Annotated in this window: 59 protein-coding genes and 1 tRNA gene (2 of these 60 cut by a window edge); 37 read left to right on the top strand and 23 right to left on the bottom strand. The window is 35.7% G+C overall.

Features of this window, described 5'->3' with window-relative positions:
* A protein-coding gene (gene argS / locus ACNQGH_RS09215; RefSeq protein WP_417955702.1) for an arginine--tRNA ligase crosses the window boundary here: on the bottom strand, window positions 1–916 show its 5' portion. The gene continues 863 nt to the left of window position 1, outside the view; only the first 916 of its 1,779 coding nucleotides appear in the window; the start codon lies at window positions 914–916; the stop codon falls past the left edge of the window.
* Between the two features lie 298 nt (window positions 917–1,214).
* Here argS and ACNQGH_RS09210 point away from each other — a divergent pair, with 298 nt between their 5' ends.
* Window positions 1,215–3,590: a TonB-dependent receptor gene (locus ACNQGH_RS09210; protein WP_417955701.1), complete on the top strand. Its 2,376-nt coding sequence runs from the start codon at window positions 1,215–1,217 to the stop codon at window positions 3,588–3,590.
* A 99-nt stretch (window positions 3,591–3,689) separates the two neighbouring features.
* Here ACNQGH_RS09210 and ACNQGH_RS09205 read toward each other — a convergent pair whose 3' ends face one another.
* The 4 genes from ACNQGH_RS09205 to ACNQGH_RS09190 all read right to left on the bottom strand — a co-directional run bounded on the left by ACNQGH_RS09205 (window position 3,690) and on the right by ACNQGH_RS09190 (window position 7,146).
* Entirely contained in the window at window positions 3,690–4,697 is a 1,008-nt protein-coding gene (locus ACNQGH_RS09205) for a 3-oxoacyl-ACP synthase III family protein (RefSeq protein WP_417955700.1), read from the bottom strand.
* 215 nt (window positions 4,698–4,912) lie between these two features.
* On the bottom strand, window positions 4,913–5,857 hold the full coding sequence (locus ACNQGH_RS09200) for an ABC transporter ATP-binding protein (protein WP_417955699.1): 945 nt from the start codon (window positions 5,855–5,857) through the stop codon (window positions 4,913–4,915).
* 104 nt (window positions 5,858–5,961) lie between these two features.
* Window positions 5,962–6,657 carry a YiaD family glycine zipper/OmpA-like lipoprotein gene (locus tag ACNQGH_RS09195; protein ID WP_417955698.1) on the bottom strand — a complete coding sequence of 232 codons (696 nt, stop codon included), beginning with the start codon at window positions 6,655–6,657 and terminating at the stop codon, window positions 5,962–5,964.
* Between the two features lie 18 nt (window positions 6,658–6,675).
* The gene (locus tag ACNQGH_RS09190; RefSeq protein WP_417955697.1) at window positions 6,676–7,146 is read right to left on the bottom strand and encodes a lipocalin family protein; all 471 of its coding nucleotides are present in this window, start codon (window positions 7,144–7,146) and stop codon (window positions 6,676–6,678) included.
* Between the two features lie 177 nt (window positions 7,147–7,323).
* On the opposite strand from ACNQGH_RS09190, the gene htpG reads away from it, so the two are divergent.
* Window positions 7,324–9,225: a molecular chaperone HtpG gene (htpG, locus tag ACNQGH_RS09185; protein WP_417955696.1), complete on the top strand. Its 1,902-nt coding sequence runs from the start codon at window positions 7,324–7,326 to the stop codon at window positions 9,223–9,225.
* Window positions 9,226–9,282: 57 nt separating this feature from the next.
* On the opposite strand, the gene ACNQGH_RS09180 is transcribed toward htpG, so the two are convergent.
* Window positions 9,283–10,836 (bottom strand): DUF2254 family protein, encoded by a 1,554-nt coding sequence (locus ACNQGH_RS09180; RefSeq protein WP_417955695.1) that lies wholly within the window; start codon window positions 10,834–10,836, stop codon window positions 9,283–9,285.
* Window positions 10,837–11,358: 522 nt separating this feature from the next.
* The gene (locus tag ACNQGH_RS09175; RefSeq protein ID WP_417955694.1) at window positions 11,359–11,826 is read right to left on the bottom strand and encodes a hypothetical protein; all 468 of its coding nucleotides are present in this window, start codon (window positions 11,824–11,826) and stop codon (window positions 11,359–11,361) included.
* Window positions 11,827–11,973: 147 nt separating this feature from the next.
* Here ACNQGH_RS09175 and ACNQGH_RS09170 point away from each other — a divergent pair, with 147 nt between their 5' ends.
* From ACNQGH_RS09170 to ACNQGH_RS09080, 19 genes are all read left to right on the top strand, one after another.
* Entirely contained in the window at window positions 11,974–12,378 is a 405-nt protein-coding gene (locus tag ACNQGH_RS09170; protein WP_417955693.1) for a DUF2721 domain-containing protein, read from the top strand.
* Between the two features lie 146 nt (window positions 12,379–12,524).
* Window positions 12,525–13,916 carry a DUF1800 domain-containing protein gene (locus ACNQGH_RS09165; RefSeq protein ID WP_417955692.1) on the top strand — a complete coding sequence of 464 codons (1,392 nt, stop codon included), beginning with the start codon at window positions 12,525–12,527 and terminating at the stop codon, window positions 13,914–13,916.
* A 33-nt stretch (window positions 13,917–13,949) separates the two neighbouring features.
* On the top strand, window positions 13,950–15,119 hold the full coding sequence (locus ACNQGH_RS09160; protein WP_417955691.1) for a DUF1501 domain-containing protein: 1,170 nt from the start codon (window positions 13,950–13,952) through the stop codon (window positions 15,117–15,119).
* 542 nt (window positions 15,120–15,661) lie between these two features.
* Complete coding sequence (locus ACNQGH_RS09155) at window positions 15,662–16,135, top strand: nucleotidyltransferase substrate binding protein (RefSeq protein WP_417955690.1); 474 nt, start codon at window positions 15,662–15,664, stop codon at window positions 16,133–16,135.
* Window positions 16,135–16,464 carry a nucleotidyltransferase domain-containing protein gene (locus tag ACNQGH_RS09150; RefSeq protein ID WP_417955689.1) on the top strand — a complete coding sequence of 110 codons (330 nt, stop codon included), beginning with the start codon at window positions 16,135–16,137 and terminating at the stop codon, window positions 16,462–16,464. The genes ACNQGH_RS09155 and ACNQGH_RS09150 overlap by 1 nt, the downstream gene beginning before the upstream one ends.
* Window positions 16,465–16,885: 421 nt before the next feature.
* Window positions 16,886–17,782 carry an EamA family transporter gene (locus ACNQGH_RS09145; protein ID WP_417955688.1) on the top strand — a complete coding sequence of 299 codons (897 nt, stop codon included), beginning with the start codon at window positions 16,886–16,888 and terminating at the stop codon, window positions 17,780–17,782.
* Window positions 17,783–17,864: 82 nt separating this feature from the next.
* Window positions 17,865–18,239 (top strand): DoxX family protein, encoded by a 375-nt coding sequence (locus ACNQGH_RS09140; protein WP_417955687.1) that lies wholly within the window; start codon window positions 17,865–17,867, stop codon window positions 18,237–18,239.
* Between the two features lie 15 nt (window positions 18,240–18,254).
* The gene (aqpZ, locus tag ACNQGH_RS09135) at window positions 18,255–18,962 is read left to right on the top strand and encodes an aquaporin Z (protein WP_417955686.1); all 708 of its coding nucleotides are present in this window, start codon (window positions 18,255–18,257) and stop codon (window positions 18,960–18,962) included.
* Between the two features lie 73 nt (window positions 18,963–19,035).
* Window positions 19,036–19,638: an alpha-ketoglutarate-dependent dioxygenase AlkB family protein gene (locus ACNQGH_RS09130; RefSeq protein WP_417955685.1), complete on the top strand. Its 603-nt coding sequence runs from the start codon at window positions 19,036–19,038 to the stop codon at window positions 19,636–19,638.
* 48 nt (window positions 19,639–19,686) lie between these two features.
* Window positions 19,687–20,514 (top strand): sterol desaturase family protein, encoded by an 828-nt coding sequence (locus ACNQGH_RS09125; protein ID WP_417955684.1) that lies wholly within the window; start codon window positions 19,687–19,689, stop codon window positions 20,512–20,514.
* A 120-nt stretch (window positions 20,515–20,634) separates the two neighbouring features.
* Complete coding sequence (locus tag ACNQGH_RS09120) at window positions 20,635–20,913, top strand: DUF2805 domain-containing protein (protein WP_035670363.1); 279 nt, start codon at window positions 20,635–20,637, stop codon at window positions 20,911–20,913.
* A gap of 342 nt (window positions 20,914–21,255) precedes the next feature.
* Complete coding sequence (locus tag ACNQGH_RS09115) at window positions 21,256–23,118, top strand: M61 family metallopeptidase (RefSeq protein ID WP_417955683.1); 1,863 nt, start codon at window positions 21,256–21,258, stop codon at window positions 23,116–23,118.
* Between the two features lie 121 nt (window positions 23,119–23,239).
* On the top strand, window positions 23,240–23,950 hold the full coding sequence (locus ACNQGH_RS09110; protein ID WP_417955682.1) for a DUF4369 domain-containing protein: 711 nt from the start codon (window positions 23,240–23,242) through the stop codon (window positions 23,948–23,950).
* 428 nt (window positions 23,951–24,378) lie between these two features.
* The gene (locus ACNQGH_RS09105) at window positions 24,379–24,642 is read left to right on the top strand and encodes a hypothetical protein (protein ID WP_417955681.1); all 264 of its coding nucleotides are present in this window, start codon (window positions 24,379–24,381) and stop codon (window positions 24,640–24,642) included.
* 92 nt (window positions 24,643–24,734) lie between these two features.
* A complete protein-coding gene (locus tag ACNQGH_RS09100; RefSeq protein ID WP_417955680.1) occupies window positions 24,735–24,875 on the top strand; it encodes an antitoxin Xre/MbcA/ParS toxin-binding domain-containing protein in 141 nt (46 codons plus the stop codon).
* Window positions 24,876–25,120: 245 nt separating this feature from the next.
* Window positions 25,121–25,840 (top strand): 2OG-Fe(II) oxygenase, encoded by a 720-nt coding sequence (locus ACNQGH_RS09095; RefSeq protein WP_417955679.1) that lies wholly within the window; start codon window positions 25,121–25,123, stop codon window positions 25,838–25,840.
* Between the two features lie 66 nt (window positions 25,841–25,906).
* The gene (locus ACNQGH_RS09090) at window positions 25,907–27,376 is read left to right on the top strand and encodes a hypothetical protein (protein WP_417955678.1); all 1,470 of its coding nucleotides are present in this window, start codon (window positions 25,907–25,909) and stop codon (window positions 27,374–27,376) included.
* A gap of 393 nt (window positions 27,377–27,769) precedes the next feature.
* Window positions 27,770–28,117 (top strand): helix-turn-helix domain-containing protein, encoded by a 348-nt coding sequence (locus ACNQGH_RS09085; RefSeq protein ID WP_417955677.1) that lies wholly within the window; start codon window positions 27,770–27,772, stop codon window positions 28,115–28,117.
* A 51-nt stretch (window positions 28,118–28,168) separates the two neighbouring features.
* Window positions 28,169–28,369 (top strand): hypothetical protein, encoded by a 201-nt coding sequence (locus tag ACNQGH_RS09080; RefSeq protein WP_417955676.1) that lies wholly within the window; start codon window positions 28,169–28,171, stop codon window positions 28,367–28,369.
* Between the two features lie 46 nt (window positions 28,370–28,415).
* On the opposite strand, the gene ACNQGH_RS09075 is transcribed toward ACNQGH_RS09080, so the two are convergent.
* The 7 genes from ACNQGH_RS09075 to idi all read right to left on the bottom strand — a co-directional run bounded on the left by ACNQGH_RS09075 (window position 28,416) and on the right by idi (window position 32,546).
* Window positions 28,416–28,904, bottom strand: a complete 489-nt coding sequence (locus ACNQGH_RS09075; protein ID WP_417955675.1) for a Panacea domain-containing protein — start codon at window positions 28,902–28,904, stop codon at window positions 28,416–28,418.
* Window positions 28,905–29,490: 586 nt separating this feature from the next.
* A tRNA-Thr gene (locus tag ACNQGH_RS09070) sits at window positions 29,491–29,564 on the bottom strand.
* A gap of 78 nt (window positions 29,565–29,642) precedes the next feature.
* Window positions 29,643–29,909 carry a hypothetical protein gene (locus ACNQGH_RS09065; RefSeq protein WP_196849283.1) on the bottom strand — a complete coding sequence of 89 codons (267 nt, stop codon included), beginning with the start codon at window positions 29,907–29,909 and terminating at the stop codon, window positions 29,643–29,645.
* Between the two features lie 68 nt (window positions 29,910–29,977).
* Window positions 29,978–30,940 (bottom strand): type I phosphomannose isomerase catalytic subunit, encoded by a 963-nt coding sequence (locus ACNQGH_RS09060; RefSeq protein ID WP_417955674.1) that lies wholly within the window; start codon window positions 30,938–30,940, stop codon window positions 29,978–29,980.
* 190 nt (window positions 30,941–31,130) lie between these two features.
* Window positions 31,131–31,589 (bottom strand): peroxiredoxin, encoded by a 459-nt coding sequence (locus ACNQGH_RS09055; protein ID WP_417955673.1) that lies wholly within the window; start codon window positions 31,587–31,589, stop codon window positions 31,131–31,133.
* Window positions 31,589–31,999 carry a 6-pyruvoyl trahydropterin synthase family protein gene (locus ACNQGH_RS09050; protein WP_417955672.1) on the bottom strand — a complete coding sequence of 137 codons (411 nt, stop codon included), beginning with the start codon at window positions 31,997–31,999 and terminating at the stop codon, window positions 31,589–31,591. Before ACNQGH_RS09050 ends, ACNQGH_RS09055 begins: the two co-directional genes overlap by 1 nt.
* Window positions 32,000–32,018: 19 nt before the next feature.
* On the bottom strand, window positions 32,019–32,546 hold the full coding sequence (idi, locus tag ACNQGH_RS09045) for an isopentenyl-diphosphate Delta-isomerase (RefSeq protein ID WP_417955671.1): 528 nt from the start codon (window positions 32,544–32,546) through the stop codon (window positions 32,019–32,021).
* 169 nt (window positions 32,547–32,715) lie between these two features.
* Here idi and ACNQGH_RS09040 point away from each other — a divergent pair, with 169 nt between their 5' ends.
* The 7 genes from ACNQGH_RS09040 (at window position 32,716) to ACNQGH_RS09010 (ending at window position 39,465) form a co-directional block, all read left to right on the top strand.
* On the top strand, window positions 32,716–33,177 hold the full coding sequence (locus tag ACNQGH_RS09040) for a GNAT family N-acetyltransferase (protein ID WP_417955670.1): 462 nt from the start codon (window positions 32,716–32,718) through the stop codon (window positions 33,175–33,177).
* A 147-nt stretch (window positions 33,178–33,324) separates the two neighbouring features.
* A complete protein-coding gene (msrB, locus tag ACNQGH_RS09035; RefSeq protein WP_417955669.1) occupies window positions 33,325–33,885 on the top strand; it encodes a peptide-methionine (R)-S-oxide reductase MsrB in 561 nt (186 codons plus the stop codon).
* A 1-nt stretch (window position 33,886) separates the two neighbouring features.
* Window positions 33,887–34,513: a peptide-methionine (S)-S-oxide reductase MsrA gene (gene msrA / locus ACNQGH_RS09030; protein ID WP_417955668.1), complete on the top strand. Its 627-nt coding sequence runs from the start codon at window positions 33,887–33,889 to the stop codon at window positions 34,511–34,513.
* Window positions 34,514–34,592: 79 nt separating this feature from the next.
* A complete protein-coding gene (locus ACNQGH_RS09025) occupies window positions 34,593–34,859 on the top strand; it encodes an SHOCT domain-containing protein (protein WP_417955667.1) in 267 nt (88 codons plus the stop codon).
* A gap of 82 nt (window positions 34,860–34,941) precedes the next feature.
* Window positions 34,942–35,721: a CHAD domain-containing protein gene (locus ACNQGH_RS09020; RefSeq protein WP_417955666.1), complete on the top strand. Its 780-nt coding sequence runs from the start codon at window positions 34,942–34,944 to the stop codon at window positions 35,719–35,721.
* 255 nt (window positions 35,722–35,976) lie between these two features.
* Window positions 35,977–38,484, top strand: a complete 2,508-nt coding sequence (locus tag ACNQGH_RS09015; protein WP_417955665.1) for a PAS domain-containing hybrid sensor histidine kinase/response regulator — start codon at window positions 35,977–35,979, stop codon at window positions 38,482–38,484.
* 21 nt (window positions 38,485–38,505) lie between these two features.
* Window positions 38,506–39,465: a quinone oxidoreductase family protein gene (locus ACNQGH_RS09010; protein WP_417955664.1), complete on the top strand. Its 960-nt coding sequence runs from the start codon at window positions 38,506–38,508 to the stop codon at window positions 39,463–39,465.
* A 137-nt stretch (window positions 39,466–39,602) separates the two neighbouring features.
* On the opposite strand, the gene ACNQGH_RS09005 is transcribed toward ACNQGH_RS09010, so the two are convergent.
* Window positions 39,603–41,165: an NAD(P)/FAD-dependent oxidoreductase gene (locus tag ACNQGH_RS09005; RefSeq protein WP_417955663.1), complete on the bottom strand. Its 1,563-nt coding sequence runs from the start codon at window positions 41,163–41,165 to the stop codon at window positions 39,603–39,605.
* Between the two features lie 170 nt (window positions 41,166–41,335).
* On the opposite strand from ACNQGH_RS09005, the gene ACNQGH_RS09000 reads away from it, so the two are divergent.
* Window positions 41,336–41,569 (top strand): hypothetical protein, encoded by a 234-nt coding sequence (locus ACNQGH_RS09000; protein WP_417955662.1) that lies wholly within the window; start codon window positions 41,336–41,338, stop codon window positions 41,567–41,569.
* Window positions 41,570–41,630: 61 nt separating this feature from the next.
* Here the strand turns inward: ACNQGH_RS09000 and recQ are convergent, their stop codons facing one another.
* Window positions 41,631–43,826, bottom strand: a complete 2,196-nt coding sequence (gene recQ, locus ACNQGH_RS08995; protein ID WP_417955661.1) for a DNA helicase RecQ — start codon at window positions 43,824–43,826, stop codon at window positions 41,631–41,633.
* A gap of 85 nt (window positions 43,827–43,911) precedes the next feature.
* Between recQ and ACNQGH_RS08990 the strand changes: the two genes are divergently transcribed.
* The 5 genes from ACNQGH_RS08990 to ACNQGH_RS08970 all read left to right on the top strand — a co-directional run bounded on the left by ACNQGH_RS08990 (window position 43,912) and on the right by ACNQGH_RS08970 (window position 47,248).
* Window positions 43,912–44,877, top strand: coding sequence for a KpsF/GutQ family sugar-phosphate isomerase (locus ACNQGH_RS08990; RefSeq protein WP_417955660.1), 966 nt, complete (start codon window positions 43,912–43,914; stop codon window positions 44,875–44,877).
* A complete protein-coding gene (tatC, locus tag ACNQGH_RS08985; RefSeq protein ID WP_417955659.1) occupies window positions 44,877–45,692 on the top strand; it encodes a twin-arginine translocase subunit TatC in 816 nt (271 codons plus the stop codon). Before ACNQGH_RS08990 ends, tatC begins: the two co-directional genes overlap by 1 nt.
* Window positions 45,685–46,032, top strand: coding sequence for a carboxymuconolactone decarboxylase family protein (locus ACNQGH_RS08980; protein ID WP_417955658.1), 348 nt, complete (start codon window positions 45,685–45,687; stop codon window positions 46,030–46,032). Before tatC ends, ACNQGH_RS08980 begins: the two co-directional genes overlap by 8 nt.
* Window positions 46,033–46,104: 72 nt before the next feature.
* Window positions 46,105–46,845, top strand: coding sequence for an LPS export ABC transporter ATP-binding protein (gene lptB, locus ACNQGH_RS08975; protein ID WP_417955657.1), 741 nt, complete (start codon window positions 46,105–46,107; stop codon window positions 46,843–46,845).
* 88 nt (window positions 46,846–46,933) lie between these two features.
* Window positions 46,934–47,248 carry a nucleotidyltransferase family protein gene (locus ACNQGH_RS08970; RefSeq protein ID WP_417955656.1) on the top strand — a complete coding sequence of 105 codons (315 nt, stop codon included), beginning with the start codon at window positions 46,934–46,936 and terminating at the stop codon, window positions 47,246–47,248.
* Here the strand turns inward: ACNQGH_RS08970 and ACNQGH_RS08965 are convergent.
* Together ACNQGH_RS08965 and ACNQGH_RS08960 are read right to left on the bottom strand one after the other, a co-directional pair.
* Window positions 47,235–48,098: a glycoside hydrolase family 25 protein gene (locus ACNQGH_RS08965; protein ID WP_417955655.1), complete on the bottom strand. Its 864-nt coding sequence runs from the start codon at window positions 48,096–48,098 to the stop codon at window positions 47,235–47,237. The two genes, ACNQGH_RS08970 and ACNQGH_RS08965, sit on opposite strands and share 14 nt — an antisense overlap.
* 8 nt (window positions 48,099–48,106) lie before the next feature.
* A complete protein-coding gene (locus ACNQGH_RS08960) occupies window positions 48,107–48,823 on the bottom strand; it encodes a CDP-alcohol phosphatidyltransferase family protein (protein ID WP_417955654.1) in 717 nt (238 codons plus the stop codon).
* 194 nt (window positions 48,824–49,017) lie between these two features.
* Here ACNQGH_RS08960 and ACNQGH_RS08955 point away from each other — a divergent pair, with 194 nt between their 5' ends.
* Window positions 49,018–50,088, top strand: a complete 1,071-nt coding sequence (locus ACNQGH_RS08955; RefSeq protein WP_470303885.1) for a putative type IX sorting system protein PorV2 — start codon at window positions 49,018–49,020, stop codon at window positions 50,086–50,088.
* 101 nt (window positions 50,089–50,189) lie between these two features.
* Window positions 50,190–51,326 carry a lipoprotein N-acyltransferase Lnb domain-containing protein gene (locus tag ACNQGH_RS08950; protein ID WP_417955653.1) on the top strand — a complete coding sequence of 379 codons (1,137 nt, stop codon included), beginning with the start codon at window positions 50,190–50,192 and terminating at the stop codon, window positions 51,324–51,326.
* Between the two features lie 49 nt (window positions 51,327–51,375).
* Here the strand turns inward: ACNQGH_RS08950 and ACNQGH_RS08945 are convergent, their stop codons facing one another.
* The 5 genes from ACNQGH_RS08945 to ACNQGH_RS08925 form a co-directional block, all read right to left on the bottom strand.
* Window positions 51,376–52,770: an exopolysaccharide biosynthesis polyprenyl glycosylphosphotransferase gene (locus tag ACNQGH_RS08945; RefSeq protein ID WP_417955652.1), complete on the bottom strand. Its 1,395-nt coding sequence runs from the start codon at window positions 52,768–52,770 to the stop codon at window positions 51,376–51,378.
* Between the two features lie 181 nt (window positions 52,771–52,951).
* Window positions 52,952–54,298, bottom strand: a complete 1,347-nt coding sequence (locus ACNQGH_RS08940) for an O-antigen ligase family protein (protein ID WP_417955651.1) — start codon at window positions 54,296–54,298, stop codon at window positions 52,952–52,954.
* Window positions 54,299–54,381: 83 nt separating this feature from the next.
* Window positions 54,382–55,473 carry a glycosyltransferase gene (locus ACNQGH_RS08935; protein WP_417955650.1) on the bottom strand — a complete coding sequence of 364 codons (1,092 nt, stop codon included), beginning with the start codon at window positions 55,471–55,473 and terminating at the stop codon, window positions 54,382–54,384.
* 4 nt (window positions 55,474–55,477) lie between these two features.
* A complete protein-coding gene (locus ACNQGH_RS08930; RefSeq protein WP_417955649.1) occupies window positions 55,478–56,179 on the bottom strand; it encodes a class I SAM-dependent methyltransferase in 702 nt (233 codons plus the stop codon).
* A gap of 36 nt (window positions 56,180–56,215) precedes the next feature.
* Window positions 56,216–57,334: a glycosyltransferase gene (locus ACNQGH_RS08925; protein ID WP_417955648.1), complete on the bottom strand. Its 1,119-nt coding sequence runs from the start codon at window positions 57,332–57,334 to the stop codon at window positions 56,216–56,218.
* A 330-nt stretch (window positions 57,335–57,664) separates the two neighbouring features.
* Between ACNQGH_RS08925 and ACNQGH_RS08920 the strand changes: the two genes are divergently transcribed.
* Window positions 57,665–57,671: the beginning of a hypothetical protein gene (locus tag ACNQGH_RS08920; protein WP_417955647.1), read on the top strand. It continues 728 nt past the right edge of the window; the window shows 7 of its 735 coding nt (coding positions 1–7); it begins with the start codon at window positions 57,665–57,667; the stop codon falls past the right edge of the window.

The following is a 57,671-nucleotide window of genomic DNA, read 5'->3' as shown; positions in this document are numbered from 1 at the left end:
CAGAACCGTCCGGATCTTTTTCGAAAACGCCTTTCTCCAAACCAATCTGAACGACATCCTTTCCTAATAAATAAGTATTGCTTTCATAGTAATAACAATCAAAATCAACCCCTAAATTTTTATAGGTAATCGCAAAACCATCATAAACCCATTGGTTCATGGTTTTCCAAAGCGAAATCACTGCCGGATCGCCAGCTTCCCATTTTAAAAGCATTTCTTGTGCTTCCACAATGATTGGCGCTTGTTTTTTGGCTTCTTCTTCCGTTTTTCCGGTGCTCATTAATTGGGCAATTTCTTCTTTATACGCTTTATCAAAAGCAACATAAAAATTCCCAACTAATTTATCTCCTTTCAATCCTGTTGATTCCGGCGTTTGTCCGTTTCCGAATTTTTGCCAAGCCAACATTGATTTACAAATATGAATCCCTCTATCGTTAATGATTTGGGTTTTATATACTTTTTTCCCGGAAGCTTTGATAATTTCAGCAACAGCGTATCCTAAAAGATTGTTGCGAACGTGACCCAAATGCAATGGCTTATTCGTGTTTGGCGAAGAATATTCCACCATGACCGCTTTATCTTCAGGATTAGGCACAACGAAACCAAACGTTGCATTGTCTTTGATGCCATTGAAGAAATTTAAATAATAGGCATCCGCTATAACAATGTTTAAAAATCCTGAAACCACATTAAAACGACTCACTTCAGTTACGTTTTCCACCAGATAGTTACCGATTTTGTTTCCTAATTCTACAGGATTACTTTTAATAACTTTCAGTAATGGAAAAATAACCATAGTAATATCACCTTCAAATTCCTTCCGAGTGGTTTGAAATTCAACTTTGTCAATAGCAATGTCAAATAAAGCGAGAACCGCTTTTTCAATAGAAGGCGTAAGAATTTGTGATAATGTCATTTTATGTATTTATTTAAAGGTTGCAAATATAGTTATAATGCATCGATTTGAAAATTGGAAAACAATATAATTTCCTACTCAAAGAATCAAGTTTGAATATTCACCAAGTACAGTTCGGTTATTTTTTTCAAAATAGTTGTAACAATTTATCTTTTAAAGAGTCTACTAGGTAACTTTTAAATATCCTCTTTTAATAAAATTATTTTTTTGTATAAAATAGTACTATGTAATACATAATATTTAAAATAAATAAATACCTTTGCATCATCAATCAAATCTTAATCAAAAACAAAAAATCATGAATCTCAAATTAATTTTACTCTGCTTATTCGGAACCGTGTTTTCGATACAAGCGCAAAATTCGGTCAAACCAACACTTCCTGAAAATTCCGGAAGTATCTCAGGTAAGATAATCGACAAGAAAACCAACGAACCGCTTCCGTATGTAAATGTTATTATAAAAGAAGACAACAAAGTGGTTAGCGGAGGAATAACTTCAGACAAAGGAACCTTCCTTATCAAAAATCTGGCTTTAAAAAATTATACGGTCGAAATACAGTTTATAGGATACAAAACGGTTTCAAGAGCCATTTCACTAACAAGCGGAGACAAAAATGTCAATATGAACACCATTTCGTTGGAAGAAGATGCTATTGAATTGAAAGGTGTTGAAGTAGTAAGTGAACGTTCCACAATTGAACAAAAGATCGATAGAAAAGTAATCAATGTTGGTAAAGACTTACTTTCAGCGGGAGCAACTGCAGCAGAAATCATGAACAACATTCCGTCAGTAAGTGTCGATCCACAAACCAATGCGATCAGCCTTCGCGGAAATTCTAATGTGCGAATATTGATAGATGGAAAACCAACTACTATTGAAGCTTCGCAATTACTACAGCAAATTCCGTCTACCTCCATCAAACAAATTGAACTTATCACCAATCCTTCGGCTAAATACAATCCGGAAGGAATGAGCGGAATCATCAATATCGTTTTGAATAAAAACAGCAAAATTGGCTTTAACGGAAGTATAAATAACGGGGTCACTTTTGGAAAAACACCTAAATTAAACTCATCAGCAGACGTGAACTATCGTACTGGAAAGTTCAATGTTTATGGAAATTACGGCTTGAATACCGGAAAACAATCCAATCATGGATTTATAAAAACGACAGAACCAGGGGAAGAAGATTTTCAAAAATTCACTTTTTTAAATACGAACACTTCTCATTTGGCGAAAGCTGGTTTTGACTTTTATTTAAATAAAAAAAACACCCTCTCTTTTTATACCACGCAAAACATTTATAGAGGAAGAGGGGATTCTAAAACTACTGTAGATTTTGTTGATCCATCCAAAACTGACATTACTCAATTGTTCAAGAACAAAAACAACAATTACTCACAGGCCTATAACTTCGATTATAAAAAGGATTTCAAAAAAGAAGGACACAACATAGAACTTGAGGTAAACTACTCTAATAATGACGACAGGGAAAATGCTTTTTTCAGTAGAGGCACTGATTACACCAATTACATTACCAACAAAGGAAACAATACGTTAATCAATTTAGACTACACCAATCCTTTAACGAAAACAACTAAACTAGAGTTGGGATTAGAAAGCAGAATCGAAAATACGAAAAACAATTACCTGCTGGATGATGCTTATAATTCGGATTTCTCCTATGACAGAAACATTTACTCTGCTTATGCCAATGTTTCTAAACAGCTGGGGAAATGGAGTGGACAAATAGGAACACGTTTCGAAAAATACAATGCCAAAGCTTTATTCAAAAAGGTAAATGAAAGTAACGAAACATTCGAAGATGATTTATTTACACTTTATCCATCGGGATACATCAATTATACCCCAAGCGAAAATAACTCCTTCAATTTAAGTTTTTCAAGACGTGTGGACAGACCAAGCATTGATCAGGTAAACCCAATAAGAGAATGGAGCACACCACAAATTGATTCACAGGGAAATCCAGCACTTTTTCCCCAATTCACCAATTCTTATGAATTGAATTATACCAGAAAAACAAAAATTGGCTCCATAACAACTGGCGTATTTTACAGAAGAATAAACGATGAGATTACGAGAACACTTTACGAAAATCCGACCGATCCTTCAAAACAAATTCTATCGTATGCCAACCTGGATGATAATAATGCATATGGCTTTGAAATATCCGGTAATTTAGATTTTAGAAAATGGTGGAGTGCCAACATCAGTTTTGATGCATATAATAAAAAAACAAAAGGGGTTGTTGCCGACGAATTTATAGAAGTGGATCTGACTGCTTTTAATGCCCGAATCAGCAATACGTTTAAACCTTCTAAAAACCTGCGTCTTCAGTTGTCAGGACTGTACAGGGGACGTGATTTAGGTTTGCAATTTGAAAGACAGCCTATGTGGAAAATCGATTTGGGATCCAGTTATACTATCTTAAAAGGAAGTGGAACCATTACAGCCCGATTCAGTGATGTATTCAATACAATGCATTTTGCTTTCGAGGGCACTAAACCAAAAAGACAAGAAGGACAATTCAACTGGGAAAGCCAATCTGCCTATGTTGGATTCAATTATCGTTTTGGCAGTGGAAAAAACAAAGCCATTCAAAGAAAACAACGTGACAAAAACGAAACCCAAGGCGGAGGTGGGCTTTTATAAAAATAGTTTTAATAGTTTGTTGCAAAAAGAAAAACCCGGAGTATGCCAACTCCGGGTTTGTCGATTTAAAGGCTGTCGTTACAACCAAAAAAAGCTGTATTACCATTTTATAATAGCGCTTCCCCAGGTAAAACCACTTCCAAAAGCAGCCAAAACTACCGTATCTCCTGATTTTATTTTCCCCTGCTCCCATGCTTCGGTCAAAGCAATTGGAATTGAAGCGGCAGTTGTATTACCGTATTTCTGAATATTATTAAAAACCTGGTCATCGGTAAGGTTGAATTTCTTTTGGATAAATTGCGAAATTCTCAAATTTGCCTGGTGCGGAATCAACATATCAATGTCTGAAACCTGTAAGTTATTTGCCTGTAACCCTTCATTAATCACTTCCGAAAATCGAACCACCGCATTTTTAAATACGAACTGTCCATTCATAGAAGGAAAATAACTCTCATCATCCGGATCATTATCCGCCAAAATATCAGTAACCCAGCGCCCTCCCATTCCTGGTGCTTTCACGATTAATTCGCCCGCATGTTGCCCTTCTGAATGCAAGTGCGTGGATAAAATTCCTTTGGTTACATCTTCTTCTCTGCTCAAAACTGCTGCACCTGCTCCATCACCAAAGATCACTGAAACGCCTCTGCCACGTGTTGTCATATCCAAACCTGTCGATTGGACCTCAGACCCAATCACCAAAACATTTTTATACATTCCCGTTTTGATGTACTGATCAGCAACTGACAAAGCATAAATAAATCCCGAACATTGATTTCTTACATCTAATGCGCCTACCGTTCCAAGACCTAAATCACGTTGGACCAAAACTCCGGGACCTGGAAAATAGTAATCCGGACTCAATGTGGCAAAAACCACAAAATCGATAGCTTCTTTAGCAACACCGGAACGTTCGATCGCAATTTCAGCCGCTTTCACTCCCATTGTAGTGGTCGTATCTTCCCCACGTATGATGTGCCTTCTTTCCTGAATACCGGTACGCTCCTGAATCCATTCATCATTCGTGTCAATAATTTTCGACAAATCGTCATTGGTAACAATATTTGAAGGGACGTAAAATCCTAATCCTGCTATTTTGGAATGGTACATAGTTTTGTTGTTTTATTAAAATCACAGATCCATATTTATCGATACCGTAAATACTAGGCTCCAAAGTACTACTTTTTAGGTAATATGCATAATTATCGCAACGATTTCGGATACACTATCGCTTCTATTCTGTTAAAAAAACGAGAATACAAGGATCTTGCTTCCGTCAGGGGCAGACCATCCTGTTAAAAAGACGAATTTGTTTAAAATGAGTGTCAGGCCAGCATCAATGTCACTTCCTGGTTCAGTTCTAATTCCGAATCATGTTCAAAGAAAATGGCTCTTTTTTCAAAAGCGGCTTTAATCAGATAATGGCTTCCTTTAAAATAACATTGTTTCACGGCCACTTGCATCATTCCGCTATCGACCACTTTCAATTGGTACGGATACACTAAAAGCGCTTCATCATCACCGTCAATTTCAATTAATTGAGACAATTTTAATTCATTTACTTCCCCAAAAAGGGACGCAACATATTTATTCACGGGATTTTCGTATAAGACTTTTGAATTTCCTTTTGCAATCACTTTTCCGTTTTTCATCACAATCGTTTCATCCGAAAAAGACAAAGCATCTGTGCTGTCATGTGTTGCAATAATACAGGTAATTCCCTTTTGTTTTAAGTAACTGAATAAATTTCTGCGCAGGGCATTTTTTCGAAAGGAATCAATCTGACTGAAGGGTTCGTCCAACAAAATTATTTCCGGTTCCAATGCCAAAACTCTTGCCAACGCCACTCTCTGTTGTTGTCCTCCACTAAGGTATTTGGCTTTTACATTAGTAAAAGCGGTCATTTCAACCATTTCCAAAAGCTCCTGGATTCTGGCTTTCTTTTGGTCTTTATAAATGTTGGACAAAAACTTCCCTACGTTTTCTTCAACAGATATGTAAGGCATCAAATCGAAATCCTGCGCTAAATATTTGATATAATCTTCGCCAGGAATAAGATGCTGTTTGGGCCCAAGAATGAAGTTATTGTTATAGGTTATTGCTCCTTCATCTAAATCATATAATCCATATATCAATTTCAATAAAGTACTTTTACCGCAGCCACTTTCACCAATTAAAGCAATATTTTGGCCTTTGGCAATTTCAAAACTAACATTCTCGATAACGGGATTTTCAATGTAAGTAAAAGAAATGTTTTTTATTTCAAGCATGTTCTGTATTTAAGAGCGCAAATTTACAATGTTTAATTCAAATTAGAATACAAAAAGGCTGCTTCGTAGTGAAACAGCCTTTGTTTTTATAAAAAATTGTCAGCTTAGTTTTTAACTTCCGTTTTAGCTTCCTGAATCATTTTCTCATTGGCCGTAATTGCAAATTCAACACGACGGTTTTGAGTTCTTCCTTCCGCTGTTTCATTCGATGCAATCGGGTCAGCAATACCTAAACCAGTTACTTGAAATCTAGTTCTAGAAACGCCTTTGCTAGCCAAATAATCTCTAACTGATGCTGCTCTTTCTGCTGAAAGTTTCAAATTATATTTTGGCGTACCCGTAATGTCAGTATATCCGTAAATTGTAATGTTAGTGTCAGGATATTCTTTAAAAACCGGAACCAATTTATCTAAATTTGCTTTTGCTTCAGCAGTCAAAGAAGATTTATTGGTATTAAAACGCACTGCATTTTCATTCAAAACCAGTTTAATTCCTTCTCCTACACGAACTACTTCAGCTCCTGGAAGTGCTGCATCGATTTCTCTTGCCTGTTTGTCCATTTTGTTTCCAATAACTCCACCGGCAACGCCACCAACAACGCCTCCCAATACAGCTCCTAGTGCTCCTTTTCCGCCTTTTCCAAGGTTGTTTCCAAGAACCCCTCCTATTACCGCTCCACCAGCAGCTCCAATTGCAGCTCCCCTTTGCGTTTTATTTGTATTTTTTAATGCTTCACAGCTTGTAAACATTGAACCTATAACCAGTATTGTTGCTATCGCAACTATTGAAATCTTTTTCATATCTCTGTTTTTAATTAATTAGTTTTTTTGAAATTGGTATACCACGTCAGTCATTTTCCCTCCTACATCAATTTTATCAATCAATTGAAAAGAAGTCGCTGTTTGGTTTGCTAACATAAGAATATAACCTTCTCTGACTTTTTTAGCTTTTATACCTGCATCTAAAACTTTTAGAACAAATTGCCCGTCTTTGTTTACAAACCAAGTGATTGGTGAGCTAAATGAAGTACAGCTCGCTTTTGTCAAAGCCATATTTCCTTTATTATTATTAGAAACAAACTTCCACGTGCTTCCAACAAAACATTCTGAATCAGCAATTTGAAAAGAATTTACTTTAATATATTGTGAACCTGGATAGGTTACGGAACTGATTACCCAGTTTCCTTTCATAGCAACTTCCGCTTTTCTATCTGTATTCGTACTTGTTATTGATGTTGACTTACATGCAAACATCAAAACAGCTAATGTGCATAAAATGACTTTTCTCATCGTTTGAAAAAATTTGTGATTAATAATATTACAAAGATACGAAGCATCGAAACAAAAATGTTTCAGAATTAAATTATTTTATATCATAATTAACGCTTCCGACAATTTGTCACTTTCATCTAAATTGGTATCTTATTTGAGTAAATTGTACCAAATTCAAACTTAAAAATTCAAAATATGACAACTGGAAAAATTAACGTTTCGGTAGAAAACATCTTTCCCCTAATCAAGAAATTCTTATACAGTGATCACGAAATTTTCTTGCGTGAATTGATTTCAAATGGGACTGATGCTACTTTAAAATTAAAACATTTAACAAGCATTGGCGAGGCCAAAGTAGAATATGGCAATCCAATTATCGAAGTAAAAATCGATGCCGAAGGTAAAAAGCTGCACATCATTGATCAGGGTTTGGGAATGACTGCGGATGAAGTGGAGAAATACATCAACCAGGTAGCCTTTTCTGGCGCCGAAGAATTTCTGGATAAATACAAAGATTCTGCTAAAGATTCTGGTATTATCGGTCATTTTGGTCTTGGTTTCTATTCTGCATTTATGGTTGCCGAAAAAGTGGAAATTATCACTAAATCTTTCAAAGATGAACCTGCAGCGCACTGGACCTGCGACGGAAGTCCTGAGTTCACCTTAGAACCTGCTGATAAAACCACTCGTGGAACAGAAGTTATTTTACATATTGCTGAAGATTCTCTCGAATTTCTGGAAGAGTCTAAAATCAGTCAATTGTTAAACAAGTACAATAAGTTCATGCCTATTCCAATTAAATTTGGAACTAAAAAGGAGAAAATTGAACAAAAAAAGGGTGAAGAAGTTGCAGCGGAAGATAAAGACAAAACTTTTACAGAAGTAGAAACAGACAACATCATCAATAACCCAAATCCAGCCTGGACAAAACTGCCAACTGAATTATCGGACGAGGATTATAAAAATTTCTACCATGAATTGTATCCAATGCAATTTGAAGAACCGTTATTCCACATTCATTTAAATGTTGATTATCCGTTTAATTTAACTGGTATTTTATATTTCCCAAAATTGGGTTCTGATTTACAAATCCAGAAAGATAAAATTCAACTGTACCAAAATCAGGTATACGTAACAGATAATGTTGAAGGAATTGTTCCTGAATTTTTAACCATGCTTAAAGGGGTCATTGACTCACCGGATATCCCATTGAACGTATCTCGTTCCGGATTACAAGCGGATGCTGCTGTTAAGAAAATCTCTAACTATATCACCCGTAAAGTTGCAGATAAACTAAAATCCCTATTCAACGAAAACCGTGAAGATTTCGAGAAAAAATGGAACGATATCAAAATCGTTTTAGAATACGGAATGCTTTCTGAAGATAAATTTTACGAAAAAGCAGGTGCATTTGTTTTGTATCCTACAGTAGATGACAAATTTTACACGCTGGAAGAACTCAAAGAAAAACTGGCAGCCAATCAAACTGACAAGGACGGAAAACTAGTTGTTTTATACGCAGGAAATAAAGACGCACAGCATTCCTATATCGAAATTGCACAAGAAAAAGGATATGAGGTTTTATTGCTTGATTCACCAATTATCTCCCATTTAATTCAAAAAATAGAAGGTGACAACAGCGGAATGACTTTCGTACGTGTCGATTCAGATCATATCGATAATTTAATCAAAAAAGAGGAAACCACTATTTCTAAATTGTCTGAGGAAGAAAAAACCAATTTGAAAACAGTTTTAGAGACTATAGTTCCAAAACAAAACTATTCTGTACAACTGGAAGCAATGGACAGTCAAGCGGCTCCATTTATTATTACGCAACCAGAATTCATGCGTAGAATGAAAGAAATGAGTCAGTCTGGCGGTGGTGGAATGTTCGGAATGGGCAACATGCCTGAAATGTACAATTTGGTTGTGAATACCAATTCAGATTTGGCGACAACCATTCTTACTACCGAAGACAAAACAGCTCAGGAAAGTTTGGTAAAACAAGCCTTAGACTTAGCTAAATTATCACAAAATCTACTAAAAGGAGAGGCATTAACAGCTTTCGTTAAAAGAAGTTTTGACATGATAAAATAGTGTATCGGATGATCCGCTAAATTACTAAGCCTGTGAGTGTCAACTTGCAGGTTTTTTTTATGTTAATTCATTTCCGTTTTCAGATAAAAATCCATCAAAAACCGTATACGCCTTCAGGTATTTAATCGCCTCCATTTCTGCATTTGTAATTGCTCCGTTATTGGAATAACGATTCGTTTCATAGTGAGCAAGCACTCCTTTTAGCTCCAGCGCTTTAATTTGCAGTTTCGCTTTTTGTCTAAACCAGGACAATTCCTTCTCGACAGTAATTATTTTTTCCTTAGCTATTTTCAGCTTTCCTTTTTTGTATTCTGACACGTTATAAATTTCAAGCAAATCCATCGCTTCCACTTGTTGTATTAAAATTTTCAAATTGAAAGGGTTCTCAACCAGCGGCAGAATAACACTAATAGATCTTACGATCCTTTTAACCACCGTAGGATCTGCTTTCCCCCATTGAAAAATCTGATCAAAACAAAAGTCAATAAATTCTTCAAAATTAAACTCATTGACCTGAATTTTTTTTGCTCCCAAAGTTCTTGAATCCGTAGAAGGGAATTCTCTTATTGCTAGTTCTTTTGCGATTTCTCCAATATGGTCGATACAGTTCAAACAGGTTGTGGGATCATTAACCGCAGGAGAGATGGCTTTTATTGCAATGTCCACCAATTTTCTGACACCAAAACTCACATCCTGAGTGGGACTTCTGAATAGTTTGACTTTAAACGTTTTTTTGATAATCGCTTCAAATTCTTTCGTTACAGTATTGATGTGGTTCTGGGTAATTTCCTCACTAAAAACCAACACAAAAAGCACCGTGGTATCTTTCATAATAAACTCCCCTACAATAGGTTTCTGGTATGCGTTTTCAAAAAACAATCCAAGATCCGAAGTAAGAATCGATTCCGTCATGCCTTCCAGTTTTTTGTAATCGATGCTATCCAGATACCCAGTTTCAAATGGACTGGCAATTTTTATTTGAAATTTATCCGAATCTATTTTTGGTCGTTTGTAAAGCAGATTTTTTCCAATACTCCAATTTTCCCGATACAACACATTGATCTCTTCAATCATTTCCGCTTTTATTCGATTCGTTATAGTCGAGACATTCATGTTTATGCTTAAGTAGGTAATCATATTAGGATACGACCATATCAAACAATAAAAAGCAAAAAAAGAACCTATTGAAAGTGTCAAAAGAAAAGGAGTCTTGTAAAAAAAAACGGAAGCTAATTGAGGTAGTAAACACAATGAGATTGTACCAACGAATAATCCAATAAAGTGTAGCGTTTTAATATCATTTCCCAAAAAATGTCTCAAAATTCTCGGTGAAAACTGAGAAGATGCCAATTGCATCACAACAAAAATAACTGAAAAAGTAGTTAGTGAAATCCCTATAAGAATAGAGATTAAAATATTGGAAACAACAATCAATCGATTGTAAATGGCAACTTCATTGATGTTAAATTGCAATCCAAAATCAACATAATAATCAACCGCCAGTAAAACGGAACCCACAATAAATGCATAAATTCCACTGGTAAATGTCCCTATGAGTTTGATCTGATGTTCAACTATACTTTTAGTCTGATGGCTGCGTTTTCGTATCATAATCTGAATTTCTAATAGTAAATTTAACACAAATCCGTCTATAATTTTAGTCTTGCTTTTCAATGACTATTTTCAGTAACTACAGCAGGGCTATTTTTACCTAAAAATCAAGTACAATCGCAATTAATTATAGCAATACAGAACAATAAACACACAATAAAAAAAATAGTAAAAAAATAGTAAAAAAATAGTAAAAAAATGAATCTTTCTATTGTTTTTTTTTATGTGTTGAGAAAGGTGTATAACAAGAGAAGTTTATAAAAGTGGATCCGTGGAATCTCATAATTGATGTAAGTGACTTTTCAAATTGACGTTAATCACAGCAAAAAAATAACCTTTGAATATATTGAATAGAGTACAATTTTTGGACAAGCGCGATTTTATTAGCGAACAGAGAAAAAGATGAAAAAAAAAAAAAATGTATCGTAATTCTAAATGCTAATCTTCAAAATCACCATTTCAAAATAGCAAAAGCCGTTTTTTCCAAACAAGAAAAAACGGCTTTTCACCAATGCTAACACCTTAAAAAATACCGAGTCGTACGCTTGGGGCGCGCACTCCTATTTGTGTATTTACTGTAGTGCTGCTTGGGGTTCTTTGAGGGTTACGTTGATCGTATTCATAATAATAAAATCCTGCATGGCTATAAAAGGAATCATTGTGGTGACAATGATCGTCACAATGATTGTGATGTGCTCTATAAACGTCCTGCTTGCTTGCAATATAAGCACGATAGGCTTTCCTGTTATCCTCCTTTAACTCTGTTTCGTACGCTTTTTGTTCTTTCCAAAAGTTTTTTTCTTCCGCTTTACTTTTCGCTTTAAATTCTAGCTCAAATTTTGCATCCTCTGTACCTTTTTGTTGGTAATACGCTATTTTATCTGAATTGGTATTTATTCTTGTTTCACTTTTTACATGGGCATCCTGTGCCTGTACAGTTGCGATCGTACCTAAAAAAAGTATTGCGAATAAGGCTTTAATTGTTTTCATAATTTCTATTTTAGTTATAGTTGCTATTGTTTATAGTACTAATTTCAATAGTAAGACAACTCTAAATCAGTTTACCCTACGGCACAACTTTATTATTTTGAAAAAATTAAATTGTGTACTTTAGTTACTTCATTAAATAACCTAACCATGAACCTACAAATAGAAACCCCTGCTTTACTTTTTTCGGCAACCTCCTTAATATTATTGGCATACACCAATAGATTCCTGACCATTGCAACCATAGTTAGAGGCCTAAAAAAAACATACAAAGAGAAAGAAAATAAAATGATTTTATTGGAAATCAGGAATCTCAACTTACGTTTAACACTTATTCGCTATATGCAAATGTCCGGAGTGATGAGCTTATTTCTCTCCGTTTTTGCCATGATGCTGTTATTTCTGGAACAACAATTATTTGCTATTTATTTTTTTGGACTGAGTTTACTTGGTTTACTGATTTCATTAGGCTTATCCTTTTGGGAAATTAATATTTCAGTCGATGCGCTTCGTTTGCATTTGAGCGATTTAGTCGATAAGAAAGAAGGCGTTTAGTTAGACCTTTGGGATCACAAATACAAAAAAACTACCTTTATTTACAGCAGCAAAATAATGGTAAGCTTGTCCAAACGAACTTTATTTTTTTAACGTATTAAACCCTTTTACAATTACCTAGTCCAACTGTCATAGCATTTGAGATTATGAACAATCACACCCTTTGGTCCCTGCGACTCGGATATTCAGCCAAACAGGCAGCAACCATCAAAAGAACCAGTTTGAAAAATTTCTTGGAAAACTCTTTTTCCAGTCCCTTTGATTCAGCCATTCCAGATTTTATTGAAAACAGTCCGAAATCATTTAATGAATTAAAAGAACTTAAGAAAAAATTAAAATCCTCCGGTCCAGAAGAAGCAAAAGAAATGCTCAAAAAAGAAGTACAGACTTCCTTTGAAATGAAAGCGTGGTGGATTGACAAAATGACCGAAAGCGAATTTCCGCTTCGCGAAAAAATGACTTGCTTCTGGCACAACCATTTTGTTTCCACCTATCAGAAAGTGAAAGTAAACTATTGGGTTTTTCAGCACAATCAGATTTTAAGGGAGCATGCTTTTGGAAATTTCAAAACCCTGACAAAGAAAATCGTACAAACCAACGCTATGGTGCGTTATCTCGACAATATTGATAACAGGAAAGACAAACTCAATGAAAATTTAAGTCGGGAATTACTCGAACTTTTTACCCTGGGAATCGGAAACTATACGGAAGAGGACATTAAAAATGGCGCCAAAGGTCTTGCAGGACTTGGCATTGGAGAAGAAAATGCAGTTTACAGGAAATTTTTTGAAAATAATGAAAGCATCGATTATCTTGGAAAAAAAGGCTTCTTAAAACTAGATGAAATGGTTGATGCCATTTTCGAGCAACCCAATATCCCTTATTTAATCACTCGAAAGATATTAAAATGGTTTATTTACGACAATCCAAAAGAGGAGTTAGTACACTATTATGGTGCTTATTTCAAAAAAGAAAATTTTGAAATCAAACCACTGCTGATTAAAATTTTCACTGAAGAATTCACAAAAAACAACGCAGGTTCCAAAATTAAAAACCCACTGGAATATATTTTACAATTAATGGATGAACTCCATGTTCAAAACCCCAATGCAAAACTAATTGCTTATTTTATCAAGGAACAAGGTATGGATCTGTTCAACCAGCCCAATGTAAAAGGATGGGACGGCGGAAATTCTTGGCTCACTTCACAAGTTTTTCTGCAACGCAACAATGTTGCTGATTTACTTTGCAATGGCAAAAATTTAAACCGGGGAAGAAAAGAAAACGATACTGCAATGATGAAACAAAACCCAAACCGACTGGTGAATGTAAAACTTCATTGGGACAAAGAAGGAAATAATAAACAAATCATTGCCGAACTCAAAGACCGATTGTTATTTCAAACCGATGAAAACGACCAGCAGGATTTTGAAAAATTATTAAAATATGATTTCGACAGCAAAACCGAAGGTTCGGAAAATGCCTTGCTCAGACTATTTAATCTCATGGTCAAAACACCGGAATACCAACTAATATAAGCCCATACGTATTTAGACATTAAGACCATTGCTATGAACAGAAGAAAATTTTTATCCCTTACCGGAACATTAACAGGCGGCTCACTCCTGTTGCCTGATTTTTTATACTCTTTTGGCGCACAAAACAATTTGGTTTTGGGTGAACAATGTTTGGTTTTTGTTCAGCTAAATGGTGGAAATGATGGTTTGAATACCTTTATTCCATTTGAAGATGCGCTCTATTATGACTTGCGTCCAAAAATTGCCATTTCAAAAAATGAGCTATTAACTTCCGCAAAGGGGATGGCGTTCCATCCTGCTTTGAAAGGTTTTGCCAGCATCCAGCAGAGCGGTGATTTGTCGGTAATACAAAATGTAGGATATCCAAATCCGGTTCGTTCTCATTTTCGAAGTCAGGAAATTTGGCAAACTGCCCCAACCGATCAGGAGTATCTTAATGAAGGCTGGCTGGGTCGATATCTTGATTTACGATGCAAGGAACATCAGCCCACAGCAGGTATAAACATTGACTCCATTGATAATTTAGCCTTGAAGGGAGAAGATCCTAATGCAATTACCGTAAAGGATCCCAATCGATTTATTACAAAAAACAGACAGGAAAACGACAATCAATTATCCGACAATCCACAGCTGGATTTTGTTCGCAAAATTGCCAACTCCGTCACTGAAGGCTCTGATGATATCCAAAAAGCATTGTCAAAATCGGCGGTTTCAGATGTGATTTATCCTAAAACCGGCTTAGCCAAAAACCTCGAATGGATTTCAAAATTGATAAAAGGAAATCTGAATTCAAAGGTATATTACACATCCCTTGGTGGTTTTGACACGCACGACAATCAACTTTCCATACACAAAAACAAACTAACCGAACTCAATGACGCCGTTTTTAGTTTTTACCAGGATTTAAAAAAATCACAACAATTACAACAGGTAACAATAGTGGTCTTCTCGGAATTTGGCCGCCGCGTAAAAGACAACGGAAGAGGAACAGACCATGGAACGGCCGCTCCAATGTTTATTATTGGAGGCAATAACCGGGGAAAAATCATTGGAAGAAACCCTAATCTTTCGGATTTAGACAATGGTGATTTAAAACACGACATTGATTTCAGAAGCGTTTATGCCTCCCTTTTGAAAAACAAATTTAATTTTGATTCCTCTCAAATTGGAATACGAAACAAAGCGCTGGCGGGACTGTTTTAAAGGATTCAATAAATCATCAGGCATCAGTTTTTTGTTGGCTAGAAAATTAGAAAACAGATCTCAACTTAATTTTGTTTTCGCAAATGATACAATAGCTTACATCACTGTTTTTCATTTTACCATCGTCTTTCATTCTGAATATAATCTTCTTATTTATATTGAATAGAGAACAAGTGATTCGTTAGTATTCCTACTTTGGACTACTTATCAGGGAGAGGAGGATATGATTTTTTTAAATCTTCCTCCTTTTTATCATTACAAATATCACTAATTTGAATTTATTTCTTTTTTTATATTGATTAATCAATTCTTATCAGGGAGCTAATCTTCTTGGAGTTCCTTTCCTTTCCACTTACACTTGTAGGACCTCGGGATTTTTTTATATAATTATGAGCAAACAGGGTCGTAATTTGCAAGAATGTTTCTTTGGTGAAAATAATGGCATACCTATTTAAATCCTGGCAAGTAAAATAAAAAACTTTCAAAATCAGAATTAATAGCTTCTTAAATTTAAAAAATACTAACTTTGAATAAAAAATAAGATGGAAGACATCAGATGGCAACAAAGGTTTTCTAATTATAACAAAGCACTAAGAAAATTAGAGGAATCAGTAGAATATATAAAACATAATTTTTTAGATAAAGAAGATGAATTAGATTCTGAAGGCTTAGGTTATGTCGTTGATGAATTAATAAAAGAAGGATTGATTCAACGATTTGAATATACACATGAATTGGCTTGGAATGTCATGAAAGATTATGCCTTTTTCCAAGGTAATTCAACTGTTGGAGGCTCAAGAGATGCGACAAGAGAAGCTTACAAATTGCAGATAATAGAAGATGCCGAGATATGGATGGATATGATTCAAAGTCGTAATAAAACTTCTCACACGTACAATGAGGAAATAGCAAACGAAATATTTGGCAAAATTATTAATGACTACTTCCCATTATTTTTAAATTTTAGAAAAAAAATGGAAGAAAAAAGAAGTGGTGAACAAACTAATTTATTCTAATGAACTATTTCGGTCTTTCTTCAAACGATATTATTAAAATCAACTCAGTTTTTAATAGCTATTCTGATATTAATGAAGTCCTAATATTTGGTTCTAGGGCTAAAGGAAATTATAGGGATAACTCGGATATCGACTTAGCCATAAAAGGTAAAAACATTAATTTGTCAGTTCTGCAAGAAATTGAAATTAAATTAGAAGAGCTATACCTACCTTGCTCTATTGATTTAATAAATTACGTTAGTATTGAAAACCCAGATTTGATAAATCATATTAATAGGGTAGGAAAACAATTTTACAAGAAAGGGAATCCTTTATTGCCAATGCAATAGAGAGAAAAATAAAGCCTATCTTTTTAAAAACATAAGGGTTTGGTTTTTTAATTAAGCTGGCCTCCTCTTTCCAAAATTAATACTGCATCACCTTTTCAGGATTAGACAGGAAGAGGTGACCATAAGTCCTCCTCTACGACCTGACTATCTGTTGTTTGGCTTCTTTCCATGAAAAAGATTTGCTTTCCCCTCTTAAATGACTTTCTCTTCGAGCATCTATAACCCTACTTAATCATTTCCATTTGCAGGAAGCTATTTATTTTTAAGATGTTTTTTTTTAATAATTTAAAAAAAGGACATCTTTAAATTAAAAAAGTTAAACCCTTATTTTTTTTTACTTTCTACACCTTTAGGATAGTGTCTAAAAAACTCATAAATCACTACAAAAGCCTATCTTTACCCGCTTTTTAAAATGGAATAAATGATAAAGAATAGAGTATTAAAAGGAGTTTTCTTAGTAGGTCTTGGCGCAACGAGTTACGGAATGCTGGCTACTTTTGTAAAAATAGCGTACGGCGAAGGTTTTACCACTCCTGAAGTAACAATTGCTCAGTTTGCATACGGAATTCTAGGAATGCTGATGATCAATATCTTTCAAAAAGCGAAAAAAGGGGATGATGTTGTAAAAGCCTCCAGGAAAAACGTTTTTCAATTGATGCTTGCCGGAACTTCTCTGGGAATGACCAGTGTTTTTTATTATTTGGCCATCAAATACATTCCTGTTTCAATTGCTATTATTTTGTTGATGCAAACGGTCTGGATGGGCGTATTGTTCGAAATGATTTTAGAAAAGAAAACACCTTCTAGGCAAAAAATAACATCGGTAATCATCGTACTGATTGGAACGGCACTTGCCACTAATCTCATTCAGAGCAAAGTTGATTTTGACTGGCGTGGTGTCGTACTGGGGCTTTTATCAGCGGCTTCTTTTACCACTACTATGTTTACGGCTAATCGTGTGGCGACACATGTTTCGTCAGCGCAACGCACTTTGTTTATGCTGTTGGGTGGAGCGATAATTGTTTTTGGGTTTGCATTTGCTACGCAAACCACTTCGTTTAATTTTGAAATTTTTATGAAATGGGGAATTGTACTGGCTCTTTTTGGAACCATAATTCCTCCATTATTGTTTAATGCCGGTTTCCCTCTTACCGGAATTGGATTAGGAAGTATTGTGTCCGCATTAGAACTTCCAGTTTCAGTATTAATGGCCTATTTTCTTTTAAGCGAAAAAGTAAATGCGGTACAATGGTTCGGAATTGTTTTAATTATTTTGGCCATTGTAATCATGAATGTGAATTTTAAGAAAACAACCTGATTTTCATTTAAAGCTAAAATTATTAATATAATTGTACTAATTGCATTAATAATTTAATTAAATTCGTAACAAACAACTTGTTATGATTTTACCTTGGCATTTGTATACAATGGCTTTTATTTATGTATTAGCAGGATTGAATCATTTCAGAAACCCTCGTCTCTATTTAAAAATCATTCCGCCTTATTTTCCGAATCCAAAATTATTAAATTCCATCAGCGGTTTTGCCGAAATCCTTTTGGGAGTAATACTCTGTTTACCTGCCACATCAAAACTTGCCGCCTGGGGGATTATAGCCTTATTACTTGCTGTTTTTCCAACGCATCTTTACATGTATGCCAATGACAATGCAGGAATGGGTCTGCCTAAATGGATTTTACTGCTGCGAATCCCTTTGCAGCTGGGCTTGATCTATTGGGCTTATCAATATACCTCAATACGTAACGTTACCCTTTAATTTAAATAATCTATTATGAAAAAACTTTTCGCAGAATTTTTCGGAACCTATTGGTTGGTATTTGGAGGTTGTGGCAGCGCACTTTTTGCCGCCGGAATTCCTAATTTAGGAATTGGATTTGTGGGAGTTTCTCTCGCTTTCGGCTTAACAGTACTGACTATGGCCTATGCCGTAGGCCACATTTCCGGGGGTCATTTTAATCCTGCTGTTTCCTTTGGATTATGGGCCGGCGGTAGATTTTCGATCAAAGAATTACTGCCTTATATCATTGCCCAATGTGTTGGCGCTATTGCAGCGGCAGCAACGCTTTTCGCAATCGCTTCCGGAAAAACTGGTTTCATGATTGACAACACCAAAGCAGGTGCTTTTGCTTCGAATGGATTTGGAACATTCTCTCCTGATGGCTATTCGATGCAAGGCGCTTTTATAGCCGAATTTGTATTGACATTATTTTTCCTATTGATCATTCTGGGTGCCACCGATAAATTCGCAAACGGAAAATTCGCAGGAATTGCAATTGGCTTGGCATTAACCTTAATTCACCTGATCAGCATTCCCATTACCAACACTTCTGTAAATCCGGCAAGATCATTATCCCAGGCACTATTTGTGGGAGGCGAGCCCCTATCACAAGTATGGCTGTTTTGGGTTGCTCCGATTTTAGGTGCCATTGCAGCTGGATTGATTTATAAAAATCTATTGCAGGACAATGCTGCAGCATAGTCATTAAACATTATAAATATTCAAAGAGAAAAATGAGACTCCAACGTTTCGTTTTTCTCTTTATTTTTGTAAAATGAATTCACTATTTCAACCGGAACCGATACCTCTTAATTTACCAGATGCGGACATTATTTATTATCCGGCTTTTTTTAATAAAGAAGAAGCCGATCGTATTTATGCTGCCCTGATCAATGAAATTCCCTGGCAACAAGATGAAATTCGGGTTTTTGGCAAAATACATCCACAACCGCGACTGACTGCTTTGTTTGGAAACGAAGGAAAACCCTATGCTTATTCCAATATAAAAATGCAACCGCATCCCTGGAACCCGCTTTTGCAAAAAATAAAAGCACAAATTGAAACTGTTTCCGGCACAACGTTCACGACTGTTTTACTCAATTATTACCGCGACGGCAAAGACAGTAACGGCTGGCACGCCGATAATGAAAAAGAATTAGGAACAAACCCTATAATTGGCTCATTGAGTTTTGGAGCCGAACGCACGTTTCAACTGAAACACAATTCCGACAAAGACCAGAAGAAAAGTATCATACTGGAAAATGGGAGTTTATTGTTAATGAAAGGAACCACCCAGCATTTCTGGAAACATCAAATTCCAAAAACGGCTAAACCCATAGGTCCCCGGATAAACCTTACCTTTCGGGTCATCAAATAGCTATTTTCTGAAAAAAAAATCATTAGATTTGAAATAAATAGTCAAATTATGAATGCAATCGTTGCTTATTTTTCAACCATTCCCTCTTCTCACAGGGGTTTAATTCTTGTGGGCGGAATCACTATTTTTTGGTTAATAGAAAATGCTTTTCCGCTTTTTAATTTTACCTATAAAAAATGGCAGCATGCGAGTATTAATATTTTTCTGACCTTCACGACTATCGTTATCAATTTCTGCCTGGCTTTTATTTTATTAAAATCAGCTGATTGGACTATTGTCAATCATTTTGGAATTTTACAATGGCTTCCGCAAAGGTCACTGGGGCTATATATGATAATCGGATTACTGTTACTGGATTTAATAGGCGCTTATCTCCCCCATTTGGTCGAACATAAAACCAAATTGCTGTGGCGTTTTCACTTAGTTCACCATACCGATACCTGGGTTGACACCACCTCTGCCAACAGACACCATCCAGGAGAAAGCGTAATCCGTTTTACGTTTACAATATTGGGTGTTTTAATTGTCGGCAGTCCCATGTGGATGGTTTTTCTCTATCAGACAATATCCGTTGTTGCTACACAATTTAATCACGCCAACATTTCACTTCCCAAAAGGTTAGATACCATTCTGAGCTACTTTGTCGTCTCGCCAGACATGCATAAAGTACACCATCATCATGCGCTACCCTATACAGATAGTAATTATGGGAATATCTTTTCGGTTTGGGACCGCCTTTTTGGCACCTTTATGACACTCCCGAAGGAAGAAATTATTTACGGCATTGATACCCATACCAAGCCCGAAGAGCACAACCAACTGAAAAATTTGCTCCAAATACCGTTTCAAAAACCCCGTTCAACAAAAAACAAGTAAAAAACAATAAAAAAAAGCTTCTTTTGATAAGAAGTAATTATTTTTTTTCTTAATATTGGAATATAATTAGAAATGACATTTATTAATCATTAACAACCTATTTGAATTAATTTTCACGTGATGAAAAAGAGTAACCGCAAAGAATTGAACTGGGAACAAACAGAAAAACTTGTTACACTGGCCTTAGAGGAAAAAAATCCTTTTGAAATTATCAAAAAAGAATTTGGTTTGGCTGAAAAAGAGGTTCTTGAGATCATGAAGAAGAAGATGCCAGCAGAAAAATTTGAAATGTGGAAAAAGAAAGCTACTGCAAATAAACCAAAACCAAAACCGGTTAAAATAGATGATTTTGATGAAGATTTGGATGGTAAATATTACATAAAAAATAAACTTGACTAAAAACAAAACTCCCGTATCATTCGGGAGTTTTTTGTTTTAGAATCTCCCCCTTTTGTATCGCTAAAAAATAAGGGTTGCAGCACCACTAAATGGCGACAAATCTATGTTTTGAAATAAAAAATTCACATAAAATCCAGGCAATTATTGCCAAATGGAATGACCTCTTTTATTCTAAATTTACCTATTGCGGTTGAAATCCGCCAGCAACTTTACCGTTATTAAATATACGACAGTATCCTGCCTTTACTATTTTACCGTAAAATATCCTTCTTTATTAAAACAGTATATGCTGTAACAATTGGATGGTTTGCATGACTAATCACTAAAATAAAACAAGCGAAAATGAAACGAATAATTTTTTCACTGGCATTTGCTTCTATTCTTTGGAGTTGTAAAACTGCCAGTTCATCGGTTGCAGCCGTTGCAAAACAAGAAGTTCAGGTGATGATCAACCTAAATGAAGTAAAAAATGACAAGGTGATGGTAACGGTAAATGCGCCATCCATTTTGGCTGACGAAATTACGTATCATATTCCAAAAACAGTTCCGGGAACGTATTCCGAAGACAACTACGGCAGATATGTTGAGGATCTAAAAGCGTATGATGCAAAAGGAAATCAATTGGTGGTACAAAAAACAGATACCAATTCCTGGTCCATTGCCGCTGCAAAAACTTTAGATAAGATTACCTATTGGGTCAATGACTCCTTTGATACCGAAACCGGGAAAAAATTTGGTGGTGATGAAATTTTCTCACCAGCAGGTTCTAATATTGATGCTGGAAAAAACATCATGCTTAACACCCATTGCTTTGTGGGCTACTTCACCAATTATATGTCCATACCCTATAAAGTGACTATTTCGCATCCGGCGACACTTTGGGGAGCAACCTCTATGACTGATTTGGACCCAAGTACCACAAATGATAAATTCATAACATCCCGTTATGCTGAATTGGTAGAAAATCCAATTATGTATGCCAAGCCTGATTATACGACCTTTACAGTTGACGGAATGGAAATACTGATCGGTGTTTATTCTCCTAGCGGTAAATACACGGCCGAAAGCATTACACCGGATATGAAAACGATGATGACAGCCCAAAAGAATTTTCTCGGTAAAATAAATGCCACTAAAAAATACAGCGTTTTATTATACCTGTCAACAATGAAGGCCGATGATGCAAAAGGATTTGGTGCTTTGGAACATCCTACGGCAACGACGGTAGTTTTACCTGAAATGATGCCAAAAGAAGAATTAGTAAAATCGATGAAAGATGTGGTTTCACATGAATTCTTTCATATCGTAACTCCTTTATCAATTCATTCCAAAGAGATTCAGTATTTTGACTACAATGCACCGAAAATGTCGCAACACTTATGGATGTACGAAGGGGTAACAGAATATTTTGCCAATCTTTTTCAAATTAACCAGGGCCTGATTGATGAAAACGAATTTTACACGCGCATCGCCGAAAAAATTGCTAATGCCAATGCCCTGAATGACACCATGCCTTTTACAACTATGAGTGCCAATGTATTGACACAGCCCTACAAAGACCAATATTTGAATGTGTATGAAAAAGGAGCTCTTATTGGAATGTGTCTGGATATTATAATCCGGGAAAAAAGCAATGGAGAAAAAGGAATTCTTGATTTAATGCAAAAATTATCGAAGGAATACGGTCCGACAAAACCATTTAATGACGAGGAGCTTTTTGCAAAAATCACAGCTTTAACCTATCCTGAAGTAGGAACTTTTTTAACTACTTATGTATCGGGAACAACCCCAATTCCTTACGCTACTTACCTGGCTAAAGTTGGTGTGACCAACAGCTTAGAAAAAGCACCTGGCAATGTTTTCTTAAAGGGAAAAATACCCTATATCACGGTAAACCATCAGACTAAGGAGATTCTTGTTGATCCAAACGTGCCGCTAATTGATTTTTATACCAGCCTTGGTATTAAAGGGGGTGATATTTTAATGGCTATAAATGACAAACCCTATTCATTAGACACCATCTATGAAATGATAACCGACAGTCAAAATTGGAAAGAAAACGATGCCATTACCATAAAAATAAAACGGGACGGTAAGGAACAAATCATTAAAGGAAAAGTAAAACTTCCTTATGAAGAAAAAGAAGGCCTTAAAGCAACCGATTCTTCCAAGAACAAGCTAAAAGAGGCTTGGCTTAAAGCGTAAATAAAAAAATAATTAAGAAAATCCCAATTTACAATAGATTGGGATTTTTTTTGCAAAATTTGAATCCGTTGTCCCATCATTCCAACAATTTTCTTTATTTTGCGCCAAAATAAAAACACCAATGAAAAAATCAATTATTGCCTTCGTTACCCTTTTACTTTTATCATCCTGTAACGAAAAGGAATCAAAAACAAACTTACATATTACCGGAAATATCAAAGGATTAAAAAAAGGAACATTATACATTCAAAGAGTAGTGGACACCTCTCTTGTTGCTATTGACACCATTAACATCGATGGAAGTCCTGCTTTTGAAAGTGACTTAGAATTAAAATCACCTGAAATGCTTTATTTGTTTCTGGACAGAGGCGTGAGTAATTCATTAGACAACAACATTCCGTTTTTTGCTGAACCGGGAAATATAACTATTGAAACCAGTTTAGACACGTATCTTTCAAGTGCAAAAATTACAGGATCAAAGAATAATGAGTTATTTGAAGAGTACAAAAAAATAAATTCACGCTTCACCGATGAAAATCTTACTTTAATTGAAAAAAAATTCAACGCCATTAAAAGTAACAACCCAACAGCTATTGACAGTTTAAGCGCAAAACAAGACTCTAATACAAAACGAAAGTATTTATTCGCTACTAACTTTGCGATAAACCATAGAAACTACGAAATAGCACCTTATATTGCCTTATCAGAGATCTATGATATCAATATTAAATACTTGGATACGATTCAAAAATCAATGTCTCCAAAAGTAGCACAATCGCTTTATGGAAAAAAATTGACCAAATACGTAGCTGACATCAAAAAACAAAAGTAAAGACCATTAAGTTCCGTTTTCAAGAAATATAAACTTTTCTGACAGACACTATTTGATTTTTAAAATCACAAACAAACCTCCAAAATCTAATGCTTTGGAGGTTTATTAATTTTTGGTGATTCTTACGAAGCCATTTACCAACCATTTTATGCAAGATTTGAAGAAACTAGCTTTACAAAGTAGCCATCTCATTGATATCCAAAAGGTCACAACAAACAAGCCCTTTTGATGATTTGTAATTTTTTTTATAATTAGCTTTTTATCTCACATATACGACCAAAATCAGATAGCTTTGTGTGATAAAGTCTCATATATGTGAAAATTAGCTGCTATCTTAAACGAGATCTGAATTTTTAACTTTGACATCATAAATTAACAACTAGCGGAAACATATCTTACTTTTGAAGCAAAAGTCTAAATTAATTTTCATGAAAACTATCGAAAGAAATATTGAAGAAAAATTAAATAAAGAAATAAAAGCAGTAATAAAGCACTCAAAAATTAGCTGGGCTATAGCTGAACCTAATGCCATAACATATTTAGGCTTTTTTAAGAATAAATTATTACTGATACAAGTAATTAAAGATGGCGTTCCCTATTCTTTATTTGAAAATATTCAAAGTTACTCTCCATTTAGCGAAACTGATTGGTCAAAATTTCTAGCAATTTCAACAAAATCACCTTATAGATAAAGCAAATCCTAAAAAGATTTAAACCTATTCATTCTGAAAAAATTATTGAAATCGCAGAAGTTTCAAATATTGGATTAGATGTATTTGGAGATATGGAAAAGTTTAAACTTTGGTTAAACACTCCAAATTTTTCATTAGGAAAACTTAAACCTAAAGACTTACTAACTGATTCATATGGCAAAGAATTGGTAATTGGTGAACTTACAAGGATAAACTATGGAATACTTGTATAATGGAATTTTTTGGACTATGAAAGATGCAGACGATAAGCATAGCGGAATAAATTCTAACTAAAAACCTTACAAAACAACTTAATTAAAAAATATTGGGTCATTTCTGGAACTTTGCCAAAAGGTAATTTAGTAGGATTATTTTTTAATCATAATAGATGCGAGAAATTCCCAAGTTCTAAAAATAACCAATTGAGCAGATTTATAAAGCGCTAAATCCCATTTGGCCACAAAATAACAATAATTCCATGTCAAATTTTAAAAAACAGTTACTCGGAGTCTTAAACGAAATCAAAGGAAGCGGTTCTTTTGTTAGTAGCGACAGTAAACCCTTTCTTTCTCCAGGATTGAAGATTCAAGGAATTGATGAAATTGGTTTTCCTGTTAATTCCCTGCAAATAAAAGAAATCATAAAAGTGGCCCATAAAGCCCCTTTTGGTAAGGGAAGCCAGACGGTGCTGGACAGTACGGTAAGAAGTGCTTGGGAGGTCAATGCCGATGCAATATCCTTTAAAAATAAGGATTGGGAAGTATTTATCACAACTATTGTAGAACAGATCAAACCGGATTTGGGAATCGACGCATATGCTGTCTCTGCAAATTTGTACAAAATGCTAATTTATGAGGAAGGTGACTTTTTTTTAACTCACAAAGATTCTGAAAAAGAAAAAGGTATGTTTGGCACACTCATTGTCGGCTTACCCTCTACGCACACAGGCGGTGAATTAGTTATACAGTTTGACGGAAAAACAGAAGTAATTGATTTTTCCCAACCAGCAGCAACATACAAAACACCCTTTGTAGCTTTCTATGCCGATTGTGAACACGAAATAAAGCCCATAACTTCTGGTTTTAGGGTTTGCTTGGTTTATAATTTGGTTCAAACTAAAGGTGAAAAAAAGATTCAACTTTACCAATTGGGTGGTCATATCGAAAAACTTACCACTATCTTGGAGGCTGAAGAATAAAAAGAAGACCAGAATATTCTAAAAACAGTATTGCTAGGCCATCAATATACCCCTTCCAATTTTACAATGGACGGACTCAAACTAAATGATCGCCCCAAAGCGGAAGCATTAATTCTAGCCGCACAAAAAGCAGGATTTTATGCTAAATTGGGTTTGGTCACCTCTTATCAATCGGGTGCACTGGAAACAGATCATCATCAAAGACCCTCAAAACATAGGTATAGTAGAAGTTATTATGACGATTTTAATGATTATCATGATAACGAAAATGAATTAGCTGAAAATGGCACCATGGGAGAAATATATGACGAATATATTGAAATTGAGCATTGGATGCAGGAGGGTGTTCCGCCCGTAAGAAATATTCATTTGGAAGAGAGAGATCTCATTGCTGCCATTACCCTCAATGACGGCGAGCCTATAGAAAAAGAAGCCGAAGGTTATACGGGCAATGCAGGTATGGAAATGCAGTATTGGTATCACTATGGTGCCGTTTTTTTGTGGTCTAAAAAACACCACTACCACATGCTGGTTAATTTAAAACCAGCTAATAAATTGGAATGGATTGACTACTACAACAAAAATTGGAGCAGCATTGAAGTTTCCGAAAAAGCTTTGATTAAAAAATTAGTAGAGACAGGTTTGTATGAGGATAATTTAAGAAGAGAATCCGATTATAGTCCTTTAGTGGATTGGTTGATCACCCTAAACGATGAAAAGTATTTACAAGAAACAGCTAAGATATCGTTAGTAGAATGTTTTGCGCTGATTTCAGTTGAAAACTGGAGTAAACTGTTTGAAACATACCAAACGGACAATTTTAAAGAAATCTTTGCCACTGTGGCTAAAAAAGGAAAAATTCGGGATACCAACCATCTTCTTACTATATTGAAAGCTTTGCTTCTCCATAACGATACCCACGAGACATTTGTGATAAATCAAATCGATCAAATCCCCTCTTATTTACTTACTTTGCAACTTTCGGAGCAAAAAGAGAAAGCAATTACGAAGGCTATTTTGAAAAATATACTGGATCTGGATAGTTATAAGACAGCAGATAGTTCCTGGATTAAAAACACAACACATTCCTTTACACGAGTTTTGAATAGGGAATTTGTCAATACCGTTTTGGTATCGGTAGTCCTGGAATCGGGTAATCCATCCCGTTTAGCAAAGCAAATAATGACAATCTGCAAAGAAGATTTACGCAGCAGGATTGAAAACAAACCCCAGCCTCCGGCGGATTGGTCACGACCAGTGCCGCAAACTAACAATAAGGTTTGGGCTATTTTAAAACCTTTTTTAGAATCACCAGATGAACAAACATTCAATTATAAAAAAATTCAGGCAGACCGCACCGAAATGGAAAATGCGATTCGTCATGTAATCATTGATTTAAAAATGGAAACCATAAAAAAAGGTTCTCCACATATACTCAGAATTACCAAAACGGAAGCTGCTTATCAAATAAAACTAAGCAAATGGATGAGTGATGTAGCATTATTAAAAGAGACAGAGATCTCCAGATTTAACTAATACTTGTCACAGGAGATTTTTGACTTTTACGTGTGACAACATAATTGTTAAATGTGTGTGTGTGTTTAGGTAATAGCAAATCCAATTGCCATCGGAATAAGCACTGTAATCAAAAAATGGTAAAGGCCTTGGAAGATAGAGGTCTTAGTGGCTGCAAAGGAGTTAGTTACAACATACACCATTTGAGAAACAAGTGCTACTCAAGCATTCTTTTTGGTGACCAGCAACTTAACACTGTATGCTAATTTAACCACAACTACAAATACTAAAAATACCACAACCTTATCTTACTATAACATAATAAAATTTTTAAATTAAAACAATAGACAAAGTGACTGTTTTTTTCATATTTTTGTATGACATATCAGTCACTAACTGCAAAAAACTAACTTTATGAATGATAAACAATACATAAACTGGATTGCAATGAGTGATTATGCATTAGCGCAAACCATTGGTGCTTTTGTAAGACACCACCGCTTAGTTCAAAACAAAACTCAGGAAGAAGTTGCCGTCGCTGCAAATATAAGCCGTTCTACACTCAGTTTGCTCGAAAAAGGAGAAGCAGTTACAATTCCCACCCTACTTCAGGTTTTACGCGTTTTAGATTTACTATACATCATGGACATATTCAAAACACAAGAACAAATAAGTCCAATAGAATTGGCAAAAGCGGACCAACAAAAAAGACAAAGAGCAAGAAATAGCGATAATGATACAAATAAACAAACAGACTGGTAATGATAACAACTGCTTTTGTAAAAATCTGGAACGAAACCATCGGCAAAATTAATGAATATAACAAAAGCGAATACAATCATTCAACAAATTGATGCTACAATAAAAAAATGGAATGAATTTGCGGAAGAAGCCAAGGTAGAAAAGGATTTAAAGGAACGAATCGGTAAATCTATGTTGGTTGTTGAAAAAGGTCACACAAACCGTAAGTTAGTCTCTGATGTTGTTATAAATTCTGGAGCGTCAAATTTATAAACTGCGCCAACCTTAAGAGTGGCTTCAATTACAATTCTTAGCGGAATTATAGACATTGCTCATTCAAATTTGATTGAATGGCGTTATACGATCTGTAATGACTTTTAGAAATTTCTGATTTTTCTATTGAAAAAACATCATCAAACCTTTCAATGTTTGGGTTAATAAAAAAATCATCCATAACGATATTATAACTGTTCGGTAAAGAGTTATCGTTAAGCTCTTTTTCATATCTAAGCCATTCTGGAAATTTATGAGAAAGATCCCTTAACTGATATTGGTTATATTGACCAAATTTTTCCCAAATAAAATTCATAACTTCAAGGTCAGAATCTGAAAAATATTGTGCGTCAAATTCTTTTGTAGATGTAATATTATAACCTTTAACGCTGTAACTATCTGAAATAGTGTTTTTTGAATAGTCCATTGTAGTTGAAGGTACTGGACCGTTCGGCAAAGCATTGTAGTTATCTTTTAAAATCAATCTACCGTGTTTATTCAAATGAACTCTATCCGCTAACCAAAGCAGTTTCATTAATTTTAAACGATTAACGGTATTGTTCTTTGACTTGTTAGCAAAGAAAACAATTGAGTTTATAATCTTATTTATACGGATATCCATGTCGCAAAGGTACAAAAAAAGTTTACGTTATTAACTTTTCGTGCAAGTTATTAACAATTTAACTCTGTCAAATATTATGCTATATCAGTGCTTTTTTGCATATAATCGGTTAATAACATTTATGGCTCTGTCGCATCTGACAATAACTTTTTATTTTTAGGCCTTTTAAATCATCCTGTCCATGAATATCAAAGGTCACTGCTATCCAAAATCTATTATTGCGATGTTGCCGAAATAATGAAAATGAGGGGAGTTTTTTAGGCTAACTAATATTTATGCTTAATTTTTGCTTCCCCACAGGTTTTCGGATTGATCCGAGTTCAGGTTGATCATGCGATAATTCAGCGTTGGGTGTAAAAAAATCCCACGCCAACCCTAAAATAGAAAACCGTCTCGAAAAAATCGAAACGGTTTTTTTAACCTTGAATTAAATTTAATGTTGCCTTTTTTTTAATAAAAACAAAAAACCATCTAAGAGTATTAGATGGTTTTATTAAAGAGCCGGCGGAGGGACTCGAACCCACGACCTGCTGATTACAAATCAGCTGCTCTAGCCAACTGAGCTACGCTGGCGACTCATTACGGGTGCAAATATAAGTCTGAATTTCTATTTTCCAAAACAAATTCAAACTTTTTTTGCTTTTTTTTTGACTACAATTCGTTGATTTTAGCAATCAATTGATTAGCAGTTTGTTCCAATTCAACATTAATTTGTTTGAAGTGTGCTTTTTTATCTTCTACCTTTTTTGCGTTCACTTTTGTGATTAAACCGTCAAAAGCAGCGATAGCTTCGTCAATTAAAGCATTCGTTTCTGTTGTTGGTTTTCCTGTAGTAGAAATTTCGAACAAGTAAACTGCTTCAATAATATCTCCTAAAACGTAGTTGATGTCTTTCTTTAAATTCTTAACGTTTGCCATTTTTATTTTTTTAAAATTTGAATTTTAATTTGCGTCTGCAAAAGTACACATAATCTTTCTATTACCGGCTATGAAATGTAAATTTCTAAAATTGAAGCTTTTCCATTAAGGGTGAATTTATTCAATGCTGCGGGAATCAAAACAGTATCTCCTTTTTTATACTGCACTTTTGAATGATCGTAACCAATTTCAAATGCTCCTTCCACACACATATATACTGTGAATGATTTTCCAGATTTAGCAACAGCGATTTCCCCTTCCAGCGGAATAAAATTAGTGGTGAAATAAGGACAATCCACAACTTCATTGGATTGGTTTTCGTTTTTGGTATATTCTTTTTTAGTTTCTATCGTATTATAATTAATAGCATCTAAAGCCAAATCAACATGTAATTCTCTGGTATTCCCAGCGGCATCTACCCTGTCAAAGTCATAAAGACGATAGGTTATATCCGATGTTTGCTGAATTTCGGCAACAACAAGTCCTGCACCAATAGCATGCACCGTCCCTGTTTCCAAAAAGAAAACATCCCCTGATTTTACTTTCACATCATCAAGAATAGAAAGCAAGGTTTTATTTTTTAATTTTTCCAAATAGTCGTTAGCATTCGATTTTTCTTCGAAACCCACAATTATTCGCGCATCGTCATCGGCTTGCATGATATACCACATTTCCGTTTTTCCAAAAGAATTGTGTCGTTTTTTGGCCAGCTCATCATTGGGATGCACTTGTATGGACAAATCTTCACGCGCATCCAGGTATTTGAAAAGTAGTGGGAATTGTTTGCCAAATCGGGCATGAACTGCTGTACCTAAAATTTCATCTGGATTTTCATTAATCAAGGCAGTCAGTGATTTTCCTTTCCATTCGCCATTGGCTACAACACTCACGTCACCTTCTACAGTTGACAGTTCCCAGCTTTCACCAGTTATTTTTGATGTAATCGGTTTATTAAGTACCGTTTTTAGTTTTTCACCTCCCCAGATTCTTTCTTTCAGAATGGGCTCAAATTGTAATGGATAAAATTTCATGTTACTTTTTTTATGTATTGCAAATTTGCATAATCTATATCATTTCCGCAAACTAGTCTTTCGTTCAGTCGTGAAAAAAAAAAAAAAAAAAAAAAAAAAAACAAAAAACAAATGGGACCTAAAACTAAAATGGGAATACGATGCAAATTAAGATAAAAACGCAAAAGGAAGCTAGTACGATTTTGTTAATCTATGATACTAATCTTTTAACGGTTTCAAGTGCTTCAGGCATGTGTCTGGTAGCTATCATGCCATCAAAAACCAATTGAATAATTCCGTCCTTATCTGCTACATACGTTACACGTCCGGGAATCAGCCCAAGCATTTTAGAGTGCACACCAAAAAGTTTTTTAATTTTTTTATCAGGGTCTGACAACAGCAGAAAAGGCAGTTTATAGTGTTTGGCAAATTCTTTATGAGAAGAAACGCTATCGCTGCTGACCCCTATTACCTCGGCACCTAAATCCTTGAAGTCCTCATATTGATCCCTAAAACTGCAGGCCTGGGCAGTACAGCCCGGCGTATTGTCTTTGGGATAAAAATAAATCACAACCGGTTTATGCCCTACGAGGCTTTGACTTTCAAAATCATTGCCGTTGGTATCTTTTGCTTTAAAATTTGGGATTTTATCTCCTACTTTTAAGTCCATTATTCTCCTTTGTAGGTTACAAAATTTCGAGGCGTTTCATAAAGAACCACTTCCAGTTCAAATTGCGGTTTGATTCTCTTTCTGATTCTATTCCAAATTACCACAACGATATTCTCGGCTGTCGGATTTAAATCCTGAAATTCCAAAACATCAAGATTAAGATTTTTATGATCGTATCGATCTTCCACCTCTTCCTTAATGATTTCGCTCAGGAATTTCACGTCCATGACAAATCCGGTTTCTTCATCAATTTCTCCCGTTACACCGACAATCAATTCGTAGTTGTGCCCGTGATAATTGGGATTATTGCATTTGCCAAAAACAGCATCGTTTTGCTCGAAAGTCCAATCTTTTCTGTATAATCTATGTGCCGCATTGAAATGGGCTTTTCGTGAAATAGTAACTTTCATTAGAAGGGTTGCGTTAACGTTATACTTTATGTTCTTCCAGGAAATGATCAAACTCGTCGAAGATTATTTTGAACCATACGGTATACAGTTCGGGATTCCTTTCCATATCCACTTTCACATCCTCTATTTTCATCCACTTCCAGTCTTCTACTTCTTCCGTATTAATTTCCGGTTCCTCATTATAATACCCTATCATAACGTGATCCAGTTCATGTTCCGTCAAACCGTTATCGAAAGGGGCCTTGTATATAAAATGAAAAAGCTCTTTGAGCTCTGTTTTAAAACCCATCTCCTCAAACAATCTTCGGCTTCCCGCCTCAATATTGGATTCACCTTCCCGTTGATGACTGCAGCAGGTGTTGGTCCACAATAAAGGGGAATGGTATTTTTGATGTGCCCGCTGTTGCAGCATGAGCTCATTTTTACTGTTTAAAATAAAAACTGAAAAGGCACGATGCAAAATAGCTTTTTCATGCGCTTCAAGCTTCGGCATCAACCCTATTTGCTCATCATTTTGGTCAACTAATATTACGTTTTCTTCTTTCATGGGTATTTTTAGCCTTACAAAAATACAAAAAAGAAAATTATGGAAGGACGCTTTAACGTTCTGTTTCGATTTATTGAAGCGGAATCCCATCATAGAAAGCCAAATAAAATACAATACCAATCCTTTAAAAATTCTTTTGTATTTTTATAGTCAAATCATACCTACTATAATGCATACGATACACATCCGAAAAGCACATCCTGACGATTTAGAAAAACTTCTTGCATTCGAACAGGGAATTATTGCTGCCGAACGCCCTTTTGACCCCACTCTGAAAGAAGAAAAAATCCATTATTACGACATTGAAAAAATGATTTCGGCGACTGACGTCCAACTACTGGTAGCCGAAATTGATTCAGAGATTATTGGTTCGGGATATGCCCGAATAGAAGCTGCAAAGCCCTATTTGAATCATAAGACCTATGCCTATTTAGGATTTATGTACACGGATGAAAATCACAGAGGGAAAGGAGTAAACGCTAAAATTATCGAAGCCCTCAAGGATTGGTGTGCCGCCCGGCAAATCGTCGAACTGCGCCTGGATGTTTATAATGACAACAATCCGGCCATTAAAGCCTATGAAAAAGTTGGCTTCAAAAAACACCTAATCAATATGCGAATGGGTTTATAACACCCCTTTTTTTAATTCTAAATCCAAAAGTGATTTTTTCACGTAAATAACAATAGTTAAAACTTACTTAAATCACTATTAATTTGTAAAGTAGGCAGCCTATTGTTGTTAAAAAGCGCTTTACATTTGTAGTATAAAAACAAAATTATGAAAACAGCAACCCGTTTTTTAAGTTTATTATTTTTACTTCCCTTATTCATATTCACTGCCTGCGGGCAAAATACAAACCAACAAAACAATAGTAAAAAAAGTACTGGTATGGAAAATCCAATCAACAAACCCGGAAATCCGTATTATTCCAATACAGATATGACAAAACTAAACCTGAGCGATGCCGAATGGAAAAAGGTATTGCCCGAAGATGTTTATGAAGTAATGCGACACGCTGATACCGAAAGACCATTTACAGGAAAATACTGGAATACCGATGAAAAAGGGACCTATTACTGCGCTGCCTGTGGCAATAAATTATTTCGTTCCTCCGCCAAATTTGCAAGCAGTTGCGGCTGGCCTAGTTTTTTTGAACAGGACAACAAAAACAGTGTCGTTTACAAAACAGACAATTCACTTGGAATGGAAAGAATTGAAGCCCTTTGTGGCAGATGCGGGGGTCATTTAGGACATCTTTTTGATGATGGACCTGCGCCAACCGGAAAAAGATACTGCATGAATTCCATAGCCCTTGATTTTATACCTGACACCAAATAACATGAAAAATATATTTTTAATTTGTCTCTTAGCCACACTGAGTATGTTGGGACAAAACAATACCCCTGGCCAAGGCGCAAAACAATCTAATCTGGAAACCATCACTTTAGCTGGCGGCTGTTATTGGTGTGTGGAAGCCGTATATGAGAATTTAGATGGCGTAAAATCGGCAGTTTCGGGTTATGCCGGCGGTAAAATCGCGAACCCATCGTATGAGGATGTTTCCACCGGAAGAACAGGTTATGCCGAAGCGGTGCAAATTACCTACGATAAAAACGTAACGAATCTGGATGAAATTTTCAAAGTTTTCTTTACTGTTCACGATCCAACTACATTAAACCGCCAAGGTGCTGATGCCGGAACACAATACCGCTCTGCTATTTTCTACAAAAACGAACAGCAAAAAGTAGCCGCCTTAACCATTATCAACGCTTTGAAAAAAGCTAAAGTATATGACAGCCCTATAGTAACTACATTGGAACCGCTGACCAAGTTTTATAAAGCCGAAGATTATCATCAAAATTATTATGCAAACAATAAAAGCCAGCCGTATTGCCAAATGGTAATCCAACCCAAAATAGAAAAATTTGAAAAACTATTTAAAGATCGATTGAAAAAGAAAAAATAGCAATTGTATCAAAACCGTCAAATATATGGCGGTTTTTTTTATCTCCGTACAGAAATAATCTTAGGCAATAATTGATATTTTGCTCGAAATTTCATATATTTATACTGATTTTCAACCATTTAAAAAACACGCTATACATAATGGACATCACTTTTGGGGAATGCACATGTTGTGGTGGGTATTTTGGGTAATCATGCTCATATGGATATTCGCAACGCCGTATGACCTTCCCGGTCAGCGAACAAAAACCGAAACGCCTTTGGATATTCTAAAAAAAAGATTCTCCAAAGGAGAAATTACGAAAGAAGAATTCGACGAAAAAAAGAAATTTCTTGATCAGAATTAACAACAACCTTCACTAAACACAATCAAGAAGTCTTCCCGTTTTATTTTAATTCCAGGACAAACGGTCACTAACTATTTTTCACATGAAAGCGCTTAAAAAATTTTCTAAGAAACAAAAAAGTGCTATCCGTCTTCTTTTGCAAATACCACAACAATATTGTACTCCTGATACTTTTCATACACTCCGGCTAGCGATCAAAAAGCTCCATGCGGTATTTGATCTGACACACTTTTGCGCCCAAAAATTTAAACAAAAAAAGACGTTCAGACCCTATACCCTAATTTTTCGTCAGGCAGGAAAAATAAGGGAACTTCAGGTAGAAGCGGCTTTACTTGAAAAACATTTCTTTTTCAATTTGCCCAAAGAATACAGCGCCGATTTAAAAAAAACGCTAACCACCGAATTGGAAAAATTCCACTTCGTTACCAAATGTAAATTAAATCCAGCACTGGAAAAAAACTATCAAAAAATAATCCCCTTACTTACCAAAATAAGCAAAAAAAAGGCACAGCGCTACATGGATAAAAAAAGAGTTGAAATTGAAAAATTACTGCGTCAAAAAACGTTAAAAAGCAAACAAATCCACCAGCTGCGCAAACAATTAAAGGAATTTCAATACAATGAGAGCTGTCTGAATTATGACCAGCAAAGTGAGCTGATTTCAAACAAGAATGTTTTGCCCGAACTGCTGGGAGAATGGCACGATTACCAGGTAACGGTTACCCATTTAAAGAAAGCCATCAATTCCGGTGCCACCACTACAAATGAAAACAACCAGCTTGAAAACATTAAAACATTATTTATGCTTAAAAGACAATTATTGCACAAAAAAATAAAAGCCACTTTAGCTAACCCTCTTTAAAAAAAGACTAAAATAGCTACATTTAGCTAAATTAATAAGAGCGAATCCCAATTTTACAGTGAAACCCACATAATTTTTATTATATTTCCTCTTTTTATTAGTCAAATAATAATTAGCATCAACACCACTCTTTGAATTTGAATTCCTCAACTTTGCAGGCTTTTAAAATCAAAGTAATGCCAGAAAAAACGCAGTAGTTTTTTGTAATCTACAGCAAAAAATAAAATAATTTTTTACAACTAAAAAGCATACCCTATGATTGAAAATGATTACAATGATTTATTCAATCTCACTCCGGCAATAGTAATCGTTATTGATCTTAATTTTACAATAATTGCAGTTACGGATGCTTTTTTGGAAGTTAGCATGGCAGAAAGAAAAACTGTTCTAGGTCAGCATATTTTCGATGCATTTCCCATTAATCGGGACGATAAAAATGCTGATGAAGAAAAAAACATACGCGCCTCTTTTAACAGGGTAATTACAGATAAGCAAAACGATATTTTAGCGGTTAAAAAATACGATGTTAAAAAAACGGAGACAACTGACGGTGCGTTTGAAGCCAGAGATTGGAAACTAAGCCACTCCCCTGTGTTCGATGCCAATAATAATGTAAAATACATTATCCAGCATAGGGAAGATATCACCGAAAACCAACAACTTATTTCCAGCAATCAGCTATTAAAAAAAAACAATGAACTGCTGGCAGAGTCCTATGAATATGCCGAAGCAATCATTGGTACCATCCATGAGACCATGCTCATCCTGGACAAAGACTTTTATATAAAATCCGCCAGTAAATCATTTTATAAGAAGCACGGCATTACCAAAGAAGAAACAGAAGGAAAACATTTGTTTGAATTGGAAAATGGACAATGGAATATTCCTGAACTCCAGGAGTTACTTAACGATACCAATGCTAAAAAGACTACCATTCAGGATCTGGAAGTACAACGTACCTTTCCAAATCTTGGCAAAAAAACAATGTTGCTGAATGCCAATTGCTTTGTTAAAAAAACAACCGGAGAAGAATCAATTATCCTGGCAATTAAAGATATTAGTGAGGTAAGAAAATTAGCAATTGAACTCCAGACCAAAGAAAAAATAGCCTTAGAAAAGCAACTGAAAATAGAAAAAAAAACCCTGAAAAAGATTGAGGATAGTGAAAAGCGCTACAATCTGATGCTGACGACCTCTCCCTTTGCCATAGCCATATTAAAAGGGAAAGATATGGTAGTTACACTTGCCAATGACAGTATTAAAGAAATATGGGGAAAAGGGAATGCCATTGAAGGAAAAAAATTCATATCGATTTTGCCCGAACTTAAAGATTTGGAATTTCCAAAATTGCTGGATGAAGTATATACTACAGGCATTGCCTTTTACGGGGATGCGCTTCTGGCACCTATGTTTCGCAACGGAAAATTAGAGCAAACTTATTTTAATTTTGTCTATCAGCCCTATTTGGAGGCAGACGAAACCATTTCCGGTGTGACTATTATTGCTTATGATGTAACGGCGCAGGTAATGGCCAAAAAAGAATTGATTGAAGCTAAGATTAATGCAGAGCTAAAAACACAAATTGCAGAAGAAGCGGTAAAATCCAAACAGCAATTTTTATCAAATATGAGCCACGAAATAAGGACTCCCATGAATGGAATTATTGGGTTTACCAATGTGGTGTTGAAGACAAAATTAGATGATTCCCAAAAAGAATACATCAGCGCAATTAAAGAATCCGGGGATGCTTTGATCGTTTTAATTAATGACATTCTTGACCTTGCCAAAGTCGACTCCGGAAAAATGACCTTTGAGAAACTTCCGCTAAGTTTGTCTCTTTCCATTGGGACCATGCTTCATTTGTTTGAACCTAAAATGAAGGAAAAAAATTTAAAATTAATTAATGAATACGACTCAAATATTCCTTTGAATTTAATTGGCGATCCCATGCGTTTGCGTCAGATAATATTAAACCTGATGAGTAATGCTGTAAAGTTTACAGCAGCAGGTACCATTTCAATACGGGTCCGCTTAGTGCAGGAGGATGCTAAAAAAGCGACCGTTGAATTCGTGATAACCGATACCGGAATCGGAGTTCCTAAAAACAAATTAGCTGAAGTTTTTAATAATTTTGAACAGGCAGGCGTTAGCAGCTCCTTTGGCGGAACTGGCTTAGGTCTTGCCATTGTCAAACAACTGGTAGAACTTCAGGGAGGAACAATTATGGTGGAAAGTGAAGAAGGCAAAGGTTCCTCTTTTGGTTTTGTGCTGCCCTTTGAGAAAAGAGATTCGGCTTCTGAAACAACATCCATCCCTACAGAGCCGCTACACGACAATCCATATGAGGAAAAAACAACCGAAAACATAAAAGTATTGGTTGTAGAAGACATTGCATTGAATCAGCTTTTGATAAAAATAATACTATTGGATTTTGGTTACGATGTCACTATTGCCGACAATGGTAAACTGGGTATTGAAAACCTCGAAAAAAATAATTACGATATCATTTTGATGGATTTACAAATGCCGGAAATGAATGGTTTTGAAGCCACGGCACACATTCGCAATACCATAAAATCAGACATTCCCATTATTGCACTTACTGCAGATGTCACTTCGGCGGATGTAAAAAAATGCAAGGCAGTCGGAATGAATGATTATGTATCCAAACCCATTGATGAAAAATTATTATACAGTAAAATCAATCAGTGTTTACAGGAATTCAATAAGAATAAAAGAACAGAACAGAATAAAAGAAAATAAAAGAACAAAATAAAGAACAAAATGAAAGCACTAACTTTTTCAACTTTTGGCCATTCAGATGTTTTGGAATACATAGATATTCCGACACCAATCCTAAAAGAAGCCGAGATATTGGTCGAAATGCGTGCCATCGGATTAAACTTTGCCGATGTTTACAGAAGAAAAGGAAATTACCATCTGAAAGGAAATCCACCTTTCATTGCAGGTTATGAAGGCGCCGGAGTTGTAGTGCAAACCAACAATCATAGTGAGTTCAAAATAGGAGACCGGGTTGCATTTGCAGATGTCCCTTTTGCCAATGCTGAATTTGTTGCTGTTCCCGTTTCGCATGTGATACCCTTGCCTCAAAGCATTTCTTTTGAAACTGCTTCAACCATATTATTGCAAGGATTAACAGCACAGTATCTGGCCACTGACAGTCACAAAACAACAACCGGAGAAACCGTACTGATTCATGCCGCAGCAGGAGGAGTTGGACAATTTCTTACTCAAATAAGCAAGTTAATGGGAGCTACCGTGATCGGGCTGACTTCATCAGCAGAAAAGGGGGAAGTAGCACTAAAAAATGGGGCCGATAAAGTATTCTTGTATTCCGAAGATTGGAAATCACAGGTGCTATCCTTTTATCCAAATGGAGTTGATGTAGTGTATGACAGTATCGGCAGCACTTTAAGCGACAGTTTTGAAGTGACTAAAAATTGCGGACAGGTAGTGTTTTTTGGTATGGCAGGCGGAGACCCTGATTTCATCAATCCAAGAATGCTGATGGACACTTCCAAAACCCTTACTGGCGGTGACTTATGGAGCTATCTAACATCAAAGGAAGAACGCATCAAAAGAGCTCATCAATTATTTGACTGGATTAAGAACGGTCAAATTACAATTGCAGCACCGACCACTTTCAAACTTTCGGATGGAAAAAAAGCACATGATTATCTGGAAAGCAGAAAAAGTACTGGGAAAATTATATTGATCCCTTAGATTTTTTGACAGGCAAAGTGCCGTTGAGAAAGTGAATCACCACTATACTCTATGAGACACCACTACTACCTTTTACTTATCTGGTAAGAAGCGATAGTACCATACAAAACCCTGATTAAGTAATTATTCGGGGTTTTTTATTTGTGTAAAATCGCACCAATCATCAAGGCGCATTTTTCTCCGTCAATAGCCGCAGAGATAATTCCGCCGGCATAACCTGCCCCTTCCCCACAAGGGTACAAGCCTTTTATCTGAACGTGTTCGTACGTAAACGGATCCCTTGGAATACGAACTGGTGACGAAGTTCTTGATTCTGGCGCATGAAGCACTGCTTCATTAGTCAAATAACCGCGCATGGATTTTCCGAATTCAGAAAAACCTTCCCGTAATATCTGCGTTAAAAATCCAGGAAAAACCTGCCCCATTTCTACTGAAGTCGTTCCGGGAACATAAGATGTTTTCGGAATATCCGATGAAACTCTGTTTTGGGTAAAATCAATCATACGCTGTGCTGGAACTTTTTGGGTTTCCCCAGCCAAATGCCATGCTTTTTGTTCAATGCTTTTTTGGAATTCCATCCCGGCTAAAGCACCAAATTTGGCAAACGGTTTAAAATCCTCCAGTTTTAATTCGATTACAATTCCGGAATTGGCAGTCGCCTGATCCCGTTTGGAAGGAGACCAGCCATTGGTAACCACTTCACCCGGACTGGTAGCGCAGGGCGCAATCACACCCCCGGGACACATACAAAATGAATACATACCCCTGCCTGCTACCTGCTTCACAATAGAATAGGGTGCCGGAGGTAAATTTTCACCACGATAATCACAACTGTACTGAATACTGTCAATTAATGATTGAGGATGCTCGGCTCGTACGCCCAAGGCAAAAGGTTTGGCCTCGATAAAAATTTGTTTCCTGTCTAATAATTCAAAAATATCCCGGGCAGAATGCCCAGTGGCCAAAATGATTTTATTTGCCAGAATCGTGTCTCCTTTTTGAGTAACGATACCCTCCACTTCATTATTTTTAACCAAAATATCAGTCAGGCGGGTTTCGAACAAAACCTGTCCGCCACATTCGATGATTTTCTCTCGTATATCCTGAATAATCTGAGGCAATTTATTGGTTCCAATGTGTGGATGCGCATCAATCAAAATATCTTCTGAAGCTCCAAAAGCCACGAATAATTCCAAAATCCGCGTTACATCACCTCTTTTTTTCGAACGAGTGTATAATTTTCCATCCGAATACGTTCCCGCGCCGCCTTCGCCAAAACAATAATTGGAATCTTCATTGACCAAATGATCTACATTGATAGCTTTCAAATCTCTTCTTCTGCCACGAACCTCTTTTCCACGCTCAATAACTACGGGTTTCAAACCCAATTCTATCAGTTGCAATGCTGCAAAAAGTCCTGCAGGTCCGGCGCCAACAACGATCACTTCGGGAGCCGTTGCCACATTCTTATAATCGGGAAGTTGGAATTTATGCTCCTGAAAAGGTTCTCCTTGCAAATAAATCAGCACTTTCAAATTAATTTTTACCACTTTCTGACGCGCATCAATAGACCGTTTCAAAATGGAAACATGCTGAATTGCTGTAGCAGCAACCTTAATCTGTTTCGCTAAATAGTCTTTTAGCAACAATTCATTTGCGGCTATTTCCGGCAGTACTTGTAATAGGAGTTCTTGAGGCATTGTATCTTGTTTAATCTTTGCTTTGTTGAATCGTTTCGTTGAAAAACAAAAACAAAGTGCAAAAATAGTATTTTGAAGTGGAATTAGTTATTGAATCTCGAATGCATTTTAAAATTAGACTTTGTAACTTTGGCACTTTGAATCGCTGAACCTTTGTACCTGATAAAAAAATGTCTAGAAAAATAAAACTAATTTGGGATTTCCGCGGACCTGCTTCCGCAAAAACGGCAGAACATCACGAAATTCATTTGAAAGAATATATCGCAATTGAAAAACTTGACATAAATATTACCGGTTTTGAGATTCAAAGTGAAATGCAGGCTATCGCTTTTATGGTAGTCACAGATGAAAATATGATTCAGGTAAGAGATGCTTTGAAACCGCATCGAGGAGAGTTGTATTAGTCAAAAGTTAAAAAGTCTGAAAGAAGTCTTACGATTTAACCTCTTTCAGACTTTCGCCAGACTAGTTTGCCACTTCGCTGATAAATTTAATTCGCATCAGGCGCAATTCATCAATATCATAATCACCCTCAAATTCTCTGAGTGCATCTTCTATATTATCGGATTCAGATTCCATAAAATACTCATGAATTTCATCCTGCTGATCATCATCAAGCATATCGTCAATCCAATATTTTATATTCAGCTTGGTTCCGGAATAGACAATTTGTTCCATTTCTTTAATTAGAGCATCCATGTTAATCCCTTTGGCGGAAGCAATGTCATCCAAAGATAATTTTCGGTCGATATTTTGAATGATATAAAGTTTATTTACCGAATTCACTCCGGTGGATTTCACCACTAAATCATCCGGACGAATAATATCGTTATCTTCTACATACCGGCTAATTAATTCCAGGAACTCCTTACCATACTTTTTGGCTTTCCCTTCCCCAACACCATGAATATTAATCAATTCATCCTGGGAAATCGGGTATTTTAAGGCCATATCTTCGAGTGATGGATCCTGAAAAACCACAAAGGGAGGAACGCCTAACTTCTTGGCTACTTTTTTACGTAAATCCCGCAACATACCCATCAATAATTCATCGACAGTTCCCGTAGATTTTGCCGCAGTTACAATGGCTTCATCCTCAGATTCATTGTATTCATGATCTTCAGACATCATAAAGGACACTGGTTTTTTGATAAAATCCAATCCCTTTGCGGTAATTTTTACGATGCCATAGGTTTCAATGTCTTTCGACAAAAGCCCGGCAACAAGAACTTGTCGCAATAAGGCCATCCAATATTTTTCATCATGATCCGAACCACATCCAAAAAAAGACTGCGTATCGGTTCTATGCGCTTTAATGACCGCATTGACACGGCCAATCAACGTAAACACAACTTCTTTAGATTTATATAAGTGCTTAGTATCCCGTACCACTTCCAGTAGTTTCACCACCTGATCTTTGGCTTCCACTTTCGTTTTTGGATTTCTGACATTGTCATCCATGTCAGCACCTTCGCCATTGACATCATCAAATTCCTCTCCGAAGTAGTGGAGTAAAAACTTTCTTCTGGACATGGAAGTTTCGGCATAAGCCACCACTTCCTGCAATAAGGCAAAACCAATTTCCTGCTCGGCAACGGGCTTACCCGACATGAATTTTTCTAATTTCTCCACATCCTTATAGGAATAATAGGCAAGGCAATGTCCTTCACCGCCGTCACGACCTGCGCGACCCGTTTCCTGATAATAACTTTCCAATGATTTGGGAATATCATGGTGAATTACAAAACGAACATCCGGTTTGTCAATTCCCATTCCAAAAGCAATGGTGGCCACCACCACATCAACATCTTCCATCAGAAACATGTCCTGGTGTTTGGCACGGGTTTTAGCATCCAGTCCCGCATGATAAGGGACTGCGCTTATTCCGTTGACCTGCAAAACTTCGGCAACAGCCTCCACTTTTTTGCGACTTAAGCAATAGATAATTCCTGATTTTCCCTTATGCTGTTTTATGAACCGAATAATGTCCGATTCCACATTTTTGGTTTTGGTACGTACTTCATAATATAAATTAGGCCTGTTGAATGATGCTTTAAAAGTAGTGGCATCAGCCATATCTAAATTTTTCAGAATGTCTTCCTGAACCTTTGGCGTAGCCGTAGCGGTCAGGCCAATAATGGGCACATCCCCTAATTGCTTAATAATGTGTTTTAGATTTCTGTATTCTGGTCTAAAATCATGACCCCACTCAGAGATACAGTGGGCTTCATCGATAGCCACAAAAGAAATCGGCACCGTTTGAAGAAAAGCAACATACTCTTCCTTGGTCAAAGATTCCGGAGCAACATATAATAATTTAGTTAAACCGGAAGTAATATCGGTTTTAACTTGTGCTATTTCTGTTTTGGTAAGTGAAGAGTTTAAAACATGGGCAACACCATTTTCGGAAGATAAACTGCGAATGGCGTCAACCTGATTTTTCATCAAAGCGATTAATGGCGAAACTACGATAGCAGTTCCTTCCTGAATTAAAGCAGGCAATTGGTAACAGAGTGACTTTCCTCCTCCTGTAGGCATAATTACAAATGTATTTTGCTTATTCAGGAGACTTTTAATAACTTGTTCTTGTAATCCCTTAAATTGGCTGAAGCCAAAATATTTTTTTAATTCCTTGTGGATATCAATTTCGTTTGAATTCATTCTTGATTATGTGGTATTTTGTATAAATTTGCATCACATAAAGATACAAAATTCTTTTAAACATACAAACTTTAACCATTCTGTTTTGATAAGTAAAGAAAATATCTTGGCCAGCGCCAAAAAAACTATTTTATCGGAAAGTGAAGCAATTGCCAAACTAACTGAATTTCTTGATGAAAACTTCATCGAAGCCACACAAAACATCTATAATTCCAAAGGACGATTAGTGGTAACAGGCATTGGAAAAAGTGCCATTATTGCTCAAAAAATGGTCGCTACCTTTAATTCTACCGGAACTCCTTCCCTATTTCTTCATGCTTCAGAAGCGATTCATGGTGATTTAGGAATGATCCAAAATGACGATATCATTATTTGCATTTCAAAAAGTGGCAACAGCCCGGAAATAAAAGTTTTGGTGCCGCTTTTAAAACGTTTTGGCAATACCTTGATTGCGATCACAGGAAATATGACTTCTTTTCTTGCTAAAGGTTCGGATTTTATTCTGAACACCACAGTAGAAGCAGAAGCCTGCCCTAATAACCTTGCTCCTACCAACAGTACTACGGCGCAATTAGTAATGGGCGATGCCATCGCTGTTTGCCTTATGGAAATGCGCGATTTCAAACCAGAAGATTTTGCTGTGTACCACCCAGGAGGTGCTTTAGGCAAAAAATTATTACTACGCGTGAAAGACATGCTGGAACACACTTTAAAACCGATGGTTACTCCGGATGCCTCGATAAAAAAAGTTATTTTTGAAATTTCAGAAAAACGTCTCGGCGTAACTGCCGTTGTCGACCAGGATAAGATTGTCGGAATTATTACCGATGGTGACATTCGAAGAATGCTAAATGACAGGGATTCGTTCGCTGATTTGACCGCAAAAGATATTATGACTAAAAATCCAAAATTAATACCATCCACAGCAATGGTTACCGATGCGCTGAATATCCTGGAAGACTTTTCCATCACCCAGTTAGTTGTGGTTGACAATGGCGAGTACAAAGGCGTTTTACATTTACACGATATTTTAAAAGAGGGAATAGTATAATGGCGAAGAAAAACTTAAACGAAATGTCGTTTTTAGATCATCTTGAGGAATTAAGATGGTTATTGGTTCGAAGTACTATTGCAATATTAATCCTTGCTACCGTTACTTTTTTTATCAGTGATTATATTTTTGATGTAATCATTTTTGGTCCAACAAATGCTAATTTTGTGACCTACCGCTTTTTTTGTGATCTATCGCATGCCTTAGGTTTTGCAGATAGTATCTGCGTCACCGAAATGCCTTTTATCATCCAGAATACAGATATGGAAGGACAGGTCAATGTATTGGTCTGGACCTGTATATTAGCGGGATTCATTCTTGGTTTTCCTTACATTTTATGGGAGATATGGAAATTCATCAGCCCGGCCTTGTATGAAAAAGAAAAAAAGCACGCGAAGCTTTTCATTTTTGTTTCGTCTTTATTATTCTTTTTAGGAGTCTTATTTGGCTATTTTGTAGTGGTACCCATGTCGGTTAACTTTTTCGCCACTTTCAAAGTAAGTGCCGTGGTAAAAAACCAATTCAGCATTGATTCTTACATTGGCATGGTAAAAACAAGTGTTATTGCCAGCGGATTGTTTTTTGAATTACCAATCATTATCTACTTCCTGACCAAACTGGGATTGGTAACCCCTGAATTTTTAAGAAAATACTGGAAATATGCAGTAATAATAATACTTATCGTTGCCGCAATTGTTACGCCACCCGATGTGGTAAGTCAAACCATTGTTGCCATACCGATGTTATTAATCTACGAAGCAAGTATCCTAATTTCAAAAATTGTAGTACGCAATCAAAAAAGAGCAAATGGCTGATATCATTCAAGAATTCAACGACTACCGTTCTAAAATGAACGAAAAATTATTGGCAGACAACAACAAAATTGTAAAGCGTATTTTCAATTTAGATACGAATGCCTATGCAGCGGGAGCTTTGGATGTAAAAACAAAAGAGTTGCTTGGATTAGTGGCTTCGGCGGTTTTACGTTGTGACGATTGCGTTAAATACCATTTGGAAACCAGCTTCAAAGAAGGCGTAACCAAAGAAGAAATGATGGAAGCTATGGGAATCGCCACACTGGTTGGCGGAACTATTGTTGTACCTCATTTGCGCAGAGCCTATGAATTTTGGGAAGCACTGGAAGAGACTAAATAATTGTTAAATTGTTGATTCGTTGCTGCGTTTAATCGTTTATTTGCAAAAGTCAAAAAATCCAATAATCAGAATATGAAATTAAGAGCCGAACATCTTGTAAAAACCTATAAAGGCAGAAGTGTTGTAAAAGGCATTTCGGTAGAAGTGAATCAAGGCGAAATTGTGGGGCTTTTGGGACCTAACGGTGCCGGAAAAACGACTTCTTTCTATATGATCGTAGGATTGGTTAAACCAAATTCGGGCAACATATTTCTTGATGATTTGGATATCACCGATTATCCCATGTACAAAAGAGCACAACAGGGAATTGGTTACTTAGCACAGGAAGCTTCTGTTTTTAGAAAATTAAGCATTGAAGACAATATCTTAAGCGTTTTACAATTGACAAAACTATCCAAAGCCGAACAAGAAGCTAAAATGGAAAGTTTAATCGAAGAGTTCAGCTTGGAACACATTCGCACCAATCGGGGCGATTTACTTTCGGGAGGAGAACGTCGTCGTACTGAAATCGCGCGTTGCCTCGCTACCGATCCAAAATTCATATTACTGGATGAGCCTTTTGCTGGTGTCGATCCGGTTGCCGTAGAAGACATCCAAAGAATTGTAGCCCAATTAAAAAACAAAAACATCGGTATTCTTATTACCGACCATAATGTTCAGGAAACATTGGCCATTACGGATAAAACCTATTTGATGTTTGAAGGTGGAATCCTAAAGGCAGGAATTCCGGAAGAACTGGTAGAAGATGAAATGGTACGTCGTGTCTATCTTGGACAAAATTTCGAGTTGAGAAAGAAGAAACTGGAGTTTTAAATAGATTATAGTTAGTGGTTAACGAAAGCTAAAAACAATCCTTTACAGAAAACACAAAACACAACAAAAAAGGCCCTGTCTTTGTTTTATGCATCTAACCAGTGAAAATAAAGAAATAATCAAAACTTTATGTGAAACCCATCATGTAGAAAAATTATATCTTTTTGGCTCCGCTACCACAACTAAATTTAATGAAGAAAGTGACCTTGATTTTTTAGTGAAATTTAAATCTTTTGATCTTAAGCTGTACTTCCTAAACTACATAGATCTTAAAAACAAACTCAAAAATTTACTGCATAGAGAAATTGATTTAGTGGAAGAACAAACTTTAAAAAACCCCTATTTAATTCGATCCATTGAAGAAACTAAAGAATTGATTTACCCCATAGCTACTCCACAGTAATATACTGCAACTGCTGTAAATCACCATTGTAAATATTGACATCTACATTCCCTTTTATGCCTGGAACTGATGCTTTTTCGGTAAACTGCCAGAACAGCCAGTCGTCGGCTATTTCTTCCCTGTAAAAATTATAATTGGCAATCCAAAAAAGATAATTACCGAATTCATCCTTCAAAAAATCATCATAGTATTTCTCACCGGTATAGATAATGGGTTTTACTCCATAATGTGATTCCACTGCTTTTAACCATCGTTTCAACCCCACTTTCAAACTATCCAGCGATTGATTTTTAGGTAATTTTTCAATATCTAAAATAGGTGGTAAATCTCCTTTTCGAAGTGTCACTGTTTTAATAAAAAGCTTCGCTTGCTCCAGTGAATTTTCATTGGGGCGGTAATAGTGATACGCTCCGCGAATCATTCTATTTTCCTTGGCGCCAAGCCAGTTCCGATTAAACTCACGGTCCTTTCTGTCTTTTCCTACCGTGGCACGAATAAACACAAAATCTAAAGGATATTTTTTTTCTAAAGTGTCTACATAAGACCAACGGATTTTTCCCTGATATTCCGAAACATCCAAACCAATACTTTTTCCTTCGTGCTTTTCTAAAACCTGAAAATTTCGAACATCAGAAATGCGCTTCGCTTCGCTGGCTTCCCTTAGAACCTTATTGGATTTAAAACTAAAATAGTACGCTAACCCATTGCGATAATGATAACCAATCCCAAGAACAAGCAAAATAAAAAAAGCAATAATTGAAAAACGCACGAGCTTCCCGGAGAAAATCGAGGCTTTCTTTTTGGGTTTACGAATAATAGCGCCTTTTCTTCTGACTATTTTTTTTCTCATTCAAAAAACTACTTTTTTAATACTTTATTATTCACTACAGACAGTAAAATATAAAAAATGATAAGTAACGGAATTCCTAAATAGTGGAAGAAAACTAATAACAAAAGAGAAAAAATCAGAAATACTATTTGAAGTGCATTCTCCTTAAAAGTAAACTTTTTGATTTTTAATGAAAACAACGGGATTTCAGCATTCAGGATATAGGCGCTTAATAAAGTAATCACCAATAAAACCCATTGATTGGTCAAAACTTCGAGAACAAACATAGAGTCAGAATAATCTAAAACCAAAGGCAAACTTAAAACAAACAAGGCATTGGCGGGCGTTGGCAAACCAATAAAAGAATCTGTCTGCCGCGTATCAATATTAAAATTGGCCAAACGATAACAAGAACCCAAAGTGATAATAAAACCTAAATAAGGAAAAATTTGCATATAACTATCCGGCATAGCAGTCGAAGTATTGATCATCATATGATACATCACTACACCGGGAACAACACCACTGGTCACCATATCGGCCAACGAATCCAGCTGCAAACCCAATGGACTGGACACCTTGAACAATCGGGCAAAAAAACCATCGAAAAAATCCAGAAATATACCCAGACAAACAAAATAAAAAGCCATTTCAAAATTACGATGAAATGCAAAAACCAAAGCGATACAGCCGCAAAAAAGATTAAGCAAGGTGATAATATTTGGGATATGCTTTTTAATATTCATAGTGATACAGTTTAGTGATCCAAAGTTGGCAAATTTAGTATAATAATAGAGAGGAGAAGTACGTTTTTTATTAGAGATTTTTCAACAGTCCATTCGTGTTTCCATATATTTATCCAAAGGAAGAAATATCCTCAGTAAAAAATTATATTTTTGATAAAAATTAAACCGGCTTTCCGTTTGTAAAAACAGTCCTATTGAAAACAGTCCCCTTATTTTTATTGCTTTTGGTTTGTACCTTAAATTACAGTCAGGCTGTCCGGAAATACTCCAATGAGTTTATGAATATCGGCGTTGATGCAGCTGCTTTGGGCATGTCAAATGCGGTGGTAGCCGCAACCAACGATGTCAATTCCGGGTATTGGAACCCTGCGGGACTGATGCACTTAGAAGATCATCAGGTATCGCTAATGCATGCCAATTATTTTGCTAATATTGCCCAATACGATTACTTAGCATACGCCAGTCCCATTGATGACCGCAGTGCTTGGGGGATTTCTTTAATTCGTTTTGGTGTGGACGATATTTTAAATACTACTGAATTAATAGACAGTCAGGGCAACATTGACTACAACCGGATTAGTCTTTTTTCCACCGCCGATTATGGTTTTACTTTTTCATACGCCCGAGAACTTCCCGTTCCCGGATTTCAATACGGTGTAAATGCCAAAGTAATCCGACGAATAATAGGGAAATTCGCCAGTTCTTGGGGATTTGGCTTTGATGTTGGATTACAATTCGAAAAGAACGACTGGCAATTTGGACTGATGCTTCGCGATATCACCACTACGTATAACGTTTGGAATATCGATGAAGCCGAATACAAAAAAATTGCTAATGCCATACCCGGAGAAAATCAGGAATTACCGGAAAGCACAGAGATTACAGCTCCAAAAATGCAACTGGGAATAGCAAAGAAATTTATCATTCATTACGATTACAGTATTTTGGCTGCAGCCAATATGAACATGCGATTTACAAAAACCAATGATTTGATTGCGACAGATTTTGTAAGCGTTGATCCTGCCTTGGGATTAGAATTTGGCTATACTGATTTGGTTTTTCTGCGTGCAGGCGTCGGGAATTTTCAAAATGTAGCACAATTGGACAGCACTGAAAAAGTAGGATTTCAGCCCAATATTGGATTGGGATTTAAATACAAAGGCATACAAATTGACTATGCGCTAACCGATTTAGGCAACCAAAGTACCGCGTTGTATTCGAATATTTTTTCGATTAAAGTAGATTTAGACATGTTTAGAAATTAATTAAAAATCATACATACTAAAAAAATGACGCGCAGATAATATAGATTGAACGGTAAAAAAAAATAATTTAGGTAACTTTACAGACAATAACAGCAATCCAAATGAATAGTTCTTTATTAAAAAAAATCTCCTTTTTTACATTACTTCTTTTAACTGTACATTACAGTTTTGGTCAAAACCTATTGTCAAAAGACGCTCGTGTCAGCGTACTTACCTGTGGAACAGGTAACGAATCCTATTCACTGTTTGGACATACTGCCATTCGCATCAGTGATCCTTACAACAACATTGATGTCGTTTATAATTATGGTGCTTTTGACTTCAGTACTCCCAATTTTGTTTTAAAATTCATCAAAGGAGATTTACAGTATTTCGCAGTAGCCCATTCCTATGCAGATTTCATCAATGAATATATGTACGAAAAAAGATCGGTTTATGAGCAGGAACTGAACATCCCTCCAACGTTGAAGCAGCGATTATTTGACAACCTGAATACTTCATTAGCTTCAGGTGAAAGCCATTATACCTATAAATTTATTGACAAAAACTGTACATCAATGGTAGTCGATATCATCAACAAAACGCTGGACACTATTGCAGTTGTAAAGAATGCAGATACCGACATTACCTATAGAACCATACTCTATCCTTATTTTAACCATCACTTTTATGAAAAACTGGGAACCAGTATTATATTCGGTAAAAAAGTAGACGGCTTAGGCACCCAGATTTTTTTACCTTTTGAATTACAAAAAAGCCTGAAAAAAGTTTCTTTTCAGAACCATCCAATTGCTCCCGAAAACAAAACCATAATCGAATTCAATGAAGAAGTTCCGGGATCCTGGTGGAACAATTGGTACACCTACCTTTTGCTTCTCGCATTTATTGTACTACTAAATAATAAAAGCATAAATCTATTTTACCTCATCATGATGGCACTATTGGGGGTATTCTTTGTGTTTGTGGGATTTTATTCCCAACATCAGGAATTAGCCTACAATTATAATATTTTGTTGTTCAACCCAACATTATTAGGACTGCTGTATTTTTACTGGGTAAAAAACAAAAAAGGAATTTACCAGCTGGCTGTATTCAATATTCTTTCACTACTGATCTACCTAGTCATTCTAGTCAACAAAGCCCATTTACTACTTGTGCTTCCTTTGGTAATTTCAAGTATGATTATTTTAGTTAGGGTGGCAATCCAAAATAAAAAACGAATTCCAATTATCATTTAAGAAGCCCCTTTAGATCAGAAACGATAAATAACAGAAAATATCAGAACTATTATTGCCCCCTGTAAAACAATACCGTGGTAATCGTTTTAAAAGCAATACTTAAATCCAGAAAAACACTTCTGTGTTTGATATAATACAAGTCGTACTGCAGTTTTATTAAACTGTCCTCAATGGTCTCTCCATAGGCATAATTTACTTGTGCCCAACCGGTCAGACCCGGCTTGATAATATGCCTGGTTTCATAAAAAGGCATTATTTCAGCTATTTCTTTCACGAAAAAAGGACGTTCGGGACGGGGACCAATGACCGCCATATCGCCTTTTAGAATATTTATAAATTGCGGAAATTCATCAATTCTGGTTTTTCTTAAAAATCTTCCGAATGCGGTTACCCTCGAATCATTTGTAGTCGTGAAACCGGCCCCACTAGATTCGACATCACTAATCATACTACGGAATTTTAAAATTTCAAATACTACACCGTCTTTACCCACACGTTCCTGGCTATAAAATAATCTACCTCTATTCCCAATTGCATTTCCAACGAATATTAAAGGGCATAAAACAAGAGCAATTGCCAATCCAATTACCGAAGCAATTATTTCAAAAATCCGGACCGTTACTAAATACAGTTTATTATGATTACTTCTGCTAAAGGGGAAAAATCGATAAAAATCTCTCGCTATAAAATGCACGGGAATGCGATGCGTTTTGCTTTCATATACTTGGGTATACTCCCTAATAACACTTCCAGTCTCTAATAAACGAAGTAACTGTTGGTATAATTCAGCGGTAATACCTTCTGTTTTTTGGGAGGCAATAACAATCTCTGATATGGAATTTTCTTTTACAAACGAAAATAAATCATCTCTTTTAATATTGGGCACATAGCGGTATTCGGCTGTTTCATCTTCGGCAGCATCAGCATGTACGAATGCAATTATTTTATAATGCGGGTCAATATGTTCTAATCCGGAAATCAACTCTTCTACCTGCTCCTTATCACATATTAAAACAGCACTTTGAAGAAACCGCTTGGACGCTAAGAATTTAACGTAAAACATCCTCCATAAAAATAAAGACACAAACACAACCAAATAAAATACTAGGATTTCAATTCTTTTGGAGGGCAATTCAGGAGAAAAAACCGGTGTTAATAAATACACTAAAACAGTCATTGATGCAGTAAGAAGAGCACTTCGGATCACTTGAAATTGATTACTGGCTACCTGAAGGTTATACATTTCGAATATTGTCCCGAAAAGATTGAGATAAACCCCTAAAACGATTGTCCAGTAGAAATTAATGGTTGAGAATGTAAAATAATCGAATTCGAACATCTTACCCACAAAGAACAAGGAGCCCAAAACAAAAAAAATATCACAAAGACGAAGAATCATCTTCCGTTCCGATATTTCAAAATGCATTTTGTCTACTGCAAACATGAGTGGTTTTTAGGATTATTGGTGCAATTTAGCCATTTTGAACTCATATCATTTCTAAGAAATGTTAAATATTTTAACAAAATTATCTTTTTAACCAATTATTTTGTTGTCAACTTGGATCTAATTAATAATAATCGTCCGTTTATTCCGATACTTCTAGATTTTGTCTAACCCAAATAAGCTAATTTGCTATCTTTCTTTTAGGAGCTCCCCCTAACTGTATATTAAGCAATGACAGCGAGTACACAAAGGCAGGTGCAGCAGTTCGCATAGCGGCATGATTGATGGTCAACAACCAGAACAAAACAAAACACATTAAAAACATATTGAACTTATTTTCTAAATACAAAACCAGTGGGGTAAAAAACAAGATCAATAAAGCCATAACGCCCAAAGATCCGTGTTCCGCCAACATCCGAGTAATTTCATCGTGTGATAAAGTGCCATCTCCTGTTTCCGCTTTTCGGGCTTCCACTCCTTTTCCCACACCTACTCCAAAAATGGGATTTTTCAGAAAAAGATCAATTTCGTCCCTCGCCACTTCTTCACGTCCCGTGAACCTGCTCTCTTTTACCCTTCCGGTTGCGTCCTGATTGGCATACCTTTTATCGATAAGACCTCCGGTCTGAAAAGAGATATAAATCCAAGTGGCGACTAAGGCAATCGTTACCATTACAAAAATATAATTCAGTTTTACCCTTCCTTTGAAATTGGATTTGTAATATAGAAACAACAACAGTAAGACAATCATTAAAAAACCGGTGACCATACCACCACGCGAAAACGTAACCATCCCCCTATAGGTAATGTTTAGGGCAATAATTAGATTGAGCACTAATAGAAATTTTGTCCGGGATTCTAATATGATTCTGGAAAAGAAAATGAACATTCCCAACCCTAAAATAGTCGCCACCTGATTGGGACCAAAACCTCCCGAAGTCTCAAAATTCGATTGTGTACTGGTAATAACGTCTCGAATGTTTGGAGTATAGAGCGTTAAATACACCATACAGCTGATGATGGGCAAACCCATACTTAGGAGTATGGTGTTTATTTGATCTAATGGAATCTTACGTCTAAAAGTATATAGAGAAGCTACACCCAAACAGACAGCACCCGAAATATTAAAGGCTACGGTCGTTCTGATATTGGTATCGAAATCCAACACAAAGGTGGAAAGTACCACACTCGGAATCAGCAACAGTAAATACAACCAATAGGGCATGGCTCCTTTTGAAAACCCACTGAAATACATCCCAATAAAAACAAAGACCATTACTGCATATTTGGAAATCTCGTACAAGGGATTACCTCCAGTCATCCTTAAAAAAACTTCGCTTCCCACCACATAAGCCGCGGCCATAAGGGCTTCATTATTCCTATTTTGCTTTTTAATGACATAATAAACACCAAACAGTAAGATGGAATAACCATATATTTTTGAAGTGAAAGGCAATACAAATACCATGGCGCCAATAGCCACATGGAACAGGATCAGATTTAGGTATAAAAGGTCCTCTTTTTTCATGTTAAATCTTTTTTAACTAATTTAATTTTTTTTTAATTAGTCTATGAAATTGAAAATGTGAAACGCATTATCACAATCATCTTTTATTTACCAAAACCGGCAATCTTGTTCACTAAATCAAAATATCTTTCAGCAAAAACAGCTGGACCGTAGTTTTTATTTATATTTTTATTCAACCCAATCGCTTTTTCCTCAGCCACTTTTGGATTAAAAAGAACCTCTCTAATTGCAAGTGCCAACTCTTTAGGTGCTTTAGGAGGAACAATCCACCCAAAATCCCCATTTCCCAAAACTTCTTTACACTGGCCAACATCTGTACAAACTACAGGCAACCCAGCTAAACCATATTCTAAAAGTGCTACTGGCAATCCTTCGCTAATCGAGCTTAATACCCCAACATCAGCTTTGCTCAAAAGTTCAGAAATATCTATTATTGGGCCCAGAAAAACAACGTTTTCATTAAGATTTAGAAGATCAACTTTTTCCATTACTTTTTCAACCCAATATTCATCTTCTAATGAACCCGCTAAAAGTAATTTAAAATTGACATTCTCTCCTTTTAAAAAAGCACATGCTTCCAATAAATTTAAATGATCTTTTTGATCTCGAATGTTTGCCAAGCATAATAGTATCGGTATATCACTTTGCACCTTTTTATTTATCTCCACCAATGAAAAGTTTGGAATATAAATAATATGTGCTTCATTCACTTTTAAATTCCGAATGTCCCATTCTTTTATTTTATCATTCACACATACAATTCCATCAATTAAAAAAGAAAAAAACTTAATAGTTTTTCTGTCAGAATCGGTTAATAAATCACTGAATCCCCAGTGATCGTGCCAAATAACAGTTATTCTTGGAAATAATAATTTTATTATAAAACCCCAATAAATGGAAGTTTGATGGGCATGAATTATTGACGGTTTGTAATTTAAAATTAATTTGAACAGTTTAAAAAAAGCAAAAAAATCCAAAACACTGCGTTTGTTTAAGAACAACACGTTATTTTTTTCTTTAATGAAGTTATAAAGCGGCCCCACTTTTCTTGAAACAACCAAATAATTCTGAATGTTATACGAAGTTAAAGCATTATAAATATTAACACTCATACGCTCCGTTCCCCCAATATCTAGAGAATCTACAATTTGAAGTATTTTAGAATCTTTTTTCATCCATTTATTCAATTCCTTCAGCGATAACAATTAAACTGATTCCAAAAAATTTAGAAAACAAATATGGGTTTATCTTTAGCAAAACATATTTAAAAGGATAGGTAATTTTTTGTAAGATAGTATTATTATTTGACGGTGCATTAATTGAATCAAGAGAATACTCGTAATCTATAACTTTTAACCCAGAATAAGTAATCAAATTAATGGCCGAATTAATATTTAAAAAGATTAAATGCCCAGGATTTTTAATTTTTATTTTTTGCAAATTTCTAATATTAACGGACATACAATCTTCTAAGGGAATGTGCATCACTATATATTTAGCTCTTTTTCCAACTTCTGTCAAAAAAGAGATTGGACTAGCCACATGTTCAAAGACATCATTTAAGGTAACCAAATCAAAATTCTCATCTGATTTGGTAAAATCTTGAAATAAAAATTCGATGTCTTCATCTTTTATATTTTCAACATGAGGAGACACATCGAAACCTTTTAAAATTTGAAGAGATTCAAAATTTAGCTTTAATTCCTTTCCTAATAATTTAATTATTTCTCCTGAACCACAACCAACATCCGCATAAGAGGTAAGTTGAATATTATTATTCTTTAAATACTTAAACAATAATTTTTTAATTGATTCAACTTTATATTTCGTATCCTCTTGATGCCTATTTGGATCTTGAAAATAAATACCTTCTGAATACATATAAGTCTATTTTATGAAACAAAAAGGCAATATACGCTATTTCGCTATTAGTTTAGTAATCTCTTCCTCAAAAATATCTAGGGTATATTTTCTGGACCAGTTTGATGCCTTTTGTTGTTTGCTTATGTAGTCTGGGCTGTTATACAAAAGAGCTTCCAATTGTAAGAGATCTTTTTCCAATTTCAATTCCAACAGCAGCCCTCGCTCTCCGTAATTCAACATAAATGGAACGCAAGACACAGAAGTAGCTATCGGAACACAACCCCAAAACATACCTTCAGCAATACCTTTCGGCCAGCCTTCGCTGTCAGAAGGCAACACTACAAAATGACTATATTGATATGCTTTTTTAATAATTTCCTTTGATTGGTTTCCTTCCAAAGAAATAATTTTTCCTAAATTATTTTGGACAATATAGTGTTCCAATAAATTTCTTTCTGCACCTTCACCATACAGGGCTAAAGTAACATTATATCCTTTCTGAAATAAAGCTTCTATCAATTGAATGGCATACAAAGGGTTCTTGCCTTTAACCAAAGTTCCAGCAAAAACAAAATCAATGCGCCCTTTTAAGTCCTTTTTTGAAATGGGCAACTTATCGCTTTCATAGTAAGTGGCCGTAAAAAAAGGCTTTATATTTTTTGAAGTCCCGTCCCATTCACCGTAAACCATAACCTGCATGTTCCGGGTTAAAAAAGTATTTCCCAGTATCAGCTGCTGTAATCTATAAGTCCAGGACCGTTTAGATTTGGGATCCCAGTTTCCGGCATATTTGGCAGTTTTGGGAGTATTGGGAAACAAAATCTGAATTAAACAACCCAGCAAACCTATATTACCCGGACATCGCAAATGAATATGATCTGCCTTTTTCATCGCGCTATAAATTCGCCAACTGATTCTTGGTATTTTTAAAACAGCTCGAAAACCACTTTTTACACTTAAAATATCAAAACTGTCAACCTTTACAAATTGAATTCCATGATGTTCATAAGAACTATCTATAGGCGAAACAGGCCCAGAAATCTCTGGCGCAACCAAGATCATTTCGGATACATACTTACTCCACACATTCATTTCATGAACATAAGGACCATAAGCAAAATAATTGCCTTGGTTCTGAATATGGGGCACCTGTGTAATGATAACGAAAGTCATTTTTATAACAAAAATTTTGATTTATTTTTTCTTCCAGTAAATGTATTGTTAAATCCAATCATTATCAACAAGAGTATTTAAATTTACAGCGTGTTTTAAGGAAGAAATTCAAATATAGATTAGGTCAAACCTTTTTTTTAAACACTTCCTTGAATTATCTTTTTTACCCTAGCGCTTACTCTATTTGATCAATATACTTCTCATTCGTTAATTATAAACTTATCAAGATAAAATCCATGAATCTTATTTAATAATTTCATTAATGCTATAAATTAATTAAGGAAAAGACTTCTATATTTACATAATATTATTCTCTAATCTCATATTCTAATGGACT

Source organism: Flavobacterium kochi (assembly GCF_048286715.1).
Taxonomy (GTDB): Bacteria; Bacteroidota; Bacteroidia; order Flavobacteriales; family Flavobacteriaceae; genus Flavobacterium.
The sequence above is the reverse complement of the archived record's forward strand: the minus strand, read 5'-3'. Positions and strand labels throughout refer to the sequence as shown.

Bases quoted from the DNA above. Each gene is read 5' to 3' on its own strand.
- ACNQGH_RS09210 (WP_417955701.1), top strand. From the start codon at position 1,215: ATGAATCTCAAATTAATTTTACTCTGCTTATTCGGAACCGTGTTTTCG.
- ACNQGH_RS09205 (WP_417955700.1), bottom strand. From the start codon at position 4,697: ATGTACCATTCCAAAATAGCAGGATTAGGATTTTACGTCCCTTCAAAT.
- ACNQGH_RS09200 (WP_417955699.1), bottom strand. From the start codon at position 5,857: ATGCTTGAAATAAAAAACATTTCTTTTACTTACATTGAAAATCCCGTT.
- ACNQGH_RS09195 (WP_417955698.1), bottom strand. From the start codon at position 6,657: ATGAAAAAGATTTCAATAGTTGCGATAGCAACAATACTGGTTATAGGT.
- ACNQGH_RS09190 (WP_417955697.1), bottom strand. From the start codon at position 7,146: ATGAGAAAAGTCATTTTATGCACATTAGCTGTTTTGATGTTTGCATGT.
- htpG (WP_417955696.1), top strand. From the start codon at position 7,324: ATGACAACTGGAAAAATTAACGTTTCGGTAGAAAACATCTTTCCCCTA.
- ACNQGH_RS09180 (WP_417955695.1), bottom strand. From the start codon at position 10,836: ATGATACGAAAACGCAGCCATCAGACTAAAAGTATAGTTGAACATCAG.
- ACNQGH_RS09175 (WP_417955694.1), bottom strand. From the start codon at position 11,826: ATGAAAACAATTAAAGCCTTATTCGCAATACTTTTTTTAGGTACGATC.
- ACNQGH_RS09170 (WP_417955693.1), top strand. From the start codon at position 11,974: ATGAACCTACAAATAGAAACCCCTGCTTTACTTTTTTCGGCAACCTCC.
- ACNQGH_RS09165 (WP_417955692.1), top strand. From the start codon at position 12,525: ATGAACAATCACACCCTTTGGTCCCTGCGACTCGGATATTCAGCCAAA.
- ACNQGH_RS09160 (WP_417955691.1), top strand. From the start codon at position 13,950: ATGAACAGAAGAAAATTTTTATCCCTTACCGGAACATTAACAGGCGGC.
- ACNQGH_RS09155 (WP_417955690.1), top strand. From the start codon at position 15,662: ATGGAAGACATCAGATGGCAACAAAGGTTTTCTAATTATAACAAAGCA.
- ACNQGH_RS09150 (WP_417955689.1), top strand. From the start codon at position 16,135: ATGAACTATTTCGGTCTTTCTTCAAACGATATTATTAAAATCAACTCA.
- ACNQGH_RS09145 (WP_417955688.1), top strand. From the start codon at position 16,886: ATGATAAAGAATAGAGTATTAAAAGGAGTTTTCTTAGTAGGTCTTGGC.
- ACNQGH_RS09140 (WP_417955687.1), top strand. From the start codon at position 17,865: ATGATTTTACCTTGGCATTTGTATACAATGGCTTTTATTTATGTATTA.
- aqpZ (WP_417955686.1), top strand. From the start codon at position 18,255: ATGAAAAAACTTTTCGCAGAATTTTTCGGAACCTATTGGTTGGTATTT.
- ACNQGH_RS09130 (WP_417955685.1), top strand. From the start codon at position 19,036: ATGAATTCACTATTTCAACCGGAACCGATACCTCTTAATTTACCAGAT.
- ACNQGH_RS09125 (WP_417955684.1), top strand. From the start codon at position 19,687: ATGAATGCAATCGTTGCTTATTTTTCAACCATTCCCTCTTCTCACAGG.
- ACNQGH_RS09120 (WP_035670363.1), top strand. From the start codon at position 20,635: ATGAAAAAGAGTAACCGCAAAGAATTGAACTGGGAACAAACAGAAAAA.
- ACNQGH_RS09115 (WP_417955683.1), top strand. From the start codon at position 21,256: ATGAAACGAATAATTTTTTCACTGGCATTTGCTTCTATTCTTTGGAGT.
- ACNQGH_RS09110 (WP_417955682.1), top strand. From the start codon at position 23,240: ATGAAAAAATCAATTATTGCCTTCGTTACCCTTTTACTTTTATCATCC.
- ACNQGH_RS09105 (WP_417955681.1), top strand. From the start codon at position 24,379: ATGAAAACTATCGAAAGAAATATTGAAGAAAAATTAAATAAAGAAATA.
- ACNQGH_RS09100 (WP_417955680.1), top strand. From the start codon at position 24,735: ATGGAAAAGTTTAAACTTTGGTTAAACACTCCAAATTTTTCATTAGGA.
- ACNQGH_RS09095 (WP_417955679.1), top strand. From the start codon at position 25,121: ATGTCAAATTTTAAAAAACAGTTACTCGGAGTCTTAAACGAAATCAAA.
- ACNQGH_RS09090 (WP_417955678.1), top strand. From the start codon at position 25,907: ATGGACGGACTCAAACTAAATGATCGCCCCAAAGCGGAAGCATTAATT.
- ACNQGH_RS09085 (WP_417955677.1), top strand. From the start codon at position 27,770: ATGAATGATAAACAATACATAAACTGGATTGCAATGAGTGATTATGCA.
- ACNQGH_RS09080 (WP_417955676.1), top strand. From the start codon at position 28,169: ATGAATATAACAAAAGCGAATACAATCATTCAACAAATTGATGCTACA.
- ACNQGH_RS09075 (WP_417955675.1), bottom strand. From the start codon at position 28,904: ATGAAACTGCTTTGGTTAGCGGATAGAGTTCATTTGAATAAACACGGT.
- ACNQGH_RS09065 (WP_196849283.1), bottom strand. From the start codon at position 29,909: ATGGCAAACGTTAAGAATTTAAAGAAAGACATCAACTACGTTTTAGGA.
- ACNQGH_RS09060 (WP_417955674.1), bottom strand. From the start codon at position 30,940: ATGAAATTTTATCCATTACAATTTGAGCCCATTCTGAAAGAAAGAATC.
- ACNQGH_RS09055 (WP_417955673.1), bottom strand. From the start codon at position 31,589: ATGGACTTAAAAGTAGGAGATAAAATCCCAAATTTTAAAGCAAAAGAT.
- ACNQGH_RS09050 (WP_417955672.1), bottom strand. From the start codon at position 31,999: ATGAAAGTTACTATTTCACGAAAAGCCCATTTCAATGCGGCACATAGA.
- idi (WP_417955671.1), bottom strand. From the start codon at position 32,546: ATGAAAGAAGAAAACGTAATATTAGTTGACCAAAATGATGAGCAAATA.
- ACNQGH_RS09040 (WP_417955670.1), top strand. From the start codon at position 32,716: ATGCATACGATACACATCCGAAAAGCACATCCTGACGATTTAGAAAAA.
- msrB (WP_417955669.1), top strand. From the start codon at position 33,325: ATGAAAACAGCAACCCGTTTTTTAAGTTTATTATTTTTACTTCCCTTA.
- msrA (WP_417955668.1), top strand. From the start codon at position 33,887: ATGAAAAATATATTTTTAATTTGTCTCTTAGCCACACTGAGTATGTTG.
- ACNQGH_RS09020 (WP_417955666.1), top strand. From the start codon at position 34,942: ATGAAAGCGCTTAAAAAATTTTCTAAGAAACAAAAAAGTGCTATCCGT.
- ACNQGH_RS09015 (WP_417955665.1), top strand. From the start codon at position 35,977: ATGATTGAAAATGATTACAATGATTTATTCAATCTCACTCCGGCAATA.
- ACNQGH_RS09010 (WP_417955664.1), top strand. From the start codon at position 38,506: ATGAAAGCACTAACTTTTTCAACTTTTGGCCATTCAGATGTTTTGGAA.
- ACNQGH_RS09005 (WP_417955663.1), bottom strand. From the start codon at position 41,165: ATGCCTCAAGAACTCCTATTACAAGTACTGCCGGAAATAGCCGCAAAT.
- ACNQGH_RS09000 (WP_417955662.1), top strand. From the start codon at position 41,336: ATGTCTAGAAAAATAAAACTAATTTGGGATTTCCGCGGACCTGCTTCC.
- recQ (WP_417955661.1), bottom strand. From the start codon at position 43,826: ATGAATTCAAACGAAATTGATATCCACAAGGAATTAAAAAAATATTTT.
- tatC (WP_417955659.1), top strand. From the start codon at position 44,877: ATGGCGAAGAAAAACTTAAACGAAATGTCGTTTTTAGATCATCTTGAG.
- ACNQGH_RS08980 (WP_417955658.1), top strand. From the start codon at position 45,685: ATGGCTGATATCATTCAAGAATTCAACGACTACCGTTCTAAAATGAAC.
- lptB (WP_417955657.1), top strand. From the start codon at position 46,105: ATGAAATTAAGAGCCGAACATCTTGTAAAAACCTATAAAGGCAGAAGT.
- ACNQGH_RS08970 (WP_417955656.1), top strand. From the start codon at position 46,934: ATGCATCTAACCAGTGAAAATAAAGAAATAATCAAAACTTTATGTGAA.
- ACNQGH_RS08965 (WP_417955655.1), bottom strand. From the start codon at position 48,098: ATGAGAAAAAAAATAGTCAGAAGAAAAGGCGCTATTATTCGTAAACCC.
- ACNQGH_RS08960 (WP_417955654.1), bottom strand. From the start codon at position 48,823: ATGAATATTAAAAAGCATATCCCAAATATTATCACCTTGCTTAATCTT.
- ACNQGH_RS08950 (WP_417955653.1), top strand. From the start codon at position 50,190: ATGAATAGTTCTTTATTAAAAAAAATCTCCTTTTTTACATTACTTCTT.
- ACNQGH_RS08945 (WP_417955652.1), bottom strand. From the start codon at position 52,770: ATGTTTGCAGTAGACAAAATGCATTTTGAAATATCGGAACGGAAGATG.
- ACNQGH_RS08940 (WP_417955651.1), bottom strand. From the start codon at position 54,298: ATGAAAAAAGAGGACCTTTTATACCTAAATCTGATCCTGTTCCATGTG.
- ACNQGH_RS08935 (WP_417955650.1), bottom strand. From the start codon at position 55,473: ATGAAAAAAGATTCTAAAATACTTCAAATTGTAGATTCTCTAGATATT.
- ACNQGH_RS08930 (WP_417955649.1), bottom strand. From the start codon at position 56,179: ATGTATTCAGAAGGTATTTATTTTCAAGATCCAAATAGGCATCAAGAG.
- ACNQGH_RS08925 (WP_417955648.1), bottom strand. From the start codon at position 57,334: ATGACTTTCGTTATCATTACACAGGTGCCCCATATTCAGAACCAAGGC.